General features: G+C 72.5%; 55 protein-coding genes and 1 pseudogene (1 of these 56 only partly in view). 20 read left to right on the forward strand and 36 right to left on the reverse strand.

Annotated elements, in window-relative coordinates; all coding sequences use genetic code 11:
* The first annotated feature begins 68 nt into the window (after nucleotides 1-68).
* From AB0G16_RS02965 to AB0G16_RS02990, 6 genes are all read left to right on the forward strand, one after another.
* Entirely contained in the window at nucleotides 69-551 is a 483-nt protein-coding gene (locus AB0G16_RS02965) for an ATP-binding protein (protein ID WP_362797736.1), read from the forward strand.
* A complete protein-coding gene (locus tag AB0G16_RS02970) occupies nucleotides 548-1201 on the forward strand; it encodes a response regulator transcription factor (RefSeq protein ID WP_362797738.1) in 654 nt (217 codons plus the stop codon). Before AB0G16_RS02965 ends, AB0G16_RS02970 begins: the two co-directional genes overlap by 4 nt.
* Before the next feature lie 279 nt (nucleotides 1202-1480).
* Entirely contained in the window at nucleotides 1481-2467 is a 987-nt protein-coding gene (locus AB0G16_RS02975) for an NAD(P)-dependent alcohol dehydrogenase (RefSeq protein WP_362797740.1), read from the forward strand.
* A gap of 257 nt (nucleotides 2468-2724) precedes the next feature.
* Nucleotides 2725-5025, forward strand: a complete 2301-nt coding sequence (locus AB0G16_RS02980) for an acyltransferase family protein (protein ID WP_362797742.1) — start codon at nucleotides 2725-2727, stop codon at nucleotides 5023-5025.
* 49 nt (nucleotides 5026-5074) lie between these two features.
* Nucleotides 5075-6202, forward strand: coding sequence for a glycosyltransferase (locus AB0G16_RS02985; protein ID WP_362797744.1), 1128 nt, complete (start codon nucleotides 5075-5077; stop codon nucleotides 6200-6202).
* Entirely contained in the window at nucleotides 6187-6924 is a 738-nt protein-coding gene (locus AB0G16_RS02990; protein WP_362797746.1) for an acetoacetate decarboxylase family protein, read from the forward strand. The genes AB0G16_RS02985 and AB0G16_RS02990 overlap by 16 nt, the downstream gene beginning before the upstream one ends.
* A gap of 118 nt (nucleotides 6925-7042) precedes the next feature.
* On the opposite strand, the gene AB0G16_RS02995 is transcribed toward AB0G16_RS02990, so the two are convergent.
* From AB0G16_RS02995 to AB0G16_RS03030, 8 genes are all read right to left on the reverse strand, one after another.
* A complete protein-coding gene (locus AB0G16_RS02995) occupies nucleotides 7043-7984 on the reverse strand; it encodes a ribonuclease Z (protein ID WP_362797748.1) in 942 nt (313 codons plus the stop codon).
* Between the two features lie 74 nt (nucleotides 7985-8058).
* Nucleotides 8059-8934 (reverse strand): sugar kinase, encoded by an 876-nt coding sequence (locus AB0G16_RS03000; RefSeq protein WP_362797750.1) that lies wholly within the window; start codon nucleotides 8932-8934, stop codon nucleotides 8059-8061.
* A 12-nt stretch (nucleotides 8935-8946) separates the two neighbouring features.
* On the reverse strand, nucleotides 8947-9828 hold the full coding sequence (locus AB0G16_RS03005; protein WP_362798265.1) for a glycosyltransferase family 2 protein: 882 nt from the start codon (nucleotides 9826-9828) through the stop codon (nucleotides 8947-8949).
* A gap of 196 nt (nucleotides 9829-10024) precedes the next feature.
* Nucleotides 10025-10792, reverse strand: coding sequence for a CDP-alcohol phosphatidyltransferase family protein (locus tag AB0G16_RS03010; protein WP_362797752.1), 768 nt, complete (start codon nucleotides 10790-10792; stop codon nucleotides 10025-10027).
* On the reverse strand, nucleotides 10770-11810 hold the full coding sequence (locus tag AB0G16_RS03015; protein ID WP_362797754.1) for an iron-containing alcohol dehydrogenase family protein: 1041 nt from the start codon (nucleotides 11808-11810) through the stop codon (nucleotides 10770-10772). Before AB0G16_RS03015 ends, AB0G16_RS03010 begins: the two co-directional genes overlap by 23 nt.
* 5 nt (nucleotides 11811-11815) lie before the next feature.
* Complete coding sequence (locus tag AB0G16_RS03020; RefSeq protein ID WP_362797756.1) at nucleotides 11816-12550, reverse strand: phosphocholine cytidylyltransferase family protein; 735 nt, start codon at nucleotides 12548-12550, stop codon at nucleotides 11816-11818.
* Between the two features lie 238 nt (nucleotides 12551-12788).
* Nucleotides 12789-13409 (reverse strand): DUF5941 domain-containing protein, encoded by a 621-nt coding sequence (locus tag AB0G16_RS03025; RefSeq protein ID WP_362798268.1) that lies wholly within the window; start codon nucleotides 13407-13409, stop codon nucleotides 12789-12791.
* Between the two features lie 85 nt (nucleotides 13410-13494).
* Entirely contained in the window at nucleotides 13495-15507 is a 2013-nt protein-coding gene (locus AB0G16_RS03030; RefSeq protein ID WP_362797758.1) for a CDP-alcohol phosphatidyltransferase family protein, read from the reverse strand.
* Nucleotides 15508-15676: 169 nt separating this feature from the next.
* Here AB0G16_RS03030 and AB0G16_RS03035 point away from each other — a divergent pair, with 169 nt between their 5' ends.
* The gene (locus tag AB0G16_RS03035) at nucleotides 15677-16417 is read left to right on the forward strand and encodes an IspD/TarI family cytidylyltransferase (protein ID WP_362797760.1); all 741 of its coding nucleotides are present in this window, start codon (nucleotides 15677-15679) and stop codon (nucleotides 16415-16417) included.
* A gap of 188 nt (nucleotides 16418-16605) precedes the next feature.
* Here AB0G16_RS03035 and AB0G16_RS03040 read toward each other — a convergent pair whose 3' ends face one another.
* The gene (locus AB0G16_RS03040; protein WP_362798271.1) at nucleotides 16606-17637 is read right to left on the reverse strand and encodes an ExoA family glycosyltransferase; all 1032 of its coding nucleotides are present in this window, start codon (nucleotides 17635-17637) and stop codon (nucleotides 16606-16608) included.
* Nucleotides 17638-17703: 66 nt separating this feature from the next.
* On the opposite strand from AB0G16_RS03040, the gene AB0G16_RS03045 reads away from it, so the two are divergent.
* The 4 genes and pseudogenes from AB0G16_RS03045 to AB0G16_RS03060 all read left to right on the forward strand — a co-directional run.
* Nucleotides 17704-19203 (forward strand): LCP family protein, encoded by a 1500-nt coding sequence (locus tag AB0G16_RS03045; RefSeq protein ID WP_362797762.1) that lies wholly within the window; start codon nucleotides 17704-17706, stop codon nucleotides 19201-19203.
* Nucleotides 19204-19260: 57 nt separating this feature from the next.
* Complete coding sequence (locus AB0G16_RS03050) at nucleotides 19261-19641, forward strand: STAS domain-containing protein (RefSeq protein ID WP_362797764.1); 381 nt, start codon at nucleotides 19261-19263, stop codon at nucleotides 19639-19641.
* A gap of 373 nt (nucleotides 19642-20014) precedes the next feature.
* Nucleotides 20015-20410 (forward strand): STAS domain-containing protein, encoded by a 396-nt coding sequence (locus tag AB0G16_RS03055; protein WP_362797766.1) that lies wholly within the window; start codon nucleotides 20015-20017, stop codon nucleotides 20408-20410.
* Between the two features lie 134 nt (nucleotides 20411-20544).
* A pseudogene (locus tag AB0G16_RS03060) lies at nucleotides 20545-20682 on the forward strand (hypothetical protein); the annotation flags it as partial.
* 243 nt (nucleotides 20683-20925) lie between these two features.
* On the opposite strand, the gene AB0G16_RS03065 reads toward AB0G16_RS03060, so the two are convergent.
* Nucleotides 20926-21339, reverse strand: coding sequence for a YchJ family metal-binding protein (locus AB0G16_RS03065; RefSeq protein ID WP_362797768.1), 414 nt, complete (start codon nucleotides 21337-21339; stop codon nucleotides 20926-20928).
* A gap of 287 nt (nucleotides 21340-21626) precedes the next feature.
* Here AB0G16_RS03065 and AB0G16_RS03070 point away from each other — a divergent pair, with 287 nt between their 5' ends.
* Nucleotides 21627-22682, forward strand: coding sequence for a hypothetical protein (locus AB0G16_RS03070; RefSeq protein ID WP_362797770.1), 1056 nt, complete (start codon nucleotides 21627-21629; stop codon nucleotides 22680-22682).
* 209 nt (nucleotides 22683-22891) lie between these two features.
* Here the strand turns inward: AB0G16_RS03070 and AB0G16_RS03075 are convergent, their stop codons facing one another.
* Both AB0G16_RS03075 and AB0G16_RS03080 read right to left on the reverse strand, forming a co-directional pair.
* Nucleotides 22892-23368 carry a hypothetical protein gene (locus tag AB0G16_RS03075; RefSeq protein WP_362797772.1) on the reverse strand — a complete coding sequence of 159 codons (477 nt, stop codon included), beginning with the start codon at nucleotides 23366-23368 and terminating at the stop codon, nucleotides 22892-22894.
* A gap of 166 nt (nucleotides 23369-23534) precedes the next feature.
* Nucleotides 23535-24698, reverse strand: coding sequence for an acyl-CoA dehydrogenase family protein (locus AB0G16_RS03080; RefSeq protein ID WP_362797774.1), 1164 nt, complete (start codon nucleotides 24696-24698; stop codon nucleotides 23535-23537).
* Nucleotides 24699-24861: 163 nt separating this feature from the next.
* Between AB0G16_RS03080 and AB0G16_RS03085 the strand changes: the two genes are divergently transcribed.
* Nucleotides 24862-26163, forward strand: a complete 1302-nt coding sequence (locus tag AB0G16_RS03085) for a UDP-glucose/GDP-mannose dehydrogenase family protein (protein WP_362798274.1) — start codon at nucleotides 24862-24864, stop codon at nucleotides 26161-26163.
* A gap of 449 nt (nucleotides 26164-26612) precedes the next feature.
* Here AB0G16_RS03085 and AB0G16_RS03090 read toward each other — a convergent pair whose 3' ends face one another.
* From AB0G16_RS03090 to AB0G16_RS03105, 4 genes are all read right to left on the reverse strand, one after another.
* Nucleotides 26613-26870: a DUF397 domain-containing protein gene (locus tag AB0G16_RS03090; protein WP_362797776.1), complete on the reverse strand. Its 258-nt coding sequence runs from the start codon at nucleotides 26868-26870 to the stop codon at nucleotides 26613-26615.
* Nucleotides 26871-27131: 261 nt separating this feature from the next.
* Nucleotides 27132-27257: a hypothetical protein gene (locus tag AB0G16_RS03095; protein WP_362797778.1), complete on the reverse strand. Its 126-nt coding sequence runs from the start codon at nucleotides 27255-27257 to the stop codon at nucleotides 27132-27134.
* Nucleotides 27258-27352: 95 nt separating this feature from the next.
* Entirely contained in the window at nucleotides 27353-27856 is a 504-nt protein-coding gene (gene purE, locus AB0G16_RS03100) for a 5-(carboxyamino)imidazole ribonucleotide mutase (RefSeq protein WP_362797780.1), read from the reverse strand.
* A 123-nt stretch (nucleotides 27857-27979) separates the two neighbouring features.
* Complete coding sequence (locus AB0G16_RS03105) at nucleotides 27980-29137, reverse strand: 5-(carboxyamino)imidazole ribonucleotide synthase (RefSeq protein ID WP_362797782.1); 1158 nt, start codon at nucleotides 29135-29137, stop codon at nucleotides 27980-27982.
* A gap of 433 nt (nucleotides 29138-29570) precedes the next feature.
* Between AB0G16_RS03105 and AB0G16_RS03110 the strand changes: the two genes are divergently transcribed.
* Complete coding sequence (locus tag AB0G16_RS03110; protein ID WP_362797784.1) at nucleotides 29571-30128, forward strand: GtrA family protein; 558 nt, start codon at nucleotides 29571-29573, stop codon at nucleotides 30126-30128.
* A gap of 14 nt (nucleotides 30129-30142) precedes the next feature.
* On the opposite strand, the gene AB0G16_RS03115 is transcribed toward AB0G16_RS03110, so the two are convergent.
* From AB0G16_RS03115 to AB0G16_RS03155, 9 genes are all read right to left on the reverse strand, one after another.
* Complete coding sequence (locus AB0G16_RS03115) at nucleotides 30143-31420, reverse strand: ATP-binding protein (RefSeq protein WP_362797786.1); 1278 nt, start codon at nucleotides 31418-31420, stop codon at nucleotides 30143-30145.
* A gap of 3 nt (nucleotides 31421-31423) precedes the next feature.
* Nucleotides 31424-32092 carry a response regulator transcription factor gene (locus AB0G16_RS03120; protein WP_012888073.1) on the reverse strand — a complete coding sequence of 223 codons (669 nt, stop codon included), beginning with the start codon at nucleotides 32090-32092 and terminating at the stop codon, nucleotides 31424-31426.
* Between the two features lie 251 nt (nucleotides 32093-32343).
* Nucleotides 32344-32826 carry a bacterioferritin gene (gene bfr, locus AB0G16_RS03125; RefSeq protein ID WP_362797788.1) on the reverse strand — a complete coding sequence of 161 codons (483 nt, stop codon included), beginning with the start codon at nucleotides 32824-32826 and terminating at the stop codon, nucleotides 32344-32346.
* 15 nt (nucleotides 32827-32841) lie between these two features.
* Nucleotides 32842-33063 (reverse strand): (2Fe-2S)-binding protein, encoded by a 222-nt coding sequence (locus AB0G16_RS03130; RefSeq protein ID WP_362797790.1) that lies wholly within the window; start codon nucleotides 33061-33063, stop codon nucleotides 32842-32844.
* A 263-nt stretch (nucleotides 33064-33326) separates the two neighbouring features.
* Nucleotides 33327-33944: an MBL fold metallo-hydrolase gene (locus tag AB0G16_RS03135; protein ID WP_362797792.1), complete on the reverse strand. Its 618-nt coding sequence runs from the start codon at nucleotides 33942-33944 to the stop codon at nucleotides 33327-33329.
* Entirely contained in the window at nucleotides 33941-35026 is a 1086-nt protein-coding gene (locus AB0G16_RS03140) for an S-(hydroxymethyl)mycothiol dehydrogenase (RefSeq protein WP_362797794.1), read from the reverse strand. Before AB0G16_RS03140 ends, AB0G16_RS03135 begins: the two co-directional genes overlap by 4 nt.
* A gap of 91 nt (nucleotides 35027-35117) precedes the next feature.
* Entirely contained in the window at nucleotides 35118-36194 is a 1077-nt protein-coding gene (locus tag AB0G16_RS03145; protein ID WP_362797796.1) for an adenylate/guanylate cyclase domain-containing protein, read from the reverse strand.
* A 3-nt stretch (nucleotides 36195-36197) separates the two neighbouring features.
* Nucleotides 36198-36638: a PH domain-containing protein gene (locus AB0G16_RS03150; protein ID WP_362797798.1), complete on the reverse strand. Its 441-nt coding sequence runs from the start codon at nucleotides 36636-36638 to the stop codon at nucleotides 36198-36200.
* 209 nt (nucleotides 36639-36847) lie between these two features.
* Nucleotides 36848-37672: a biotin--[acetyl-CoA-carboxylase] ligase gene (locus AB0G16_RS03155; protein WP_362797800.1), complete on the reverse strand. Its 825-nt coding sequence runs from the start codon at nucleotides 37670-37672 to the stop codon at nucleotides 36848-36850.
* 146 nt (nucleotides 37673-37818) lie between these two features.
* On the opposite strand from AB0G16_RS03155, the gene fdhD reads away from it, so the two are divergent.
* Nucleotides 37819-38688: a formate dehydrogenase accessory sulfurtransferase FdhD gene (gene fdhD / locus AB0G16_RS03160; protein WP_362797802.1), complete on the forward strand. Its 870-nt coding sequence runs from the start codon at nucleotides 37819-37821 to the stop codon at nucleotides 38686-38688.
* 101 nt (nucleotides 38689-38789) lie between these two features.
* Here fdhD and AB0G16_RS03165 read toward each other — a convergent pair whose 3' ends face one another.
* The 3 genes from AB0G16_RS03165 to AB0G16_RS03175 form a co-directional block, all read right to left on the reverse strand.
* Nucleotides 38790-41426: a phosphoenolpyruvate carboxylase gene (locus AB0G16_RS03165; RefSeq protein WP_362797804.1), complete on the reverse strand. Its 2637-nt coding sequence runs from the start codon at nucleotides 41424-41426 to the stop codon at nucleotides 38790-38792.
* 65 nt (nucleotides 41427-41491) lie between these two features.
* Nucleotides 41492-43213, reverse strand: a complete 1722-nt coding sequence (locus tag AB0G16_RS03170) for a hypothetical protein (protein WP_362797806.1) — start codon at nucleotides 43211-43213, stop codon at nucleotides 41492-41494.
* Nucleotides 43189-43974: an ABC transporter ATP-binding protein gene (locus tag AB0G16_RS03175; RefSeq protein ID WP_362797808.1), complete on the reverse strand. Its 786-nt coding sequence runs from the start codon at nucleotides 43972-43974 to the stop codon at nucleotides 43189-43191. Before AB0G16_RS03175 ends, AB0G16_RS03170 begins: the two co-directional genes overlap by 25 nt.
* A gap of 196 nt (nucleotides 43975-44170) precedes the next feature.
* Between AB0G16_RS03175 and AB0G16_RS03180 the strand changes: the two genes are divergently transcribed.
* The 5 genes from AB0G16_RS03180 (at nucleotide 44171) to AB0G16_RS03200 (ending at nucleotide 49293) form a co-directional block, all read left to right on the forward strand.
* Nucleotides 44171-45763: an acyl-CoA carboxylase subunit beta gene (locus AB0G16_RS03180; protein ID WP_362797810.1), complete on the forward strand. Its 1593-nt coding sequence runs from the start codon at nucleotides 44171-44173 to the stop codon at nucleotides 45761-45763.
* The gene (locus AB0G16_RS03185) at nucleotides 45760-45966 is read left to right on the forward strand and encodes an acyl-CoA carboxylase subunit epsilon (RefSeq protein ID WP_362797812.1); all 207 of its coding nucleotides are present in this window, start codon (nucleotides 45760-45762) and stop codon (nucleotides 45964-45966) included. The genes AB0G16_RS03180 and AB0G16_RS03185 overlap by 4 nt, the downstream gene beginning before the upstream one ends.
* A gap of 101 nt (nucleotides 45967-46067) precedes the next feature.
* Entirely contained in the window at nucleotides 46068-47009 is a 942-nt protein-coding gene (locus AB0G16_RS03190; RefSeq protein ID WP_362797814.1) for an NYN domain-containing protein, read from the forward strand.
* 197 nt (nucleotides 47010-47206) lie between these two features.
* On the forward strand, nucleotides 47207-48766 hold the full coding sequence (locus AB0G16_RS03195) for an AlkA N-terminal domain-containing protein (RefSeq protein WP_362797816.1): 1560 nt from the start codon (nucleotides 47207-47209) through the stop codon (nucleotides 48764-48766).
* Nucleotides 48763-49293 carry a methylated-DNA--[protein]-cysteine S-methyltransferase gene (locus AB0G16_RS03200; protein ID WP_362797818.1) on the forward strand — a complete coding sequence of 177 codons (531 nt, stop codon included), beginning with the start codon at nucleotides 48763-48765 and terminating at the stop codon, nucleotides 49291-49293. The genes AB0G16_RS03195 and AB0G16_RS03200 overlap by 4 nt, the downstream gene beginning before the upstream one ends.
* Nucleotides 49294-49373: 80 nt before the next feature.
* Here the strand turns inward: AB0G16_RS03200 and AB0G16_RS03205 are convergent, their stop codons facing one another.
* The 8 genes from AB0G16_RS03205 to AB0G16_RS03240 all read right to left on the reverse strand — a co-directional run.
* The gene (locus AB0G16_RS03205) at nucleotides 49374-50321 is read right to left on the reverse strand and encodes a hypothetical protein (RefSeq protein WP_362797820.1); all 948 of its coding nucleotides are present in this window, start codon (nucleotides 50319-50321) and stop codon (nucleotides 49374-49376) included.
* The gene (locus tag AB0G16_RS03210; RefSeq protein WP_362797822.1) at nucleotides 50318-50965 is read right to left on the reverse strand and encodes a hypothetical protein; all 648 of its coding nucleotides are present in this window, start codon (nucleotides 50963-50965) and stop codon (nucleotides 50318-50320) included. The genes AB0G16_RS03205 and AB0G16_RS03210 overlap by 4 nt, the downstream gene beginning before the upstream one ends.
* 128 nt (nucleotides 50966-51093) lie before the next feature.
* Nucleotides 51094-54015: a hypothetical protein gene (locus AB0G16_RS03215; RefSeq protein WP_362797824.1), complete on the reverse strand. Its 2922-nt coding sequence runs from the start codon at nucleotides 54013-54015 to the stop codon at nucleotides 51094-51096.
* A gap of 52 nt (nucleotides 54016-54067) precedes the next feature.
* On the reverse strand, nucleotides 54068-54472 hold the full coding sequence (locus AB0G16_RS03220; protein WP_362797826.1) for a pilus assembly protein TadG-related protein: 405 nt from the start codon (nucleotides 54470-54472) through the stop codon (nucleotides 54068-54070).
* Nucleotides 54473-54561: 89 nt separating this feature from the next.
* Nucleotides 54562-54993: a TadE/TadG family type IV pilus assembly protein gene (locus tag AB0G16_RS03225; protein WP_362797828.1), complete on the reverse strand. Its 432-nt coding sequence runs from the start codon at nucleotides 54991-54993 to the stop codon at nucleotides 54562-54564.
* 7 nt (nucleotides 54994-55000) lie between these two features.
* The gene (locus tag AB0G16_RS03230; protein ID WP_362797830.1) at nucleotides 55001-55534 is read right to left on the reverse strand and encodes a TadE/TadG family type IV pilus assembly protein; all 534 of its coding nucleotides are present in this window, start codon (nucleotides 55532-55534) and stop codon (nucleotides 55001-55003) included.
* Nucleotides 55521-55790, reverse strand: a complete 270-nt coding sequence (locus tag AB0G16_RS03235) for a hypothetical protein (RefSeq protein WP_362797832.1) — start codon at nucleotides 55788-55790, stop codon at nucleotides 55521-55523. Before AB0G16_RS03235 ends, AB0G16_RS03230 begins: the two co-directional genes overlap by 14 nt.
* Nucleotides 55791-55792: 2 nt before the next feature.
* Nucleotides 55793-56322, reverse strand: the 3' portion of a protein-coding gene (locus tag AB0G16_RS03240; RefSeq protein ID WP_362797834.1) for a type II secretion system protein. Its footprint extends 406 nt past the window's final position; 530 of the gene's 936 nt are visible here — the last part of the coding sequence; the start codon falls outside the window, past its right edge — the gene reads right to left on this strand; it ends in the stop codon at nucleotides 55793-55795.

The following is a 56322-nucleotide window of genomic DNA, read 5'->3' on the forward strand; positions in this document are numbered from 1 at the left end:
AACACACGTCACCGACAAGGCGAGTTTCTACCTGGCGATCGGGGAAGCGGTCAACCGACGCGCTCCGCGTGATCGAGGCCGAGGCGGGACGCGCCCTCGCCGAGATGCAGGCCATGGTCCGCGTCCTGCGCACGGACCGTCCGGCGGACCTGGCACCCGGCCGGCGCATCGCCGACATCGAGCACCTCGCGGACCACGGCGGTTCCGGCCCGGCCGTCGACGTGGAGATCTCGGGCGATCTCGGCGGCCTCCCCCCTTCGGTGGAGGCCGCGATCTACCGCCTCGCGCAGGAGTCCGTCACCAACGCCAGGCGGCACGCGCGGCACGCCACCCGCGTCGAGGTCCGTGTCACCGCCGACGACACGTCGGTGCGCCTGCGCGTGAGCGACGACGGCGACGGCCACGTCCACCCGGCCGCGTCGCCGGGATACGGGCTCATCGGCATGATCGAGCGGGCCCACCTGCTCCGCGGCACCTGCGTGGCCGGCCCGGACCCGGAGCGGGGCTGGACCGTGACCGCCGTGCTGCCCCGGACCGGAGCGGCGACGTGAGCGTCCGGGTGCTCGTCGCCGACGACCAGGAGATCGTCCGCACCGGGCTCACGATGATCCTCAACGCCCAGCCGGGCATCGAGGTCGTCGGCGAGGCCGGCGACGGGCTGCGGGCCGTCGAGCTCGCGCGGCGGCTGCGCCCCGACGTGTGCCTGTTCGACATCCGCATGCCCGGCGTCGACGGCATCGAGGCCACCCGCCTCCTGGCCGGGCCCGACGTCGCCGACCCCCTCGCCGTCGTCGTCATCACCACCTTCGACCTGGACGAGTACGTGTACGCCGCGCTCAGGGCCGGCGCCCGGGGGTTCCTGCTCAAGAACGCCGGCGCGGTCCTGCTCTCCCAGGCCGTCCACGCCGCCGCCGACGGCGACGCGCTCATCGCCCCGAGCGTCACCGCGCGCCTGCTCGGGGCCTTCACCCGCACCGCCGGCGCGACCCCGGCGCGGCCCGTCGAGGCGCTCACCGGCCGGGAGGAGCAGATCCTCGCCGCCGTGGCGCGCGGGCGGACCAACAACGAGATCGCCGCCGAGCTGTACATCTCCCTCAGCACCGTCAAGACCCACGTCGCCAGCCTGATGGCCAAGCTCGGCGCCCGCAATCGCGTCGAGATCGCGATGTGGGCCTACGAGACCGACCGCGTCAGGACCTGAACCGGACCGCCGGCACGGTGGCGGTTCATCGCGGGAACGGCCCGATCCACCCTGCCCGATCGTCCGCCGATCGGGCGTACTTTCGGCCGATGGGCCTTTCACGCGGGGCTCCTACGCTGATCCCGCGCGGCTCGGGACGTGCTCGCCGCCATCCGGCCGGCGGCACCGCCGGTCCACCGGCGCGGGCCGCGACGCGCCCCGGCCGATGTGCGGGTGTGACGGCCTCCACGGGCCGGCGCCCGGACCCGCGCCCGCGCCCACGATGAAGGAGAAGTGTCGATGAAGGCGTTCGTCCTGCGCTCGTACGGTCCGCCCGACGCCCTGGAGCTCACCGAGATCGAGACGCCCGTACCCGCCGACGACGAGGTGCTGGTCCGGGTACGCGCCACCTCCGTGCAACCCTACGACTGGCACCTCATGAGAGGGGAGCCGTACATAGCGCGCCTGATGGGCAAGGGTCCCGGGCTGCGCAGACCGAAGATCGCCGTCCTGGGCGCCGACGTCGCGGGGCGGGTCGAGGCGGTGGGCCGGGACGTGACCGGGTTCCGCCCCGGCGACGAGGTCTTCGGGATGCCCAAGCGGGGCGGCTTCGCCGAGTACGCGTGCGTCCGGGCGGAGGAGCTGGCGCCGAAGCCGGAGAACCTGTCGTACGAGCAGGCGGCGGCGGTGCCGCTGGCGGCCCTCACCGCCCTGCTGGGCCTGCGGGACGCCGGACGGGTCCGGCCGGGGCAGAGGGTTCTCGTCAACGGGGCCTCGGGAGGGGTGGGCACGTTCGCCGTACAGCTCGCCAAGGCGTTCGGCGCGGAGGTCACCGGTGTCTGCGGCACCCGGAACGTCGAGCTGGTCCGATCGCTCGGCGCGGACGAGGTCGTCGACCGCACCGCCGAGGACTTCACCCGGAACGGGCGGCGCTACGACCTGGTGCTGGACATCGCGGGAAGTCACGCGGGGCCGGCGTACCGGCGTGTGCTGACCCGCACGGGGACCTGTGCCGTCGTCGGCGGGCCGGCCGGGCGATGGGTGCAGCCCGTCGGCCATGTCCTCTGGGCGCTCGCGACGTCCGCGTTCGTGCCGCAGAGAACGGTCCTGGTGGACGTGGTCGGGTGCACCGACAACAGGCGGAACCTGCTGACGCTGACCGAGCTCATCGAGGACGGGAGGCTCACCCCGGTCATCGACCGCCGTTACCCGTTCGAGGACATCCCCGCGGCCCTGGCGTACCAGGAGGAGGGGCACGCCTCGGGGAAGGTCGTCGTCACGGTCTGACGGGGTGCCCGGGAACCGGCGGCCGACGGCGCGCGGGAACCGACGGGCGTGACGGCGGGTTCCCGGGCCGGTCGTGGACGGTCACGATTAACCGGGAACCTCCGGAATCGAAGCGGGTGTGCGACAGGGGGCGCACGGCCGGTTTAGGGTGGTGAGGGCGACACGGCGAACCCCCGCGCATCCCGGACCGCTCCGGGCGCCCCGCCGGTCCGCCCGACTGCTCCCCCGGTCTCCGAGAGATAGCTGAGCCTTCCCCCGTGAGCGACATCCGATCCTTCCAGGTGCCGGGCCCGCAGGACGACGGCGACTCCGGCGCCGGCCCCGACCGGCCCGCCGCCGGGCAGGGCCGGAGGTCCGTCCCGGAGCCCGACGCGTCCCGGACGCCGCCGATGGGGTTCGGAACGTCCCGTCCCCCCTGGCCCGAGCCCGGCGGGCCGCGCCCCTCCGCCCAGGAGGGCCTGGAGCCCGGCTCCCCGGGGTCCCACGGGAGTCACGGATCCGCCGCGTCCCACCGGCCCTCGTGGCCGGAGCCGCCCGGTCAGGGCGCGACCACCTTCGGCCGGTCGTCCCGGCACGGCGGCCGGGACGACGACCGCCGCACCGGGCGCGACGACGCGTTCCCCGGCACACGCGACGACGCGCGCGACACGCGCGACGACGGCCCGGGCGAGGTCACCGAGTGGGGCGCCTACCCGGTGTACCGGGACGCCCGCTCCGTCGAGCCGTACGACTCCCGCGACCCGCTCGACCTGTCCAGGCCGCTGGAGCCGGAACCGGTGCCCCAGGGCTCCTCCTGGGGCCGTGACGACCCGGCCTGGTCCCAGGAGAGCTCCTTCTGGGCGCGCGACGACCAGTCGTGGGGGCAGGAGAGCCTCGGATGGGGTCAGGAAGGCCCCTCCCCGGCCGCCGCCTCGAACACCCCCGCCCCGCACGGCTCAGACCCGTACGCCGCCTCCCGGGTGCCCGCCCCCCGGCCGGACCTGGGTGCCCCGCCCGCCTCCCCGCAGCATGCCCACCCGCCCGCTCATCCCCACCCCGCCCCCCCGCACGCCCAACCGCCCGCCTCCTCGCCGTACGGTCACCCGCCCGCCTCCCTTCCGCAGACGGGCGCGCACCCGTACGGCACGCCCCCGCCGGGCGGGGCGGCCCGGACCGCGCCGCAGGACACGCCGTACCGGCAGGGCGCCCCGTCCCCGCAGGGCGTTCCGGCCCCGCAGGGCGCACCGCCTATCGGGCGGCCCGTCCAGGCTCCCCGGGAACGCCCCTTCTCCTACTGGGAGAACGCCGGCGGCCAGGGCGGCGAGCCCTCGTTCTGGAGCCAGGGTCCCGCGGCCGAGCAGGAGCGGCGGGCCGAGCGCGAACGCGAGCCGGTCGCCGAGGAGGAGCCCGCCGCCCCGGTCAAGAAGAAGCGCGAGCCCTACCTCGACAACGTGAAGTTCGTCCTGATCGCCCTGGTGGTGACGGGCCACTCGCTGGTGCCCACCCTGAAGGCGCACTCGGCGGAGGCCGCGTACCTGTTCATCTACATGTTCCACATGCCGGCGTTCGTGCTGATCAGCGGCTACCTGGGGCGCAACTTCTGGAACTCCAACGCGAAGATCAACAAGCTGGTCGACACCCTGCTGATCCCGTACGTGGTGGTGGAGATCGGCTACGCGCTGCTGCGCTTCGCGCTCGGCCAGAAGTGGACGCTGACGATCATCGACCCGGCCTGGCTGAACTGGTACCTGCTCGCCCTGGTCCTGTGGCGGATCTCCACGCCCATCTGGACGCGGATGCGCCGGCCGCTGCTGGTCGCCGTGGTCATCTACATGGCCGCGGGCTTCTCGGAGATCTCCGGCGACTTCAGCATCGACCGCTTCTTCGGCCTGCTCCCGTTCTACGTGCTCGGCCTGCTGCTCAAGCCCGAGCACTTCGACCTGCTCAAGCCCCTCTGGGTCAGGATCACCTCGGCGGTCGTCCTGGTCGCCGCCGCCGGGGTGGCGATCGTCGCCGCGCCCCGCGTGCCGCTCGACCCGGTCTACTTCCGCTACAGCTTCAAGGCCATGGACATGACCTGGTGGCTGGGGGTCGGGGTGCGCGCCGCCGTGCTGGTCGCGGCGCTGGTCATGACGTTCGCGGTGCTCGCGCTGGTGCCCAGGCGCGAGACCTGGTTCTCCGACCTCGGCACCCGCACCCTGTACGCCTACCTGCTGCACGGCGTCGTCGTGGTCATCGCCAAGGACCAGGGCTGGCTGAGCTTCCCCTGGCTGTACGGCCCCCTGGGCGTGGCGGCGATCGCGTCGAGCTCGCTGGCCCTGGCCATCGTGCTCTGCCTGCCCGAGACCCGCAGGCTCTTCAAGTGGATGCTCGAACCCCGCCTGGTCTGGCTCTACCGCAGGCCGTCCCCGGCACCCGCCGGCACCGCCCAGGCGCCCGCGGGGTCCACGGGACCGGAGCAGCGAGGACCCGGTGAACCCGCGGGGCCCGCGGGGCCCGCGGGACTCGCCGGACCCGCGGGGACGCGGGGACCCACCCGGCCCGGCGACCAGGAGAGTTCGGCGGCGGTTCCCCGATAGTTAACCCAACCCCTCCGGTGCGGACGGAACGAACGCCCACCATCGGCGTATGCGGGTATGTGTCGCCACGATCGTTCGTCACCCGGAAGACGCCCGGATCATGCACCGGCAGATCCGGGCGCTTCTGGACGCCGGCCACGAGATCACCTATGTCGCCCCCTTCACCGACTGCAACGTCACCCCGGATCCGCCGATCCGCGCGATCGACGTGCCACGGGCGATCGGCAACCACCGCGGGCGCGCGCTCAAGGCCGCCCGGGGCGCCCTCGGGCGCGGCGTGGAGGGTGCCGACCTGCTGATCGTGCACGACATGGAGCTGCTGTTCCGGCTGCCCGGACGCCGTCCCGTCACGGTCTGGGACGTGCGCGCCCCGCGCGAGAACCCGCCGGGAGCCGGCGACGGCGCGGCCTGGCACCCGCGCCGGGTCATGTCCGCGCTGGTACGCCGCGCCGAGGCCCGCGCCGAGCGTGACCTGCGCATCGTCCTGTCCGAGGAGTCCCTGGGGGAGCGGTTCGACGGCTCCCACCCGGTGGTGCCCGACGCCGCCTACGTGCCGGCCGGCCCGCCCGTGCCGCCCGGCCGGAACCGGGTGGTCCACATCGGCCACCTCTCGGAGTCCGGCGGCGTGAACGAGCTGATCGCCACGGCCCGCGGGCTGCTCCCGCACGGGATCAGGCTCGACCTGATCGGCTCGGCCGACGCCCGGGTCAGGCCGCTGCTGCGGGACGCTCAGCGGCAGGGCCTGCTCGACTGGTACGGCCACGTGCCCAACCGGCACGCGCTGCGGATGGCCGAGGGCGCGATCGCCGGACTGTCGCTCCCGCGCGCCGCGCCGGGACGCCGTCCGCTGCCCTCCAAGGTCGTCGACTACATGTCGCGCGGGGTACCGGTGGTCACCACTCCCCTGCCCGCCGCGTCCGCGCTGGTCGGGCGGACCGGATGCGGGGTCGTCGTCCCCTTCGGGGACGCGGGGGCCGTGGTGGGCGCGGTGCTGGCCCTGCGGGACGACCCGGCGGGGACCGCGGAGATGGGGGCACGCGGCCACGCCGAGGCTCTGGCGCATCACAACTGGCCAGACCAAGCAGGTCAATACATAGGAATGCTGGAGGAATGGGCAGGAAAAACAGTGACGTCGAGGCTGGAGATTGGTGTACTGGAGGCATGGCACGTCATCTGATCCAGGGGCGCGAGATCGCCATGCCGGTGCGCATCCGCGACGTCTCGGTCTGTGCCGCCTCCTACCTGGTCCGGGCGGACGCCGCGCGAGCCGTGATCGCCTACTCGCACCTGGAGATCGCCGAGGTGCTGCCGCGCAAGGCCCTGTGCACGCTGATGTTCGCCGACTACGTCGACGGTGATCTCGACCCGTACCACGAGTTCGGCATCGCCTTCCTGGTACGGCCGCCCGGGGCGGGGCACGCTCCCGGCGGAGGGCTCCGCGCCAACCTGGCCGAGCTCCGCGCCACGGGGGCGGGGGCGTTCATCCACTGGCTCCCGGTCGACCAGGGCTTCACCCTGGAGGCGGGCCGCTCGATCTGGGGCTTCCCCAAGGAGCTCGCCGACATCGACCTGCGCCTGTCCACCCCCTACAAGCGGTGCATCCTGCGCAAGGACGGGCGCATGGTGCTGGACCTGCTGATCAAACCCGGCGTCCCGGTGCCCGGCCCCGGGATGATGACCGCCCTGGACGCCTACAGCCACCTGGACGGCGTCACCCGCCGCGTCCCGTGGTCGATGTCCCCCCGGGGGGTGCGGGCGCGCCCGGGCGGCGCGCTGATCCGGCTGGGCAACCATTCGATCGCCAAGGAGCTGAGCGAGCTCGGCCTGCCCAGGCGCGCCCTGATGACGACCACGGTCTCCCACATGTCGATGGTCTTCGACGAGGCCAAGGAGCCCTGACCATCTGACCCCCCGTCGCGGACCCGCCGCTCTCCCACCCCGCCGCCGGTCCCGCCGGGCCGGACCGACCGGGTCCCTCCGGTGGCACCGCACCGCGCTCCCGGCGGACGCCCGCCGGTCAGCCGGGTGGAAGGGGGCCGCGCGGCGGGACGGCGACGCGTTCAAGGTCGCGGGCGACGACGATCTCCCCGCCGAACACCGAGGCCGCCTGCTCGGCGAAGCGCCCCTCGTCCTCGGTGCGGTACCGCTCGGAGAAGTGGGTGAGGACCAGCCTCCGGACATCGGCCTCGGAGGCGACCCGGCCGGCCTGTACGGCCGTGAGATGCCCGTGGTCGCGCGCCAGGACGGCGTCCTCGTCCAGGAAGGTCGACTCGATGACCAGCAGATCCACCCCGTCGGCCAGTTCGAGGACCGGATCGCAGAGCCGGGTGTCCATGACGAAGGCCGCCTTCTGGCCGGGGCGGGGCACGCTGCACTCCTCCAGGGTCACCGTCCGGCCGTCCGGAGCGGTGACGCGACCGTCCCGCTGAAGGCGGCGGATGTCCGGGCCGCGCACGCCGCGGGCGGCGAGCGCGGCCGGCAGCATGGTGACGCCGTCGGGCTCGGCCAGGCGGTAGCCGTACGCCTCCACCGGGTGGTCGAGCCTGCGAGCCGTGAGCGTGAAGGGCGCGCCGCCGGTGTCGAGTTCGGTGACGGGGCCCGAGAGCGGATGTTCGTGAATCCGTACGACGTCATGGAACGCCGTCGCGTGCCGTAGCCGCTCCCAGTAATTCGCGCCGCTCGCCGGGAAGGCCGCGTCCGCCTCGGTCACCCCGTCCCGCGACATCCGCTGGACGATTCCCGGCACCCCGAGGCAGTGGTCCCCGTGGAAATGGGTCAGGCAGATCCAGCCGACGTCGTGCACGCCGACCCCCGCGTGGATCATCTGCCGCTGGGTGCCCTCTCCCGGGTCGAACAGCAGGCCGTGTCCGTCCCAGCGCAGCAGATGGCCGTTGTGGTTGCGGTGACGGGTGGGCACGGCGCTGGAGGTGCCCAGGACGACGAGTTCGCGGTTCGACACTCGGGCGATGCTAAGCCCTTCCAAACCGAACATCGGAGCCGGGCCGGGTGTCCGGCCTGGGGGCCGGGGCCGGATCAGGCGTCGAGTTCCAGCAGCGGCAGCTCGGCCCTGGTGGGCAGGCCCTGCCAGTCGCTGGGCCCCGACGAGGCGAAGGCCCCGAGCAGGAAGCCCCGGCGCAGCCGGTCGGCGGGGTGGAGCCCCTCCAGCAGCGCGCTGAGGTACCCGGCCACGAAGGCGTCCCCCGCCCCGTTGCGGTCGACCACGGGCGTGGACAGGCCCGGCGCGTCGTGGCGGACGCCGTCCACCCGGACGCTCGCGCCCCGGTTGCCGCGGATCACGATGACCTCCCGGTCGCCCGACAGCGCGGGCTTGACCAGGTCGAGCTCGCTCTGCCGGACGAAGAGCACGTCGGCCGAGCAGGCCAGCACGCTGAGGATCTCCTCGGCCTCGCGCAGGTCCGGCCAGAGCTGGTCGTGGTAGTCGACCGACACCGAGACGGCGACCCCGGCGGTCCGCGCCGCCCGGATCGCGGCGTTCATGGCGTCGCGCGCGCTCAGCGCGGCGGTGATCCCGCTGACGTGCAGGACGCGGGAGGCCGCGATCCGGTCGATCGGGACGTTGCCCTGGGCGAGCCTGACGGCGGTGCGGTAGTAGCTGACCCACGGGGGCTGGCCGAGCCTGGACTCCCGCAGCAGCATGCCGGTCGCCGCCGCCTCGTCCACCCGGGCGTCGGAGACGTCCACGCCCTCGCCGCGCAGCGCCATGAGGATCCGCGCCCCCAGCTCGTCGTCGCCGACCTTGCCCAGCCAGCCGACCTGGTGCCCGAGGCGGGACAGCCCGACCGCGACGACGAACTCCGCGCCGGTGACGTCCAGCCTGGCCTCGTGCTCGTGGCGGATCCGGCCGCTGGTGACGACGCCGAAGGCCTCACCCAGGGTGTACACGTCCACGGTGAGAACGCGTCAGACGATCGGGGGACGGCCGAGGCGGAGCATCCGCCAGGCGGTGTTCCAGCCCATCGGGCGGCGCTCCCCTGCGGGCTCGCGCACTCCCTCGACGAAGCCGGTGAACCAGGCGCGCAGGGCGGGACGCGAACGCTCGCGGAGCAGCGTCAGGATGATCCAGTTGAGCAGGTAGAGGCCCGCGAGGACCCAGGGCAGGTTGCGCCGGGCCAGCCAGACCCGGTTGCGGGCGTTGAGCCGGTAGAAGTCGGCGTGCCGGGTGGGGGGGACCTGCGGGTGGTACATGACGGTCTTGGCGTCGTACTCGATGCGGTAGCCCTCGCCGAGGAGCCGCCAGGCCAGGTCGGTCTCCTCGTGCGCGTAGAAGAACCGCTCGGGCAGCCCGCCGACCTGGAGGAACGCCGAGCGGCGGATGGCGCACGCGCCCCCCAGGAAGGTGGTCACCGGGGAGGATCGTTCGGGGTCGCCCGCGCGCAGCCGGGGGACGTGGCGGCGCTGGCCGATGCCGCCGTCGGGGTCCTTCACCCGGAAGGAGACGACCGCCAGGTCGTGCTCGGTGGAGAAGCGCTCCCGCAGGTGGGCGACCAGGCCGGTGTCGGCGTACCAGCCGTCGTCGTCGAGGAAGAGGACGACGTCGCCCGAGCACTCCTCGACGCCGCGGTTGCGGCCCGCGGGGATGCCCGCGTTGTGGCTCAGCCGCACGCTCCTGACGGACGCCGACGACCCGGCCGGCACGGAGACCGAGAGCTCGGGGACGTCCGCGCCGTTGCCGACGATCACCACCTCGACGTCGCCGTCGACCTGGTTCAGCGCGGACTCCACCGCCCGGTCCAGCTCGGGGACCCGGTTGCCCATGGTGAGAATGACGCACGAGATCTTCAACGGGTCATCGCCTTGACGCGTCGAGAGCACGTACGGAGCATACTTTCATGATCACCGAGTCTGCTGGATCGGGCACATCTGGCCGGGCCTGGGGTTCTGCGTTTACCGGGGAACAAGCGTATCGGAAGCACCGACGAACACCCACCAAACAACGGGGTGCCCGCTCCTACGACGCGCCCGGCCGCCATCCGGTTCCTCACGAGAGCCGCCTGGAGGCGAGAATGCTGATCAGGTGCAGGACCATCTGCAGCACCGCGACGACCACGCAGGCCACCACCAGCACCCTCGTCGCCGCCAGCCCCCCGTCGATCGCGTCCCAGATCGCGGCGACCACGACGAGCAGGGAGAGCTCGACCGCCTGCACGATCCGGTGGAACCGCAGCGCCGCGGCGGCCCTGCGCGCCATGCCCAGCCCGCGCGAGCCGAACTGCTCGGCCGAGGACTCGGTGGCCGCGACCAGCCCGGACCTGGCACGGGCCACGTCGACCAGGTCGGTCTCCGCCTTGATCAGGATGGCGCCGAGCGCGGCGGCGAAGCCCGCCACCGTGTACCAGTCGGGCAGCACCTGCGAGGCCCGGAAGCCCAGCCCGATGAGCAGGGCGGCCTCGGCGAAGTAGTGGCCGACCCGGTCGAGGTAGACACCGGTGATGGAGGTGCGCCGCGTCCAGCGGGCCAGTTCCCCGTCGGAGCAGTCGAGCAGCAGGTAGAGCTGGACCAGCACGGCCGCCAGCACGGCCGCCCACAGACCCGGCAGCGCGAGCACCACGCCGGCGAGGATCCCGGTGAGGATCATCAGCCAGGTGGTCTGGTTGGGCGTGATCGGCGTCTTGGCGAGGAACCAGGTGACGTAGATCGACAGTTTGCGCATGTAGAGCGAGCCGGCCCAGTGCTCGCCGCTGTTGCGGCCCATGGTCGACTGCGGCTGGGCCACCGCACGGAGCTCAGCGACCGACGGCCCGGACATAATCCTCCACCCGCTCGCGAATCTCCGGTTCCGACAGGCGCAGGTGCTCAAGGATCGTGTAGCGGCCCGGGCGGGTGGACGGCGCCAGCACGACCGCCTCGGTGAACTGGGCCGGGGACAGCCCCACGTCGGCGGGGGTGACCGGCAGCTCGTGCCCGCGCAGGCAGTCGACGACCTGGGTGAGCCTGCGCGAGTCGTCGCGGAGGAAGAAACAGAACGCGGCACCTATCCCGGCGAGCTCGCCGTGATTGGAGGTGCCGGGAAAGAGCTGATCCACGGCATGCAGGATCTCATGATCTCCGCCACTGGAGGGACGGGACGACCCGGCGACCACCATCGACATGCCCGACAGGATGAGCGCCTCGGCCAGCACGGTCAGGAACGCGTCGGACTCGATCGAGTCGCCGCGGCCGATCACCGCCTCCGACGCGGTACGGGCCATCGCGCAGGCCAGCCCGTCGATCGGCTCGCCGCGCTCGCTCGCGCCGAGCTGCCAGTCCTCGATCGCCGACAGGTTGCTGACCACGTCGCCGACGCCGGAGCGGACCAGCGAGGCGGGCGCGTCGTGCACGAAGTCGAGGTCGACCATGATGGCCAGCGGCATGGGCACGCCGAACGAGCCCTTGCCGCCGTCGTGCGTGAGCGAGGCCACCGGCGAGCAGATCCCGTCGTGCGACAGGTTGGTGGCCACCGCGACCATCGGGATCCCGGCCAGCGACGCGGCGTACTTGGTCACGTCGATGGTCTTGCCGCCGCCGATGCCCACGACCGCCTCGTAGGCGCCCTTGCGCAGGTCCGCGCCGAGCGAGACGGCCGCGTCCACCGAGCCGTCGGGGACCCGGAAGACCCGGGCCTCGCCGAGCGAGGGGGCGATCACCGAGGCGATCCGATCTCCCTGGCCCGCGCCCACCGCCACCGCCACCCGCCCGGAGGTCGCCACCCGGCTGTCGGCCAGCAGCGAGCCGAGCTGGGCGATCGCGCCGCGCCGGACCTCCATCGACAGGGGGGCCGGCAACATCCTGGCTAGTATCGGCACGCGATCTCCCGCGCCTTGGCGAGGTCGTCGTGGTTGTCGACCTCGACCCACGGGACGTCCCCGATGGGGGCGATCGCGATCTTCTCGCCGCGGGCGACGAGCTCCTGGTAGCCGTCCTCGTAGTAGAGCTGCGGGTCGCGCTCGAAGGTCGCCTTCAGCGCGTCGGCGAGGCGCTCGCCGATGCCGGAGCGGATCAGCGTGGCGCCGATGTACTCGCCGGCGGCCTCGGCCGGGTCCATCAGCTTGGTGATGCGCCGCAGGTGACGGTCCTCGTCGAGGGTCACCTTCATCTCCTCGTCGGCGAGCTTCTTGACGTCGTCCACCGCGAGCAGGATGTCGCTCGTCGCCGGCGCCGACAGGAGCGTCTCCTCGACCGAGACCGGGTGCACCGTGTCGCCGTTGACCAGGAGCGCTCCCTGGTCGAAGTACTCGCGCGCGCACCAGAGCGAGTAGGCGTTGTTCCACTCCTCGGCCTTGTCGTTGTGCACGAGGGTGAGCTTCACGCCGTGCCGGCGCTCCAGCTCGGCCTTGCGCTCGTGTACGGCCTGCGCCTGGTAGCCGACGATGACCACGACGTCACGGAGATCGGCCGCCGCGAGGTTGCGCAGCGAGATGTCCATGATCGTGGTGTCGCCGTCGACCGGCACGAGAGCCTTGGGCAGCGTGTCCGTGTACGGCCGCAGGCGTCGTCCGGCCCCGGCGGCCAGCACCATTCCCAGCAACGTGCACTCCTCATTCGGGTGAGAGCCTCCCGGCGGGCACTCCTAGGCCCCAAAGGTTAGTTGCCTCCGGGGCCTGATCGTGTAATCCGGGGTTTGCCGAATGTTCTCGATCGCGTACGAGGGGGGCCTTGACCGTGCGCGCCACCGTCCTCGATCGCGCGTGGCCGACGCCCTTGACCGCGCGCGCCACGACCCCCGATCGGCTCGCCCGCGTCCCGGGCCGTGCGCGCCGGGGTCCTCAGTCGTGCGCGCCGAGGTCGGCCGCCTCCATCCCGGAGCGGGGGACGGCCAGCCAGCAGGTGACGCTCTCCCAGGCGAAGAGGCACCACAGGTAGAGCGAGAGCAACGCGAACGCGGCGGTGACCTGCCCGGCGAGGCCGCCGAGCGCGACCAGCAGCATGCGGCCGTCCCAGCCCAGCCCGGCCGAGGCCAGCCAGGAGGGCGGGTAGACCCGTTGGCGCAACCGGTAGACCAGGTCGTAGTGGTGGAACGCCATCGCGCCGAGCAGCGTGAAGACCAGCACCGGCGGCACGTCGTGCGCGAAGCCCACCGACGCCACGAAGCCGTACTCGGTGAGGCGCAGGATCGGCGGCACCAGCCAGTCGAGCCTGCCGTCGTGCGGGTGGGAGCTGCCGGGGCCGGTCAGCAGCAGCACGACCGCGGGGGCGAACACCGCCGGGCCGTCGGTGCCGGCCACGCCGACGAGCAGCAGGACCCCGGTCACGAACATCCCGACGATCGCCGGCGGCAGTGGCGGGAGCTGCCCGGCCACCAGCGCGCCCATGCCCCTGGACAGCACCCCGTCGTCCCGGTACGCGACCACGGCACTGCGTGGCACCGGCGTCATGTGCACCGACATCGCGATCACACCCGTCTTCCTGTCCGCTCCGCGAGGAGCCCCTCCGGCGTCCCGGACCGCCGGGCGCCGTACCCGCCGTCGACCGTCACCTGCTCAGCGACCTGCCCATCCGGCCGGCGAGGATGTAGACCATGGCGACCCCGCCCCAGGCCAGCAGGGCGAGGAAGGTCACCCGGGCGTTGAAGAACGCCGCGGTCACCGCGATCAGCGCCATCCGTTCCCCGATGGGCAGGACGACGATCTTCTTGAGCCAGCGGGTGACGGAGGCCTTCTCCATGGTCTCGGAGAGCCGCACGATCGTGTTGCCCGAGGCCGGGGCGGGCACGGGCTTCGGGTAGGCCGGGGCGCCGGTGCTCGTCCCGGCTCCCCCGCTCCAGGCGCCCGCGCCGCTCCCGGCGACGCCGGCACCCCCGGATCCCCCGGATCCCCCGGATCGCTCCGCCTCTCCGGTCCCGCCGGTGTCCGCCCGCTCGTCGGTGCCCCTCCTGCCGTCCGCCGGTCCGTCCATGAGGCTCCAGACGTCCACCCGGTCCTCCCCGGTGCCCCCGGTGCCCCCGGTGCCCCCGGTGCTCCCGGTGCCCCCGGAACCGTCCGCGAGGTCGCGCGAGGCCGGCACCCGCTCCGCCTCGGCGCTCGTGAACGCGGTCCGCCACTTCGGTTCCAGGAGCGGCACCGGCACGGGCCAGCCGGACAGGCCCGCCGGGCGCGCGGGATCCACAGGATCGGCCGGGTCGGCCAGGGCGGCCGGCGAGACCACCGCTCCCGGCCCCCGGGACCCCCACTCCACGTCCTCCGGGTCCGCGCTCCGGACGTCTCCCGCCCGGGAACGCGGGACGCCCGGACCCGCCTCGGACAGGGCCCCCCGCACCCGGGCGGCGTCGGCACGCGCTCCCGCGTACGAGAAGTCGATCATGTGGCGGAGCAGTTGCAGGATCAGCGCGGCCACCGCCAGCGCCCAGATGCCGTCCGGGCCGCCGCCGGTGACGTCCAGCCCGGCCGCGTACCCGAAGGCGAGGCCCACGTAGACGACGTACTCCTTGGCGCGGTCGGAGGTGGCGTCCAGCCACGCCCCGAGCGGCGAGAAGGCGCGGGTGTAGCGGGCGAGCTGGCCGTCCACGCAGTCGAGCACGAACGACAGGTAGAGCAGCACCGCGCCGGCGACCATGCCCGGCCGGGTGCCGGTGGAGAACCAGACCGCGGCGAGCACGGCCAGGCCGACGGACATGCCGGTGACCGCGTTGGGCGTCAGCCGGAGCTCGGCCGCGAGCCTCACCAGGTACCTGGACCAGGAACTCACCGCGTAGGTGGCGAAGAAGCCGTCGTTGCCCTTGACCGCGTCGTCCAGCCTGGCCTTGGCCTCGTCGACCTCCTCCAGCCGCCGCACGGCCACCTCGGCGTCCGCCCGCCCGCCCGCCCGGTCGGCGCGCAGGCGGCCGAGCCTGGCCGCGCGCACCCGGACGCCGGAGCGGACCAGGCCGGTCAGGAGCAGGCCGGGCGCCTCGACGCCGTCCATCGGGCCGAGGCGGCCGGTCTCGGCCAGCTCGGCGAGCGTCTCGGCGGTCTCGGCGAGGATCGCGAGGTCGGTGACGCCGACCCGGAGCGCGCCCCGGAAGGTGCCGTTGGCCGCGCCGACCCGGTGGAAGGAGGTGCCCGCGGCCACCACCGCCCCGCCCTCGGTCCTGACCGGCGGGCGTGACGGGCCCGGCCCGTCGCCCTCGTCGCCCACCAGCGCGGCGGTGCCGCCGGAGGGGTGCTCGACCAGCAGCGCCAGCGCCTCGGTGTGCGCCACCAGGTCACCGGCGGCCACCAGCACCGGGCCCGTGGACGAGACCGCCGCCTTGGCGACCCTGCGCAGGTCGTCGGCGAGCCCCCGGGACCCCTCGGTCCCGATCATGTACGTGCCGCCGGGCGCGTGGATGATGTCGCTGGAGCGGGCCACCACGTGAACGTCCCGCACCGGCAGGCCGGCGAGCTGTCCGGTGAGCCGGTCGAGCAACGTCCCGTCCGCGTGGGGCAGAGCGGACGCCTCGGTGGTGGCGAGCACGACCGCGACCGTCCGGGGCGTGCCGGAAGAAGCGGTGGCGTGAGGGTCGGGCATACGGGCTCCTTCGTATCCGACGGGGTCACCGTACGAATCGGGGAGTGCGCACTCAGCGTAGCTAGATCTTGACGGGATAGCACGGGAGCGCGCCGGACGATCGGGTACGCACCGTTACGCTCGCCATATCCGAACTGTCGAAGGAACGAACCGCCGAAGGAATCCGAACGTGGCCGAACGTGCATCCCGTCTCCCGACCGTCGCGGTGGTCCTGGCGGGAGGTGTCGGCCGGCGCGTCGGCCGCGACACCCCCAAGCAGCTCCTGGAGGTGGCGGGCAGGACGATCCTGGAGCACACGATCGCCCTGTTCCAGGAGGTGACGGAGATCGACGAGATCCTCGTGCTGATGGCGCCCGGCTTCACCGCCGAGGTGGAGCGGATCGTCGGGCGCGGCGGCTTCACCAAGGTGACCGCCGTGCTGGAGGGCGGCGAGACCCGTCCGGAGACCACCTGGCGGGCGCTGCGGGCCCTGGGCGCGCGCGAGTGCGACGTCCTGCTGCACGACGCCGTGCGGCCGCTCACCGAACCCCGGATCATCGTCGACTGCGTCGAGGCCCTGAGGACCCGCTCGGCCGTCGAGGTCGCGATCCCCAGCTCCGACACGATCGTGGTGACCGCGTCCGGGCCGGACGGGGAGGTCGTCCTGGAGGTTCCCGACCGCTCCACCCTGCGCCGCGTGCAGACCCCGCAGTGCTTCCGCCTCTCGGTGATCCGCGAGGCGTACGAGCGCGCGTTCGCCGACCCCGGCTTCGGCGACCGGCCGCCCACCGACGACTGCGGCGTGCTGCTGCGCTACCTGCCCGAGGTGCCGATCCACGTGGTGCCGGGCAGCGAACGCAACATGAAGGTGACCCACCCGGTCGACCTGCTGATCGCCGAGACCCTGCTGCGGGCCGCCGCCGTCGACTGACACGGAGACGCCGAGACGGAGACCCCGAGACAGAGGCGTCCGCGACGGAGACGCCGAGGCAGAGGCGGCCGGGACGGGGACCGCCCGGAGCGCGGGCGGTCCCCGGGCGGCGGGAGACCGGGGAGGCGCGGGAGGCCGGAGGGCGCGGGTGGGCCGGAGGGGGCGGCGGAACCGGGGGGACGACGGGGTCAGCCGCCCGCGGGATCCGGTTTGCCCAGCCTTCTCGGGCTCGTCAGGAAGCCCCAGCCCCACGACATGTGCATGGTGACGTAGACCAGCGGCAGCCGGACGAGCGCGGCGGTGGGCAGGCCGCTGCCGGTCACGGCCGAGCCCGCCAGGATCGCCGCCAGGTACCCCCCGGGGATCAGCAGTCCCGGCCAGAAGAACGGGGAGACCACCAGGCCCGCCAGGATGGCCAGCACGGCCACCGGCGGCGCCAGGTAGCGCAGGTTGATCGTGCCCTCGTGGGTACGGGCGACCACCCGGCGCCAGCGCCCGTAGTGGAAGTACTGCCTGGCCAGGGCCCCCAGGTCGGGCCTGGGGCGGTAGGAGACGCGCATCCGCGGCTGGAACCAGACCAGTCCGCCGCTCTCGCGGATGCGGTGGTTCATCTCCCAGTCCTGGGCGCGCTGGAAGTGCTCGTCGTAGCCGCCGACCCGCTCCAGCGCGGAGCGGCGGAACACCCCGAGGTAGACCGTGTCGGCGGGCCCCGCCGTGCCGCCGGTGTGGAAGCGGGCACCGCCGACGCCGATCTTGGAGGTCATGGCGCGGGCCACGGCCTGCTCGAACGGCGTGACGCCCTCGGCCGCCATGACGCCGCCCACGTTGTCCGCGCCGGTCTCCTCCAGCGTCTCCACGGCGACCTGGAGGTAGTCGTCGGGCAGCATGGCGTGACCGTCCACCCTGGCGACGATGTCGTTGCTCGAGGCGGCGATGGCGGCGTTGAGCGCGTTGGGGGTACGTCCGGTCGGGTTGGGTACCACCACCACACGGGGGTCGTCGGCGGCGATCTCGTCGGCCACCTCCTGGGTGCGGTCGCGCGAGGGGCCGATCGCGAGGACGACCTCGATGGGTCCGGCGTAACGCTGCGACAGGACCTGGCGCACCGCCTCCCGCAGATGGCGCTCCTCGTTCAGCACCGGGATGACGATGGAGATCGGAGGCCAGACACGTGTCTCGGAAGACGACGCCGGCATGGGCGAGTCGGGGAACTGCTTCATGGCGTCGCTCACGCTACTGTACGAACCGGTACCTCATCGACCCAGCAGGAGCCTAGGGGGCCACGCATGCGCGACCCGGAGGAGGATTCGGGTGTGCACGTGGGCGGTGACGCCTACGGCAGTGTCAGGGTGAGCCCGCGGCGTGACCGCAGGTCGGCGAGGGGCGCCCGTACCCGCGGGCGCGGGCTGGTGATCGCCGGGACGCTCTCCTGCCTGGTCCTGGGGAGCTCCGGGGTGACCTGGGGGCTGACGAACTACGCGACGGCGAAGATCAGGCCGGTCGACGCGGGGGTGCCGGGGACGCGGGAGAGCACCGGCGCGATGAACATCCTGGTGGTGGGCGTCGACAGGCGCGACGACCTCACCCGCCAGCAGCAGAACCGGCTCAAGCTGGGCCGCGAGAGCGGTGAGCGCACCGACACCATGATGGTCGTCCACCTGTCGGAGGACCACCGCAAGGTCACCGTGGTCAGCCTCCCGCGCGACACCTGGACGACGATCCCCGGCAAGGGCCAGCACAAGATCAACGCCGCCTACCAGCTCGGCGGCCCGAAGCTCGCGACGCGCGCGGTGCAGGCCGCCACGGGCCTGACCCTGCACCACTACGTCGAGGTCAACGTGCTCGGCTTCATCGACGTGGTCGACGCGCTGGAAGGCATCTCGGTCTGCACCCCGGTCCCGATCAACGACCCGAAGACCGCGCTCTACCTCCAGCCGGGCACCTACTCCTTCGACGGCGTCAAGGCCCTCGCCTACGCCAGGACCCGGGCAACCGCCCGCTCCGACCTGGACCGCATCGACCGCCAGCAGCAAGTGATGTCCGCCCTGCTGAGCCAGGCCCTCAGCGGTGACACGCTCACCAACCCGCTCAGGCTGGCCGCCTTCGTCGACACCTCCCTGAGGACGATCCGGGTGGACGACGCGCTCCGCAAGGACCTGCTCGGCCTGGCGAACCAGCTCAAGGACGTCTCCACCGACGACGTGGCCTTCGCCACGGTCCCCCTGGCCGACGTCGACCACAAGACGCCGACCGGCGAGTCGGCCGTGCTCTGGGACCGGGAGGGGGCCAGGGAGCTGTTCCGCCGGATCGACGCCGACGAGACGCTCGTCAAGCCCACCCCCGCGGCCAAGACCGCGAAACCCACCCCGGCCGCGTCCCCCTCCGCTCCGGCGCTCACCGTGCCGCCCTCGCGGATCACCGTCAGGGTGCTCAACGGCACCACGATCCGCGGCCTGGGCGCCCAGACCCGGGCCGAGCTGCAGAAGGTCGGGTTCCTGGTGCCCGAGATCCCGGGCAACACCGCGCAGAAGGACTTCGGCGAGACCGTCGTCCGCTACGGGCCCGGCCGGGAGGACTCGGCCCGCACCGTCGCCGCCGCGCTCTCCGGGGCCGAACTCCGGCCGCTGGCGAGCCTCGGCGACGCCATCGAGGTGGTCGCCGGTCGCAGGCACCCGGTCGCGAAGAAGGTCACGGTGAAGGAGGCGTCCACGCCCGCGCCCGCCACGCCGTCCCCCTCGGCGACACCGCTGGCGAGAACGGCAACGGACAATATCTGCAAAAAGTGAGCTATACGCATAACAAGCTTCTATCCGGGCAGGTAAAGCCGCACGGAGGTGATGATCGTGATCTCGACATTCGACGTCCAGACGAACCGCAGCGGTCCCTGCGTGGTCGTACGGGCGACAGGTGAGCTCGACATGTCCGTCGCGCCCCGGTTGCGCGCGGAGATCGACCGCGCCCTGGAGACCTCGGGCGCCCCGAACCTGGTGCTGGACATGACCGGCGTGCCGTTCTGCGACTCGGTCGGGCTGGGCGTCCTGGTGGGCACGCTCACCCGGACCAAGGAGGCGGGCGGCCGCCTCATCCTGGTGGTGAGCCCCGGCATGATCACCCATCTGCTGACGATCACCAATCTCGACAGGCACTTCGAGGTACGCGGTGACGTCCGCGAGGCCGTCGACGCCATGACCGCCACCATGGCGCCGAGCGGTTCCGCGGACTGATCCCCGCCCGCCGCGCGACCGGCCACCGGCCCGGCCCCCGTTCCTTCCGCCCCCGCGTCCCGACCGGGCCGCCCGGGGCCGAACGGGCGCCGGAAAGGGACGAAAGACCAGGTCGGAGGGGATCGTCGGGGTGACCGGCACGCTCTTTCCTGGAATAGCTGGCACATGTGCGGGTTGGCATCTACACTTCGCTTCGAAGCTATACGATCACGGAAAGCGATGATTCGCACCGTTAGGGAGTATCGTGGCTTCAGGTCGTCCGTTCCGCACCGCGCCCGCACGACGCGGCCGGGGACGGCGGGCTGAGGCCGGGCATTCGCGACACCCCCTGGCCGGATACGTACATTCACGTGAGCCTGCAGGGAAGTGGGCGATGAACGCACTTCAACTCACGAGCGAACACGCGAGTGACTTCGTGGTCATCACGGTGGCCGGTGAACTCGACCTCGCCACGCGGCCTTGCCTGTCCGCCTTCGCACAGGACGTCATCGACGCCTGCCCCGGCACGGTCGTCGTCGATCTGTCGGGGGTCACCTTCATCGACGCCTGCGGCCTGAGCGCGCTGATCGCGATCAGGCGGCACGCCAGGGAACGCGGTACGCCCCTGCTCCTGGCCGGAGCCCCGCCCGTGGTCCTGAAACTCCTCAAGCTCACCAACCTGGACGCGTCCTTCACGGTGGTCTCCCGCTCCACGCCGACCGGTCCCGCGGCGGACCGCGCCGGGACCACCCGCCCGTTCCAGGCCGGTCTGCCGCTCGCCGACCGGTAGGGCCGCCCCCCTCGGGAACGGTCGTCAGGCGGGTTCCCTCGTCACCGGCACCGCCTCCGCCGGCCCGAGGCCGGCCTCCGGGGCGGGCGCCCGGGTCCCGCCCGGACGATCAGGGCAGTTCGCAGTGGATCCAGGTGGACCTCGGCGCGACCGTCCCGATCCGGCACGTCCAGCTCGGCCGGGAGGGCGCCTACGGCAGGGAGTACCGGATCCAGACCTCCGGCGACGGCTCCGCCCGGACCGACGTCTGCTCGACCACCACCGGTGACGGCGGGTCCGCCGGGATCGCCGGGATCGCGTCGGCCCGGTACGTGCGGGTGAACCTACCGGGCGCGGTACGGCGTACGACTACTCGCTCGGGGAGTTCGGCGTCTACCGGTAGGCGCGGGCCGCACGCGCGGACCCGGTCCGGGAGGCACGTCCCGGACCGGGTCCGCCGTGCGGAGCGCGTCGGGGCGGGGTTCCTGGATCGCCCCGGCGTATGCCCAAGGCACCCGCATGCCGGGGCGGGGTTCCTAGATCGCCCCGACGTACACCCATCGGCCCGCGTGCCGGGCGAAACGGCTGTGCTCCTCCAGGTGTCCCGCCCGGCCGCGCTCGACGTAGTGGGCGCGGAAGCGGACGGTGCCCTCGGTGTGGACGGCGCTGCCGCCGGTCGTCCCCAGCACCTCCAGCCGCGTCCACCGGATCCGGTCGTCGAGCTCGACGGCCGGCGGGCGCGTCGACGGGTGCCAGGTGCTCAGCAGGTACGCGGCGTCGCCGACGCCGAAGGCGCTGAACCTCGACCGCATCAGCGCCTCGGCCGTGGCCGCGGACGTCTCCCCGCCGTGCAGCCGCCCGCAGCAGTCCGCGTACGGGGCGGGCAGCCCGCACGGGCACGGGGCGGCGGGCGCGGAGCGGTCGCGGGGCCGCGGATCACGTCGGGACACGTCCCCAGTATGCCGTCGCCGCTGTCACCGCTCCCCTCCCCCTGACCGGGCGGGGGACCGGAACGGCGCGGTGAACGTGTGCGTCCCCGAGCCGGCCTCCGCCGCAGGCGTCACGGAGGACCTTCGACGTCCCGCGGCCGACGTTCACCTCTCACGACGGCCGCGACCGCTCCTTCCAGGTCGTCGGCACGTCCGCCCGGCAAATACGATCTTGCCGTGGTCGGGAATAACCGACATCCTCGGGTTCGACCGTTCCGCTCACCCCGAGCGTTCCGGAAGGGAGCGCCGTGACCCAGGAACCCCCCGCGGAGACGCGGTCCCGCGCCGGAGTGACGCTGCGCCTCGGCGCGGTTCTGGCCGCCTCCGGGCCGGTGATCCTGACATCCTCCGGGGCCGGCGGGCAGGGCCTTGAACACCTCCTCTTCAGGACGAACTCGATCCATTACCGCCTGGACGGCTTCTCCGCCCCCTCCGTGGTGGAGGGACCCGTTCTCCTGAAGATCCTGCCGGGAGAACTGCTGTTCTGGAGCGTTCTCCTGCTGCCGGTCGTCGTGGCCGCCCTCCTGCCGCGCGGGTCGCGCCGGGCCACGATCGCCGCCGTCACCGCGATCGGCGTCGTGCTGGCGTTCGGGCTCCTCACGGCGTTCCTCGCGCCGGGCCTCGACCCGGACACCGGGGAACGTGCGGCCGCGCCGCCCTGGCCCATGGTCGTCTGTTACCCGGTGGCCGCGGGAGCGCTGCTCCTGGCGGCCCGGTCGCCCCTGCCGCGGAGACGGCACGGGCTCCTCCCGTGGGCGGGCGCCGTCGCCGCGGCGGCGTGGACGGCGATGTCCTCCCCGCCCATCCCCCCGTTCGACGTGTACGCGCCCGGTCTCCTGTACGTGGTGGCCCCGCAGTCCCCCTGGACCGACCTCGTGTGGTGGTCCTGCCAGGCCGACGGTCTCGGCCTGGCGGTCGTCCTCGTCACACTGGCGGCGGCCGTGAGGGTCACCGCGTCCGCCCGCTGGGGACGGGTCGCCGGCAGCGCTGCCGCGGTGGTTCTCCTGCTCCTCGCGCTGCTCGACGTCATGACGTACGTCGACGAGTACGGCAGCGATTTCCAGTCGTCCCTCGCCGATGCGGTGCGGTGGAACCTGCTCCTCGCGGCCGGCCTGGTCACGGCGGCCACCTGGGGGCCCGGGACACCGGTCGACGGCGCCGGAACCACCCACCGCGCGCGGCTCCTGATCCAGGCGTGGTCGAGGGAAGCGGGCCGCGAACGAACGAAGCACCTCGCCGTCGCCCTCGTGATCGCGGCCGCCGCCGTCTGGCTGGTCCTCTCGTCCATCACCCCGACACGCTAGGGGTACGGCGACACGGCCGGCCCCATCCTCGAGACACGGACGCCGACGCCGTGCGACGAGCCGCATCCGCTCGGAGAACCGCCCGGCCACGTGACCCTCCGAGATCGGCGCGTTCCTCCGCGGACTCGACGTCGACCGTCTTCCAGAGGCTCTCATCAATGGTCAGAATCGACCTTGTCGACGGCGCGCAGAGGCTACGAGACCGATCGTCACGGTGCGGCGAGCAGCGCCACACGGTCGGCTGCGACGTCGAAGCCGAGGACCGGATGACGGTCGTCGCCTTCCGGTGTCATCAGTACCGGCTTGCCCAGGTGGCGGCCGATCGCTCGCAGGAAGCCGCACAACAGGTTCAGCTGTTGCTGGCCCTGAAGTTCTCGTAGGTCGATGTCGAAGTCGATGGTCTCGTCCGCGTAGAAGCGGAAAATCGCCAGGAATTTCGGGGTCGGCCAGACCCGCAGTACGGGGCTGGCCGTGCCACTCAAAGACGACAGCTCCGAGGCTTGCGGCAGTCGTAGGGCGATGTTGTCCACAGAATACTCATACCGCCATCCCTTGGTCCGTATGAGATCGAAGACAGCCTGCCAGTCCGCGACGGAGGTGCCCGGGACGTGCACATCCGGCAGCACGCCGTTGATCTCGGGATCGAGGAGACTCCCGACCTGATCCCAGAGCAGATCGGTCGGCATCCCTCGATCATGCCCGACCCAGGGCAGTGCCAGGAAGACCATCAGCGAGCACGTGTTCCGGCCGCGCGCCGTCTCTCACGGAACAGTGATCGTTCAGCGGCGGGGCAGGGAGACGACGAACCCCGCCCCCGGGGCGGACGGGGGCGGGGTCTGTGCTCTTCAAGGCCTACTTCAGGAGCTGGCGGGCCATGACCATGCGCTGGATCTGGTTGGTGCCCTCGTAGATCTGGGTGATCTTGGCGTCGCGCATCATGCGCTCGACCGGGTAGTCGCTGGTGTAGCCGTACCCGCCCAGGAGCTGGACGGCGTCGGTGGTGATCTCCATGGCGGCGTCGGAGGCGGCGCACTTGGCGGCGCTGGAGATGAAGGTGAGGTCCTTCTGCGGCTCGCCCTCCATGGCCCGCTCGGACCTGGCCGCGGCGGCGTAGGTGAGCTGCCGGGCGGCCTCCAGCTTCATGGCCATGTCGGCGATCATGAACTGGACGCCCTGGAACTCCGCGACGGCCTTGCCGAACTGCTTGCGCTCCTTGACGTAGCCCACCGCGTAGTCGAGGGCGCCCTGGGCGATGCCGAGCGCCTGGGCGGCGATGGTGATGCGGGTGTGGTCCAGGGTGGCCAGGGCGGTCTTGAAGCCGGTGCCGGGCTCGCCGATCATGCGGGAGGCGGGGATCCGCACGTTCTCCAGGATCACCTGGCGGGTCGGGGAGCCCTTGATGCCCAGCTTGCGCTCCTTGGCGCCGAAGCTGACGCCCTCGTCGCCCTTCTCCACGACGAACGCGGAGATGCCCCGGGCCCCGGCGCCCGGCTCGGTGACGGCCATCACCGTGTAGAACTCCGACACCCCGGCGTTGGTGATCCACATCTTGGCGCCGTCGAGCACGTAGTGGTCGCCGTCCGCCACCGCGCGGGTCTTCATCGCGGCAGCGTCGCTGCCCGCCTCGGCCTCCGACAGGGCGTACGAGAACATCGCCTCGCCGCGCGCGACCGGCGCCAGGTAGCGCTGCTTGAGCTCTTCGGAGGCCGACAGCAGCAGGGGGACGGTGCCGAGCTTGTTGACGGCGGGGATCAGTGAGGACGAGGCACAGGCCCGCGCCACCTCCTCGATGACGATGACGGTCGCGAGGGCGTCCGCACCGGCGCCGCCGTACTCCTCGGGAACGTGCACGGCGTGCAGGTCCGCCGCGACGAGCGCCTTGTAGACGTCCCAGGGGAACTCCCCGGTCTCGTCGGCCTCGGCGGCGCGGGGGGCGATCTTCTCGTCGGCGAGGGCGCGGACCGTCTCGCGGAGCATCTGGTGCTCTTCGGGCAACGCGTAGAGAGGGTAGCTCATGGGCAAATAGTAGGACGTCCAACAAAGTATGGAGCGATCCACCCCGTGAGATCTCTGTCCCGGCGTTTGCCCTGGTGGCAAAGTGACCGTGCCGGATGCCGATACCCTGACGGCAAAGAATTGGGCAGAACCGAAAGGAGCACCCGTGGCCTACCGCCTGACGATGGTGGGAACCGGATACCTCGGTGCGACGACGTCCGCGTGCATGGCCGAGCTGGGCTTCGAAGTGCTCAGTCTCGACGTGGACGCGGAGAAGATCGGCCGCCTGCAGGCCGGTGATCTGCCCATCTACGAACCCGGTCTGGAGGAGGTGCTGCGGCGCAACCTGGCCAACGGGCGACTGCGCTTCACCACCTCCTACGAGGAGGCCGCCGCCTTCGGGGACGTGCACTTCCTGTGCCTGGGCACCCCCCAGAAGCCTGGGGAGTACGCCGCGGACGTGTCCTACCTGGACGCCGCGATCGAGTCGCTCGCCCCCCACCTGGACCGCGAGTGCCTGGTCGTCGGCAAGTCCACCGTCCCGGTGGGCACGGCCCAGCGGCTGGCCGACAAGCTGGCCCGGCTGGCGCCCATCGGCGCGGGCGCCGAGCTGGCGTGGAACCCCGAGTTCCTCCGCGAGGGGTTCGCGGTGAAGGACACCCTGCACCCCGACCGGATCGTGCTGGGCGTCGCCTCGGACCGGGCCGAGAAGGTCATGCGGGAGGTGTACGCCTCCATGCTGGAGATGGGCACCCCGATGGTGATCACCGACTACCCCACGGCCGAGCTGGTCAAGGTCGCCGCGAACGCCTTCCTCGCCACGAAGATCTCCTTCATCAACGCGATGGCAGAGGTCTGCGAGGCGGCGCACGCCGACGTCAAGCAGCTCTCGCTGGCCCTGTCCTTCGACGACCGCATCGGGGGCAAGTTCCTCAACCCGGGGCTCGGTTTCGGCGGCGGCTGCCTGCCCAAGGACATAAGGGCGTTCATGGCCCGCGCCGGGGAGCTCGGCGCCGACCAGGCGCTGACCTTCCTGCGCGAGGTCGACGCGATCAACATGCGCCGCCGCGCCCGCATGGTCGACCTGGCCCGCGAGCTGACCGGGGGGTCGTTCCACGGCTGTACGGTCGCGGTGCTCGGTGCCGCCTTCAAGCCCAACTCCGACGACATCCGCGACTCCCCGGCCCTCGACGTCGCGGTGAAGATCAGTGAGCAGGGCGGCCGGGTCACCGTCTACGACCCCGTCGCCCAGGAGAACGCCCGCCGCGCCCACCCGGGCCTGTCCTACGGGGAGTCGGCGCTGGAGGCGGCCAGGGACGCGCACGTCGTGCTGCTGCTGACCGAGTGGGAGGAGTTCATCACCCTCGACCCCGAGGAGCTGGGCACGATGGTGGCCTCACGGAAGATCGTCGACGGTCGCAACGCCCTTGACGCCGAGACCTGGCGGGCGGCGGGCTGGCACTACCGCGCGCTCGGCCGCCCCTGATCCCGGCTCCGTCCGCCGGGCCGGAAGAACGATCGCCTCGTACGCGCGCCGCCGCCTCACACCGGTGACGGCGGGCTCCCGGTATCGGCCGGGAACCCGCCGTCCTCGGAACCGGCGCCCGGGGAGTCTTGTCGCTCCCCGATCCGCCCGCTCGGCTTACCAGTAGTAGTACCAGTAGTCCCTGTTCCAGTAACGCCGACGCCGACGGCGTCTCCTGGGGCCGGGACCACCGTGCTCGAGCCGGGAAGTCCCGGAAAAGATCGCATCGAAGTTCATGGGCACCTCTCTTCATGTCGATCTCTCGAATCTCTCAATATCCACCATATGCTTCATAAAAGACGAATACATAAAATCGTCTTCAATTTGGCTTCACGATACTTTTAGTGGATAGCTCCGAGAAAAACGCATGAAGATTCATTGACCCGGGGCACGGAAAACCCCCGACGCCGTCAGTTGTCGAACTCCCCCAGCTTCACACCGCCGACGAAGGCGTCCCACTCCGCCTGGGTGAAGAACAGCTTCGGCCCCTCGGGGTTCTTGGAGTCGCGCAGCACGTAGAGCGGGCCGGCCCCGGCCTTGTGGCCCTCACCGACGTCGTCGACCACGGCCACCTCGACACAGCTGCCGTCACCGTCGTTCTCGGGAGCCGCCCGGCGCCAGACGGCCCTGCTGAGATCCGCGTCCATGTCGTCCATCACCTTCGCCATTCACGCCCGCCTGCGGGACGTGCCCGCGCGGAGCTCTTTCGGAACGGGTACGGATCCGCGCGACGTCGCGGGACGGCCGGTGACGTGCCCCTCGATGTCGCGGTCCACGTACACGATAGACCGGGCCGTCCCCGGCGCCGGCCGTTACGGAGAACGACGGGCCCGGCCGGGTCGGCGTGCCGGCGTGGAACTCGCGGCGGATCGGTGTGGCGACGTGGGGGTCACGGCGGACCGGTGTGCCGGCGTGGAACTCACGGCGGGTCAGTGCGCCGAGATGGAACTCACGTCGGAGTGGGCCGGCTGCCGGTTCTCACCGGCACCCAGGCTGCCGAACACCGCCAGGACCGCCATGGTGAGTCCGAGGACGGCGCGGATAGCGTTCCTCATGATCCTCAACCTCCCGAGTCTATGAGGATCTTCTCCTTCCCCCCGGATTCCCGTCTATCCGCAATTCACTAAATTGATGGTCAAAAGGGGAATAATCAGGCTCCGAGCTGGGCGGCTTCGGCACGGAGGCGCTCACCCTTGGCGTGGGCCTGGTCCTTGAGGGCGCGCTGGAACGCCTCCATCCTCGCCCTGAGCCCCTCGTCGGAGGCGGCGAGGATCCGTACGGCCAGCAGGCCCGCGTTACGGGCGCCCCCGACGGCGACGGTCGCGACCGGGACCCCGGCGGGCATCTGGACGATCGACAGCAGGGAGTCCAGCCCGTCGAGGTACTTCAGCGGGACCGGCACGCCGATCACCGGCAGGGGGGTCACCGAGGCGAGCATGCCCGGCAGGTGGGCGGCTCCCCCGGCACCCGCGATGATCACCTTCAACCCGCGCCCGGCGGCCCCGGCGCCGTACGCGATCATCTCCTCGGGCATGCGGTGCGCGGAGACCACGTCAGCCTCGAACGCCACCCCGAACTCGGCGAGCGCCTCGGCGGCCGATCTCATCACCGGCCAGTCGGAGTCGCTGCCCATGACGATGCCGACGGTGGTCATGCTGTCTCCCTGCCTGCGGGCCGCGAGGGCCGTGCTGTCGACGTTTTCCCGGCGTTCCCGGCGTTCCGGGCGTTCCCGTCGTTCGGGGATGTCCTCACCGTTCGAGACGTTCTCGCCGTTCTCTCAGGTGTATCTTCCCTCGGTCAGGTAGACCGCGGCGTGCCGGGCACGGGCGCGGACCTCCTCCAGGTCGGTGCCGAGCGCGGTGACGTGGCCGATCTTGCGCCCCGGCCGCACCTCCTTGCCGTAGAAGTGGACCTTGATCCCGGGATCGTGGGCCATCACGTGCTCGTACCTGGCGAAGACGTCCGGGTCGTCGCCGCCCAGCAGGTTGGCCATCACCACCACGGGAGCGGTCGGCGCGGGAGACCCGAGCGGCAGGTCGAGAACGGCGCGCAGGTGCTGCTCGTACTGGGAGGTGCGCGCGCCCTCGATCGTCCAGTGGCCGCTGTTGTGCGGGCGCATGGCGAGCTCGTTGACGATCAGGCCCGAGGAGACGGCGAACATCTCCACGGCCAGCAGGCCGGTGACGCCGAGTTCCTTGGCGATGTTCAGGGCGATCTCCTGGGCCGCCGCGGCCTGTTCCGGGTCGAGGCCGGGCGCGGGGGCGAGCACCTCGACGCAGATGCCGTCCCGCTGGACGGTCTCCACCACCGGGTAGCTGACGCCCTGCCCGTGCGGCGACCTGGCGACCAGCACGGCGAGCTCCCGCTCGAAGGTCACGAACCCCTCGGCCATCAGCGGCACGCCGGAGGCCAGCACCTCGGCCGCGTCGCCGGCGGAGCGGCAGACCCAGACGCCCCGCCCGTCGTATCCGCCGCGGACCGCCTTGAGCACGACCGGCCAGCCGTGCTCCGCGGCGAACCCCTCGACGTCGGCGGCCGTCTCGACCCGCCGCCAGGGCGGGCAGGGGGCACCGATCGCGGTCAGCCGCTCGCGCATCACGGCCTTGTCCTGGGCGTGGACGAGCGCGTCGGCGCCGGGATGCACGGCGAAGCCGTCCTCGCCCAGGGCGCGGACGTGCTCGGTGGGCACGTGCTCGTGGTCGAAGGTGACCGCGTCGCACCCCTTGGCGAGGTCGCGCAGGTCCTCCAGGGACCGGTGGTCGCCCAGGCGCACGTCGGCGACCACGCGGGCGGCGCTCTCGTCGGGCGAGCCCGCCAGGACCCGCAGGTCGACGCCGAGGGCGATGGCCGCCTGCTGGGTCATCCGGGCCAGCTGACCGGCTCCGATCATGCCGACGACGGGTCCGAGGGGATGGGCCGAGGAATGGCTGCTCACGGCGGTCGAGTGTACCGTCCCCGGGTACGACGACGGTCGGCCGGTAGGGGGCTCACCGACCGGTGACCCCGCCTCCTCGCCGGCGACGACGGGCGAGGCCGGCTCGGGGGCGCGTCCTTCGCGAGGGGCTGGGCGGCCGTTCCGGGTCGCCTCGCAGGCACGACCGCCCAGCGTCTTCTCCGCCCGGGTGGCGCCCCTCTCCACCCGGAGGGGTCCGGAGGTCTCCCTCGTCCTACCGGGTCAGCGTAACGTCAGGGCGCCTTCACGAACCGTCAAATACGACATTTCTCTAATAGAGCCTGATGGGGGTTATGAGAAAATCGGCGTGATGCCACGCGGCCTCGCACGCCGCACCGGTACCCTGATCCGAGAGTGTTCGAGGTCCTCCGACGTGGTGGATCACCGGTCGACCCCGAAAGGACCGTGCACGGACGTGGAGTCTCTCCGGAACGCCTACGGGCGGCTCGCCGAGCTGGCACGGGAACTTGCCAAGTTCGGCACGGTCGGCGCGATCGCCTTCGTGATCGACTACGGCGGCACCAACCTGCTGCGGTTCGGGTTCGACTGGGGACCGCTCAAGTCCAAGATCGCCGCCACCGTCGTCGCGGCCACCCTCGCCTACCTCGGCAACCGCCACTGGACGTTCAAGGACCGGGAGCAGAGCGGCCTGGCACGCGAGTACTTCCTGTTCTTCGTGCTCAACGGCATCGGCCTGCTCATCTCGCTGCTGGTGATCGGCTTCGTGACCTACACGCTCGGCAGGGAGGACCCGCTGAGCTACAACATCGCCCTGATCATCGGAACCGGGATCGGCACCCTGTTCCGGTTCTGGTCCTACAAGAAGTGGGTCTTCCTGGCCCCCGTGATCCCGGTGATCCCGGTGGACCCCGTGCCTCCCGCCGCCCCGGCGCCGAACAGCCAGGTGAACGGCCACGTGTACCTGCTGGACAAGGCGCCGGAGGAGAAGGCGCCGCCTCCCCGGCAGCGCTGAACACCGGCGTACCGTCAGGCGGGTCCGCGGACGACGCGCTTCCTGCCCGGGTCGCCCACCTGGCGCAGGAAGAACGCGAACGCCGCGGGACGGGGCCGTACCAGCTCCAGGCGCCCGCCGTCGGCGGCGGCCAGCGCCCTGGCCAGGGGCAGGCCGAGACCCGTGCTGCCGCCCCCGCTGACGTTCCGCTCGAAGACCCTGGGGGCCAGGTCGTCGGGGATGCCCCTGCCCTGGTCGGCCACCTCGATCACGACGGACCTGTCCTTGACGCTGGTCGTCACGGTCACCGTGCCGTCGCCGTGCTCCAGCGAGTTCTCCAGCAGGGTGGAGATGACCTGGCCGATACCGCCGCCGGTACCCAGCGCCTGGAGCTCGCGGGTGCCGGCCAGTTTCAGCCTCCGCCCGGCCCGGCGGAACGCCGGTCCCCACTCGATGAACTGCTGGTCGAGCAGCGTGTCGAGTTCCACGACCTCGGACTGGGCCTGACGCTGCCGTCTGGCGGTGGCCAGCAGCTCGTCGATCACGGCGGTGAGCCGCTCGGCCTGCACGATCGCGGCCTCGCCCTCCTCCTTGACGACGCCCGGCTCGTCGGCGGCGGCGACGATCTCCTCAAGTCTCATGGTCAGCCCGGTGAGAGGAGTGCGGAGCTGGTGGGAGGCGTCGGTGGCGAACTCCCTCTCCCTGGCCAGCAGGTCGGAGATGCGGGTCGCGCTCCGGTCCAGCACCTCGGCCACCCGGTCGAGCTCCTGGATGCCGTAGCGGTGCTTGCTGGGCCTGGCGTCGCCCGAACCGAGACGCTCGGCGATCATCGCCAGGTCGCTGAGCGGGAGCGTCAGCCGCCGCGACTGCACGATGGCGAGCCCGACCGCGACCGCCAGGGCAGCCGCGGCGAGTCCCAGGATGAGGAAGAGCCACGCGCGGACCTCGCGCTCCACCTCCGTCTTGTCCCGGCTGACCGCGACGTACACGCCGTTCTCCGACTGGGCGTCCTCGGTCATCTTCTGGTTCTCGGGGGGCTCGGTGCCCACCGTTATCACCTGGGGGGGCGTCCCCTTCGCATAGATCTGGATGTAGAGGTCGGAGTACTTGCGTTCCAGTTGCTGCTCGTCGACGGGCTGGTCCTGGATCCGGGCGTACTCCACCTCCCCCAGCAGGCTCTTGGCGTACGAGGAGAGCGCCTGGGTCGCCTCCTCCTCGATGAGCCGGTTGACCGCCACACCGAGGGGGATGCCGAGCAGCAGCACCCCGATGACCGCGACGAGAAGGGTTGAGGAGAGCAGGCGGCGGCGCATCTCCTACTCGCGCTCGAACCTGAAGCCGACCCCTCGAACCGTCGTGATGTACCGGGGCTTGGCGGCGTCGTCCCCGAGCTTGCGGCGCAGCCAGGAGATGTGCATGTCCAGGGTCTTGGTCGAACCCCACCAGTTGGTGTCCCACACCTCGCGCATGATCTGCTCCCGGGTGACCACCTTCCCGGCGTCCCGGACCAGCACCCTCAGCAGGTCGAACTCCTTGGTGGTCAGGTGCAGTTCCTTGTCGCCCATCCACGCGCGGCGGGAGTCGGCGTCGATGCGCACGCCCTGGACCACCGGCGTCTCGGACGTGCCGCGCCGCAACAGGGCGCGGACGCGCGCCAGCAACTCGGCGAGACGGAAAGGCTTGGTCACGTAGTCGTCGGCCCCGGCGTCGAGGCCCACCACGGTGTCCACCTCGTCGACGCGGGCGGTGAGTATCAGCACGGGAGTCCCGTGGCCCTCGGCGCGGATCCGCCGGGCCACCTCCAGGCCGTCCATCTCGGGCAGGCCCAGGTCGAGAACGATCAAGTCGATGCCGCCCGACAGCGCTCGTTCCAGAGCCTGCGGGCCGTCAGGGCTCACCTCTACTTGATAACCCTCGCGGCGCAGCGCGCGCGCCAATGGTTCGGAAATCGAGGTGTCATCCTCGGCGAGTAGTACACAGGTCATGTTGCGATCGTAGGACCTTAGGGGATCGTTTCCCCGGTACAGCGCGCGGTTTGACTCGTCGTTGACCTATCCATTGACCTGGGCAAACACTGATAAATCCCGGATAGTCATCCCGCAACGGCCCGAGGCCGCGCGGTAGGCCTCCCGCCTCATAAGCCCCTCGAAAGCACAGGGGCCCAAAAGGATTGACCGGCAAAGCAGAACACGCCCTACCAGAAAGGATCTGGCGGGCGTGTTCTGCTCAATTCATCTCATTCCGCCGACGGCGGCTCCGCGTAGCGGGCGAGGTAGAGCTGCTCACCGAGACTGCCGATCAGACCCAGTTCGGTCTCCAGGTAGTCGATGTGGCGCTCCTCGTCCTCCAGGATCTCCTCGAAGAGGCGGGCCGAGGTGGTGTCGCCCTTCTCGCGCATCAGCACGATGGCGGGCCGCAGGCGGGTGACCACCTCCACCTCGACGTTCAGGTCGGCGCGGAGCTGCTCCGCGACGGTCTGGCCGATGTGCAGGGTGCCCAGCTTCTGGTAGTTGGGCAGTCCCTCCAGGAAGAGGATGCGGTCGGTGAGCTTCTCCGCGTGGCGCATCTCGTCGATGGACTCTTCGCGGGTGTATTTGGCCAACCGGGTGTAGCCCCAGTTCTCCTGCATCTTGGCGTGGAGGAAGTACTGGTTGATCGCGGTCAGCTCGGCGGTCAGCTGCTCGTTGAGCAGCTCAATGATCTTCTTGTCGCCCTGCATGACGGGCTCCTCGTGCTATGCGGTCGGCATCAAATCTTCAGACCGCTTCAGGATCGCACAGATTTTGCGCACGCAAACAGCGCAGTCGGCGCCGGCGCCCGTGGAGTCGCGGATCTGACGCGCGCTCTTCGCTCCTGCCGAGATGCAGTCGTGCACCTCGTTCTCCGTGACCGCCCGGCAGACGCATACGTACACGAGGGTGTGACCTCTCACGAGAATACCATAGGTAAGGCACACCTAAGCTAGCTCATTTGGTTAGGCTTGCCTATGTGAACTGGGACACACAACGCTAATTCGCGCGAGGCCGTGAATCCCACCCGAACACGGCAAAGGACCCTCGAAGAACGCGAAAGGCGCCACAGGCGCCTTCCAGGCTCTTCTCGGGTCCTCGTGTGCGGGCCGGGTCGCCCCCGACCTGGCCGTCCCCGGCCGGGCCACCGCGCCGGCCGGCGCACCGGCCGGCTCCGCAGGCGGGCGGTCCGCCCCGTCCGGCCGCCGGGTCAGTGTCCCCTGGCCATCCACTCCTCCAGGTGGCCGGCCTCCTCGCCGATGACGGTCGAGGCACCGTGTCCGGTGTGCACGACCGTCCCCGGGGGCAGCGTCAGCAGCCGCCCCTTGATCGACTCGATGATCGTGTCGAACGAGGAGAAGGACCGCCCGGTCGCCCCGGGACCGCCCTGGAACAGGGTGTCGCCGCTGAAGACCGTGCAGATGTCCGCGCCGTACAGGCAGACCGCGCCCGGGGAGTGACCGGGCGTGTGCAGCACGGTCAGCTCCACCCCTCCGGCCGAGATCACCTGTCCGTCCTCCAGCGGGGTGTACGGCAGGTCGGCGTAGACCATCTCCCAGAGCACCTGGTCGGCCGGGTGGAGCAGGACCGGCGCGCCGGTCCTGGCGGCGAGCTCGGCGGCGGCGTCGATGTGGTCGTCGTGGGCGTGGGTGCACACGATGGCCCTGACCTCCCGGTCGCCCACCCGCCGGGCGATCGCGGCGGCGTCGTGCGCGGCGTCGATCACGACGACCTCGCTCGCCGAGCCGACGATCCACACGTTGTTGTCGACGTCCCAGGTCCCGCCGTCCAGCGAGAAGGTGCCGGAGGTGACGATCTTGTCGATCACAGGATCACCACCGAGCGCAGGACCTCGCCGCGGTGCATCTTGGCGAAGGCGTCCTCGACGTCGCCCAGGCCGATCGTCTCGGAGACGAAGCGGTCCAGGTCCAGCCGTCCCTGCAGGTAGAGGTCGATCAGCATGGGGAAGTCGCGGCTGGGCAGGCAGTCGCCGTACCAGGAGGACTTCAGCGCGCCGCCGCGGCCGAAGACGTCGATCAGCGGCAGCTCCAGCGTCATCTCCGGGGTGGGCACCCCCACCAGGACCACGGTCCCGGCCAGGTCGCGGGCGTGGAAGGCCTGCTTGTAGGTCTCGGGACGGCCGACCGCGTCGATCACCACGTCCGCGCCGTTGCCCCCGGTGAGCTCCTTGACCGTCTCGACCACGTCCTGGGTACGCGCGTTGACCGTGTGGGTGGCGCCGAAGTCGGTCGCCCAGCCGAGCTTGCGGTCGTCCACGTCCACCGCGATGATCTTCGAGGCGCCCGCCAGCCGCGCTCCCAGGACGGCCGCGTCACCGACGCCGCCGCACCCGATGACCGCCACGCTGTCGCCGCGCCCCACCCCGCCGGTGTTGATCGCCGCTCCCAGGCCCGCCATCACGCCGCACCCCAGCAGCCCGGCCACCTTCGCCGGGGCCGACGGGTCGACCTTGGTGCACTGCCCGGCCGCCACCAGCGTCTTCTCGATGAACGCGCCGATGCCCAGCGCCGGGCTGAGCGGCGTCCCGTCCTCCAGGGTCATCTTCTGGGAGGCGTTGTGGGTGTCGAAGCAGTACCAGGGACGCCCCCGCAGGCACGCCCGGCAGTTGCCGCACACGGCCCGCCAGTTCAGGATCACGAAGTCACCGTGGGCGACCTCGGTGACGCCCTCGCCGACCGCCTCGACCACCCCGGCCGCCTCGTGGCCGAGCAGGAACGGGAACTCGTCGTTGATGCCCCCCTCGCGGTAGTGCAGGTCGGTGTGGCAGACGCCACAGGCCTGGACCGTCACCACGACCTCTCCCGGCCCCGGATCGGGCACGATGACGGTCTCCAGCGAGACCGGCTCGCCCTTGCCACGCGCGACCACGCCTTGCACGGTGTACGGCATTCCTGCACCTCATCTGTTCTGGAACTCTCCGAGCCCCGCGAGCCCGCTTCCCGGGGGACGGTCCCCGGCCCGCCCGGATCTCGGTGGTCGGTCAATGATTACCAGGACTCCGGCGCAGAACATAAGGCTGGACCACCCCGAGTCCCCGGGCGGGCCGCCGCCGGATGCGGGCCACCTGGACGTCCGGGGCGTCCGCCAGGGCCCCGGCCAGCCCGTCGTCGACGACGATCGTGCCGGGACGGGCGATCGCCGTGAGCCGGGCCGCCAGGTTGACCGTGGTGCCGAAGACGTCGCCCATGATCGGCACGACCGGGCCGTAGGCGAGGCCGATCCGCACGTCGGGCCCGTACTCGTGGATCACCTCGACCAGGTCCAGGGCGATCACCGCCGCGGTACGCGGATCGGAGGCCGAGAAGAGCACCTCGTCGCCGAGGGTCTTGACCAGCCGCCCGCCGTGCTCGGCGACGACGTCGGAGGCCCTCGCCTCGAAGCCCTCGACCAGCTCGGCCAGGCCGCGCTCGTCCAGCTCGCGGGCGACCCTGGTGAAGGAGACCAGGTCGGCGAAGCCCACCGCCAGGGTGAGCCTCGTCGGCGCGATCTCCTCGGTGATGTCGGCGATGGTCAGCAGGCGGGTCCCGGCGGCGGCGAGCTGGGCGCGCCAGACGTGCACCAGCACCTGCTCGAAGTCCGGGAGCAGCCGGCGCGAGGTCTCCATGACCGCGGCCAGGTCCTCGTCGGACGGCCGGTCGCCGGGATCGAGCATGGCGCCGATCATGATCTCGGCCTGCCACTGGGCGAGCCTGGCCGTGGTCTGCCCGAGCGCCCTGGACATCCGGATGACGGTCCGGTCGTCCATCAGGCCGTTCTCCATCATCGCCCGCACCCGCAGCAGCACGGCGACGTCCGCGTCGGTGAAGGCCACGGCGTCGTCGGGGAGCGTGGCGAACCCCAGGGCCCGCCAGATCCGTTCGGTGAGCCTCTGCGGCACCCCGGCGAGCGCCGCCACCTCGATCCGGGTGTAGCGGGGAGGCGTGCCCACGAAGAGGTGCTCGATCTGCTCGGCCGTCGGCCGCCCCGCGGGCACCTCCCCGTCCGGGCCGCTCTCCTGCGGTCCCCCGCCCGGGCGCTCGCGCGGGTTCTCGCCCCGGCCCTGGAGGTCACGCCGCATCGGTCACCGCCCGCCGGGTTCGGAGGGCTCCCCGTCGGCCGCCTCGTCGATCGCGCGGAACAACTCGGTCCGCACCTGGTGGATCCGCGGGATGTCCCGGAGCGTGATCCGGCCACGGTCGCCGGCCGACTCCACGACGAGCGTGCCGCAGCCGAAGATCCTCTCCACGAGGGTCTGGTCGGCGCTGACCGCGACGACCTTGGCCATCGGGATGTCGTCGACGGACGTGCTCAGCACGCCGGTGCCGATGGTGAGCCGGTGCGAGGTGAGCGCGTACGTGGTGTTCCTCCAGCGCAGGTAGGGCACGAACGACCACACCGTCAGCAGGCCGACGCTGATCACGGCCACCGCGATCAGCGCGTGGAAGGTGTACTCGAAGTCGGGCATCAGGAAGACGGCGGCACCGGACGCCAGGATGATCAGGATCAGCGCGAGAAACGGCACGACGAGGCGTTTCCAGTGAGGGCGGAACGACCTGATCCGTCGCTCCCCCTCCGTCAACCGGTGATCGGGTAGGCCCATGGGGCAAATCGTGGCACGTTCGCGCGCCCCGCGTCTTGACCCGCGCGAGCGGACACGCGCGACGTCACGAAACGGCACCGCCCGCGGACGGGTGGCGCGGGGGCGGGGGGCGAGGGGGCGGGGGCGGACGGTCAGGCGCCCTGCGGGCGGACGTGCACGACGTCCCCCACGCTGAGCGTGTGCTCCTGGCCCTTGGCGTCGACGAGCAGGTGGCCCGCGTGGTCGACGCCGGTGGCCGTGCCGGTGAGCACCCGCTCCCCCGGCAGCTCCACCCGGACCCGCCGCCCGACCGTGGCACTGGCCGCCAGGTAGGCGGCCCGCAGCCCGCACCCCTCGGGGTCGCCGTCGGCCTCCGACCACTCCCGGTAGTGGGTCTCGATCTCCCGCAGCATCGCGCGCAGGAGCGTGTCCCGGTCGGCGCAGGCGGCCTTCTCCAGGACCAGCGAGGTGGCCGTCCCCACCGGCAGCTCCTCGGCGCGCACGCTCACGTTCAGCCCGACACCCACGATCACCGCGCTGTCGATCCGTTCGGCGAGCACCCCGGCGAGCTTGCGCTCGCCGACCAGCAGGTCGTTGGGCCACTTGAGCCGGACCTCGACCTCGGCGACCTTCCGCACCGCGGAAGCGGCCGCCAGGCCGACGAGCAGGGGGAGCCACCCCTGCCTGGCCGGGGGCGGGTCGGGGCGCAGGAGCATCGAGAACGTCAGGCCCGAGCGCGGTGGAGCGCTCCAGGCCCGGCCGAGCCTTCCCCGCCCGGCGAACTGGTTCTCGGCGACGATGACGGCCCCCTGCCGGACACCGTCGCGGGCGGCCTGCGCGAGGTCGGCGTTGGTCGATCCGGTCCTGGCGACCACGGTGATGTCGGACCACAGGCCGCCGGGGCGGACCAGGGCGCGGGAGAGCGCCGCCTGGGAGAGCGGCGGGCGGTCGAGATCGGTGAAGGGCGAGTCGAGCACCTCACCATCCTGCCTTCCCGGGGAAGCGACCGGTACCGAATCACCGTATGTCGTCGCAGGGCCCGCGCCCCGGCCCTGCTGTGGCGGCACGCGGCGGCATAGGGTGGCCTGATCGTCACCGTCGCCGGACGCGCTGGAGGATGGGCATGAGCGGACGTCCCGACCCGCGGGCGGACGCCGCGCGCCGGCCCGGCCCCACCACCCGGGCGCGGGTCGGGCAGATGCGCTCGGGCACGCTTCACGAGCGCCGCGACGACCTGGCCACCGAGGAGCCGCTGGAGATCCGGATCCGGTCGGGCGCGGAACACCGCACGGTCGCGATCACCATGCGCACCCCGGGGCACGACTTCGAGCTCGCCGCCGGGTTCCTGCACGGCGAGGGCGTCGCCGCCCCGGACGACGTGGTGTCCATCGCCTACTGCACCGACGAGGACGTGCCCGCGCAGGCGCGCTACAACACGGTCACCGTGCGGCTCCGCGGCCCGCTGCCGGCCCTGCCGTCGCTGGACCGGCACTTCATGACGTCGAGCGCGTGCGGCGTCTGCGGCACCGCGAGCCTCGACGCCCTGCGCGACCGCTGCCGGCCGCTGCCGGCCGACCGGGGGCTGCGCGTCTCCCCGGAGGTCCTGTACGAACTCCCCGGCCGCCTCAGGCGGGCACAGGGGGTCTTCGGCAAGACCGGGGGCCTGCACGCCGCCGGCCTGTTCACCCCCGGCGGGGAGCCGCTCGTGGTCCGCGAGGACGTGGGGCGGCACAACGCGGTGGACAAGCTCGTCGGCTGGGCCGCGACGACCGGCAGGCTGCCGCTGGACGGCCACCTGCTCATGGTCAGCGGCCGGACCAGTTACGAGATCATGCAGAAGGCCCTGGCCGCGGGCCTGCCGGTCGTCTGCGCGGTGTCCGCGCCCTCCTCCCTGGCCGTCGAGCTGGCCGGGGAGTTCGGCATGACGCTGGTCGGCTTCCTGCGCGAGGAGCGCTTCAACGTGTACGCCGGGGCGCACCGCCTCACGCCCTGAGCGTCCCGTCCGCGCCGTCTCGACCCGCGCCGTCTCAGCCCGCCGCTCCGCGCCGTCGGGAGGGTCGTCCCGGGACGGCCGCCCCGGGACGGCTCGGCGGGTCAGCCGGTGTTCTGCAGGCCCGCGGCGACGCCGTTGACCGACAGCAGCAGCAGCGTCGACAGGCTCTCCCGCTCGGCCTCCGAGAGCCCCTCGTCCGCGCGGAGCGTGGACAGCGCGCGCAGCTGCAGGTGGGACAGGGCGTCCACGTACGGGTCACGGAGCTGCACCGCGCGGGAGAGGACCCTGCGGTCCTCCAGCAGGCGGCTGTGGCCGGTGGTCTCCAGGACCAGGCGGCGGGTCAGGTCGTACTCGGCCAGCACCTGCTCGACGAAGTCGTCCCTGGCACCGAGCGCCAGGTAGCGGGCGGCGATGGCGCGGTCGGTCTTGGCCAGCGACATCTCCACGTTGTCCAGCAGCGAGGCGAACAGCGGCCACTCCCGGTAGGCGGCGCGCAGCTCGTCCAGCCCGGCCTCGGAGACCACCGCCTCCAGGCCGCTGCCCAGGCCGTACCAGCCGGGCAGGTTGACCCGGGTCTGGGCCCAGGCGAACACCCACGGGATGGCCCGCAGGTCGTCCAGGGAGCGGGGCGCGCCGAGGCCGCGCCGGGCCGGGCGCGAACCCAGCCGGAGCGAGCCGATCTCCTCCAGCGGGCTGACCAGGGAGAACCACTCGGGGAAGCCCGGCGCCTCGGTCAGGTGCCGGTAGGCCCTCTCCGAGGCGGAGGCGACCCGCTCGGCCACGCCGCGGAAGCGCCCGGCGGCCTCGGCGGTGCGCGCCTCGATGGACGGGGTGGAGGCGAGCAGCACCGCCGAGGTGACCTGCTCCATGTGCCTGCGGGCGATGGCGTCGTGGCCGTAGCGGGCGAAGATGACCTCGCCCTGCTCGGTGACCTTGAACCTGCCGCCCACCGAGCCGGGGGCCTGCGCGAGCACGGCCCGGTTGGCCGGGCCGCCGCCCCGGCCCAGGGCCCCGCCCCGGCCGTGGAAGAGCGTCAGGGGTACGTCGTGCTCGGCGGACCAGGCGGCCAGCGCCTCCTGCGCCTCGTACAGCTTGAGGGTGGCCGCGGCCGGGCCGAGCTCCTTGGCGGAGTCGGAGTAGCCGAGCATCACCTCCAGGCGCCGCTCCTCGGCCAGCGCGGCCCGCACGGCCGGGATCTCCAGCATCCCGGACAGCACGGCCGGGGCGGCGGCCAGGTCGGCGCCGGACTCGAAGAGCGGGACCACGTCCAGGCGCGGGGCGCGCTCGCCCAGGGCGTGCGCGGCCAGCTCGTGGACGGCGGCGATGTCGTCGGCCGAGCGGGTGAAGGAGACGACGTAGCGGCGGCAGGCGGCCAGCCCGAACCGCTCCTGGATCCAGGCGATGGTGCGGATCGTGGCCAGCACCTCCTCGGTCCGCTCGGAGGTGCGACCGGCGGCGATCTCCTCCAGCGCGGCGGCGTGGACCTGGGAGTGCTGGCGCACCTCCAGCTCCGCCAGGTGGAACCCGAACGTCTCCACCTGCCAGACGAGGTGCTGCAGCTCGCCGTAGGCCTGCCGCCTGGCCCCGGCCGCGACCAGCGACGCCTGGGCGACGCGCAGATCGGTCAGGAGCTGCTCGGGAGAGCGGTAGGCGAGGTCGAGGCCGCGCTGGCGGGTGGCGGCGATGCGGGCCGCGACGAACATCAGCCACTGCCGGTGCGGCTCGCCCGGGGAGCGGGTGGCCATCTCCGAGACCACCTCGGGGTGGTCGTTCTCGGCGGCGGCCAGCGCGGCGCGCAGCTCGGGCGAGGCCGGGGTGTGGTCCGCGCCGAGGGTCAGCGAGCGGCCGATGCGCGAGGTGGCGTTCTCCAGGGCGATGAGCACGTGCTCGGCCTGGATGAGGACGGCGTCGCGGGTGACCTTGGCGGTGACGTTGGGGTTGCCGTCACGGTCGCCGCCGATCCAGCTCCCGTACCGGATGAAGGCGCGGGCCCGGGGCCGCTCGGTGCCGGTGCCGGTGCCGAGCGCGGCGTCCAGCGCGCGGTAGACCTGCGGGACCACCCGGAAGAGGGTCTCGTCGAAGGCCGCCATGGCGGTGCGGACCTCGTCCAGCGGGTCCAGCTTGGTGGACCTGAGCTGGGCGGTGCGCCAGAGCAGGTCGATCTCCTCCAGCAGCCGCCGCCGCGTCTCGGCCCGCTCCGCGGCCCCCCGGTCGGAGCTGTTGTAGGCGGCGAGCTGGTGGCTGATGCGCTGGATGGCGGTGACCACCGCGCGCCTGCGCGCCTCGGTGGGGTGGGCGGTCAGCACCGGGTGCAGGCGCAGTCCCTCGACCAGGTCGGCGACCTTGCCGCCGCCGAGCTCCTGGACGGCCTGGGCCAGCGACTCCGGCAGCGGCTCCTCACCGGTGTCGCGGACCCTGAGCGTGCGGATCCTGAAGTGCTCCTCGGCCAGGTTGGCCAGGTGGAAGTAACAGGTGAAGGCGCGGGCGATCTGCACGGCGCGGTCGACGGGCCACTCGGCCACCATCGCGGTGATCTCGTCGACCGAGACCTGCCGGCGGCGCGCCCCGATGACGGCCTTGCGCAGTCGTTCGACATCGGCGAGCAGGTCATCGCCGCCATGTTCGGCGATGACCTGCCCGAGGAGTTCGCCGAGCAGCCGCACGTCCGCGCGCAGCTCGTCGGGCATCTCGGTGACGGCGGAGGAACGCTCTGCCTGATGCGACACGGTGGTGGCCATGCTCGTCAGGGTACCGACCGGGTTTCGACCGGCGGAGACCGGTCTCACCCATTGGACTAGACCACTCAGGTGGCCGCAGAGGTCGCCTCCAGCAGGGCCGGATACCGGGCGAAGGCCACCTTCCCGGCGACCCTGCGGGCGCCCCAGGACAGCAGCACACCGTAGGGGACCGCCAGCGCGCAGACCCAGAGGTGACCCAGCGCCATCGGCACGAGGATCGGCAGCGAGAGCAGGCCGGTGCCGATCAACGCGCCGAACGAGGCCAGGAAGGCGATGCCGCCCTGGCCGGGGGCCGCGCCGGTGAAGGCGTTCAGCCGCTCGGGCACGGTGTAGGGCAGCAGCACGCTGGTCAGCGCGCCCACGCCCAGCCCGACGCCCAGGACGCCCCAGGCGGTGATCACCGCGGGGACCGCCCAGAGGACGTCCCCGGCGAGCAGCGCGGCGACCACGGAGAGCAGGACCAGCAGCGGGACCGCGATCACGGTCACGGCCAGGTGCCGCCCGGCGATGTCGACGCGCCAGTCGCGGTCGCTGCCGTACACGACGGTGTTCATCCACAGGGAGCGGCCGTCGATGCCGAAGGCGTTGCACCCCTGGATCGCGATCATCGCCGCGCCGAGGCAGGCGGGCGCCAGCGCCAGGCCGATGCCGCCCGCGCCGCCGTCGTCGTTGTTGTTGATCGAGAAGGCCATGATCCCGGCGACCGCGACGGCGGCGAACCAGCCGACCCTGCCGCGAGGGTCGCGGCGGGCGTACTTGAGCTCCTTGCCCACGACCGCCGCGAGCGGGCCGTAGGGCAGGAACCTGGCCGACAGGCCACCGGAGTCGCGCACCGCCGCACCCTCGGTGGAGGCGTCCGGCGTGACCAGGGCGCGGCGCAGGGCCGCGATCCACAGCCACCCGACCACCGCGACCAGGGCGGCGAGCACGACGATCCCGGTGACCGCGACGAGGCCGCCGCCGGCGACGGCGTGCGCCGCCAGGCCGGACGGGGTCCAGCGCAGCATCGACGCCATGGCGCCCAGCAGCACCTCGGGGTCGGTGGACATGCCGCCGTTGAGCAGCAGGTTGGGGACCTGGGCGGCCAGCACCACGAAGATCGCGGAGATGGCCAGCACGTCGCGTCCCCTGCGGCTGCGCAGCACGCCCGACAGGGCCGTGGTCGCCAGCCGGGAGAGGACGACACAGAGCGCGAAGTGGAGCAGCACCGCGACCGCGCCCAGCAGCACCTCGCCGATCCCGTCGGCCAGCCCGGCCACGGCCCCGCTCGTGACGACCAGCGTGGCGGCCGGCCAGACCCCGGTGATCGAGGCGGCGAACATGCCGGTGGCGAGCCGCCCCGTGCGCAGCGGGAACAGCGACAGCCGCGACGGGTCGACGGTGTCGTCCAGCCCGAACATCATCAGCGGCACGATCACCCAGCCCACCAGCAGGAAGGTGAACAGCACGGTCACCGCGTCCACCGCGAGGCCGGGCGGGACGAACCGCAGCCCGGCCATCGTCATGAAGCCGAAGGCGGCCACCACGATCGCGGCGAGCACCGTGAAGACGAACCCCAGCCGGCGCTGGGTGCTGCCGCGCAGGTTGCCCGCGACGAGCCGCAGCTTGAGCCGTACGAACACCATGGGGCTCACCCGCGCGGCGGCCGGGGCCCCCGCGAAGGCCCCGGCGGGGGCGCCGGCCCGGGTGGACGGCGGGGTGAGCGGGGGGACGGGGGGGACGCCGGGCGGGGCGGGGTCCGGGACGGCGTTCGGGGTGGTGCTCACCTCGGGGTCGTGCCCAGCCATGACAGGCCCTCCTGTCCGCTCGTCCCCTCGCCGTCACGGGCACCGACCAGGGCGAGGAACGCCTCGTTGAGGCCGCGGCCCGCCCTGACCTCGTCCAGCGGCCCCTGGGCGACGATCCGCCCGCGGTTCATCACCGAGACCCAGTCGCACAGGCGCTCCACCAGCTCCATGACGTGACTGGAGAAGACGACGGTCGAACCGGAGGCGGTGTAGCGCCGGAGCACCTCGACGAGCGTGTTGGCGCTGACCGGGTCCACGCCCTCGAACGGCTCGTCGAGGAAGAGCACCGCGGGGTTGTGCAGCAGCGCGGCGGCCAGGCCGATCTTCTTGCGCATGCCGGTGGAGTAGTCGACGACGAGCTTGTCGGCCGCCTCGGTCAGGCCCATGATCTCCAGCAGCTCGCCGGAGCGGCGCAGCACCTCGTCCCGGGGGATGCCGCGGAGCTGGCCGTTGTAGGAGAGCAGCTCCCGGCCCGACAGCCGCTCGAACAGGCGCAGCCCCTCGGGGAGCACGCCGATGCGGCTCTTGACCGCGACCTGGTCGCGCCAGACGTCGATCCCGTCGATGTGGATCGTGCCCTCGTCCGGGCGGAGCAGGCCGGTGACCATGCTGAGCGTGGTGGTCTTCCCCGCGCCGTTGGGCCCGACCAGCCCGGCGAAGCCGCCGCGCGGCACCACCAGGTCGACGTTCCCGACCGCCACCTGTTGCCCGAACCTCTTGACCAGCCCGCTGGTCCGTACCGCTTCCGTGATTTCCGGCATCGTGCCCCCTTCCGGGATCGGTCGATCCTGGAGGGGGAACGAACGATCCGTCGTTATGGTTCGCCGCCCTCCACCGTGGCTCCGGCGGCTTGGTTCTCACCGCGGAACAGGCGAAACTGGACCGGCACCGCACGGTACCGTGCGGTGCCCCTGCCCCGGGGACCGGAGTCCGGGGCGCCCGCACTGGAGGTTTCCGATGAGCGCCGAGCCGGTGGATCCCGGACCCGACATCCGCACGACCGCCGGGAAGCTGGCCGATCTGGAGCGCCGGCTGCACGAGGCCGCCCACGCGGGCTCGGCGCGCGCCGTCGAGAGACAGCACGCGAAGGGCAAGATGACCGCCCGCGAGCGGGTCCTGGCCTTCCTCGACGAGGGCAGCTTCGTGGAGTTCGACGAGCTCGCCAGGCACCGGTCCACCAGCTTCGGCATGGAACGCGAGCGGCCCTACGGCGACGGCGTGGTCACCGGGTACGGCACGGTCGACGACCGGCCGGTGGCGATCTTCGCCCAGGACTTCACGGTCTTCGGCGGCTCCCTGGGCGAGGTCTTCGGAGAGAAGATCGTCAAGGTGATGGACCACGCGCTGAAGACCGGCTGCCCGATGATCGGCATCAACGACTCCGGCGGGGCGCGCATCCAGGAGGGCGTGGTCTCGCTCGGCCTGTACGCCGAGATCTTCAAGCGGAACGTGCACGCCTCCGGGGTGATCCCGCAGATCTCGCTGATCATGGGCCCGTGCGCGGGCGGCGCCGTCTACTCCCCGGCCCTCACCGACTTCGTGCTGATGGTCTCGGAGAAGTCGCACATGTTCATCACCGGCCCCGACGTGATCAGGACCGTCACCGGCGAGGAGGTGACGTTCGAGGAGCTCGGCGGGGCGCACACGCACAACTCCCGCTCGGGCGTGGCGCACTACGAGGCCGCCGACGAGGCCGACTGCCTGGAGTACGCCCGCGCGCTGCTGTCCTACCTGCCGTCCAACAACATGGACGAGACGCCGGTCTTCGCCGCCGATCCCGTCATGGAGACCACCGACGCCGACCGCGAGCTCGACACCCTGATCCCCGACTCGGCGAACCAGCCCTACGACATGCGCGCGGTCGTCGAGCACGTCCTGGACGAGGGCGAGTTCCTGGAGGTCCACGCCGGGTTCGCGCCCAACATCGTCGTGGGCTTCGGCCGGGTCGAGGGACGCTCGGTGGGCATCGTCGCCAACCAGCCGATGAGCTCCGCGGGGACGCTGGACATCGCGGCCTCGGAGAAGGCCGCGCGGTTCGTCCGCACCTGCGACGCCTTCAACGTCCCGGTGCTGACCTTCGTGGACGTCCCCGGGTTCCTGCCGGGCACCGACCAGGAGTGGAACGGGATCATCCGCAGGGGCGCCAAGCTGCTCTACGCCTACGCCGAGGCGACCGTGCCGCTGGTCACGGTCATCACCCGCAAGGCCTACGGCGGCGCGTACGACGTCATGGGCTCCAAGCACCTGGGCGCGGACGTCAACCTGGCCTGGCCGACGGCGCAGATCGCGGTGATGGGCGCCCAGGGCGCGGTCAACATCCTCTACCGGCGCGAGCTCCTCGCGGCCGAGGACCCGGACGCCCACCGGGCCCGGCTGGTCACCGAGTACGAGGACACGCTCGCCAACCCCTACCTCGCGGCCGAACGCGGTTATGTGGACGCGGTGATCCGCCCCTCCGACACCCGCGTCCGGATCATCAGGGCATTGCGGGCCCTGCGCAACAAGCGCGCCACCCTGCCGCCCAAGAAGCATGGGAACATCCCGCTGTGAAGCATTTGAAGATCATTAAAGGGGACGCCACACCGGAGGAGGTCGCCGCGGTGGTGATCGCCCTCTCGTCGCAGGCCGGACCGTCGATTCCGGCCTCAGAAAGCGCGCAGACGCCGAAATCGTGGAGCAATCACGCTCATGGCATGCGAAAACAACTCCCTAACGGACAAGGCGCGTGGAGATCGAGCGCGCTGCCGAGATAGATCCCCGGAACGGGGTGTCAACTTGCGCGAGAGTTGGGACCATCTAAGAAATGGGCGCATATAGTCAGCCGATCAGCTAGTTCCGAGGCCTGGAGGACGCCATGACCATCCTGGACCTCACATCACGCCCCATCCCCGGCAAGTACGCCGTCCTGGTCGACGTCGGCTACCTTTACGCCGCCGCCGGGGAAGTCCTGCTCGCCGCCAAGGAGCGCAAGGAATACAAGGTGGCGGCCGACGAGCTGATCCAGGCGCTGCAGAAGCACGCCGAGGAGCGCATCCATGGCGAGCTCCTCCGGATCTACTGGTACGACGCCGCGCGCGACCGGGTGCCGACCGTCGACCAGCGGGTCATCGCCCAGCTCCCCTGGGTCAAGGTCCGCCTGGGCAACCTCAACGCGCGCGGCCAGCAGAAGGGCGTGGACGCGCAGATCAGGAGCGACCTGGAGGCGCTGGCCAGGCACCACGCGGTGAGCGACACGATACTGCTGGCCGGGGACGAGGACATGGTGCCCGCCGTCGAGGCCGCCCAGGCCTACGGGGTGCGGATCCACCTGTGGGGCGTCGAACCCCCCTACGGCACCAACCAGGCCGAGCGCCTGGTCTGGGAGTCCGACACCGTCGAGATCATCAGCGCCGACTTCCTGCGTTCCTTCTTCAGCCGCGCCCCCGCGCCGGTCCCGGTCCCGGCCGCCCCCGCCGCCCCCTCCCCCGCCCAGGTCTTCGCCGGCCGTACGGCCGCGAAACCCAAGATCCCGGTGGCCCAGGTCACCAAGCTGGGCCCCAGCCGGCCGCGCGTCGAGGAGGTGGGCGAGCACGTCGCCCAGAAGTGGATCCTCACCCGTGGCCGCGACAACATCCGCGACCTGCTGCCCGGCCCGATCCTGCCCACGGTGATCGACACCGAGCTGCTCATCGAGGCGGAGAAGGAGCTCGGGCACTCGCTGCGCCCCTACCCCGAGGCCCGTGTCTGGCTCCGCGACGGGTTCTGGGCCCGCGTCTACCGCGAGTTCGAGATCGGTGTCGGCGTCTCCTCCAAGTGAGACCGGCGGACCCTCCCCGGGTGAGGCCGGAGGGCCGCCCCCGGGTGAGGCCCGAGGGTCCTTCCCCGTGTCCGGGCGAGCCCGGGGGATCTTCTCCGGGGAGCCCGGGACGTCCTTCCGGACCAGGCCGCAGGGGGTCGCCGCAGTGTCCGATTCCCGCCAGCCTCACCGGGTCCGCCGAGGGTAGCGTCGTTGTCGTGTCCGTTAAAGAGCTCGACTTCGACGCCTGTTACCGCGCGGTCGCCGCGAGGGACGCCCGGTTCGACGGGCGGTTCTACACGGCGGTCACCTCCACCCGCATCTACTGCCGGCCGATCTGCCCGGCCCGCACCCCCGCCACCCGCAACGTGCGCTTCTACCGGCACGCCGCCACGGCCGAGGCCGCCGGGTTCCGGCCCTGCAAGCGGTGCCGGCCCGAGCTGAGCCCCGGCGATCCCGGCTGGGACCACCGTGGCGACCTGGTCGGCCGCGCGCTCCGGCTGATCGACGAGGGCGTGGCCGACGACGGCGGGATGACCCGCCTGGCCGGACGGCTGCACATCACCGGCCGGCACCTGCACCGGCTGTTCACCTCGGAGATCGGCGTGGGGCCGCTGGCCGTGGCCAGGACAAGGCGCCTGCTGCTCGCCAAGCAACTGCTGACCGAGACCGCGCTGCCGATCGTCGACGTGGCGTTCGCCGCGGGGTTCGGCAGCGTCCGGCAGTTCAACGCGGCCATGAAGGACACCTACGGCTTCACCCCGGGCGAACTGCGCGCGACCACGCGCAGGACGGCCGACGGGAACGACGCCCGGAGGGGCGAGGGCACCGGGAGCGCCGACGACGGGGGCGGCGACGCGGCGGGACAGGCCGGTGGGGACGCGGCCGGGACCCTCGCGGACGGCGGGGCCGGCGCGCGCGCCGGGACGGGCCCGGACGGCGGGGCGGGAGCCTCCGCGAGCGTGCTGACCCTGCGGCTGCACCGCAGGGAGCCCTACGACGCCGCGACCCTGATGCGGTTCCTGGCGGCGCGGGCGATCCCCGGCCTGGAGCGGGCCTGCGCCACCTCGTACAGCCGCGCCGTGCCGGGCGGCACCGTCACCCTGACCCCCGAACCGGGCCGCGTCCGGCTGGACGTGAGCGTCGAGGACACCCGCAACCTGGCCCGGATCGTGGCCCGCTGCCGGCGTCTCCTCGATCTCGACGCGGAGCCGGAGGCCATCTCCTCCGCCCTCGGCGACACCTCGCTGGCACCGCTCGTCGCCACCCGCCCCGGGCTGCGGGTGCCCGGCGCGTGGGACGGCTTCGAGATGGCCGTCCGCGCCGTGGTCGGCCAGCAGATCTCCGTCGCGGGCGCCCGTACCCTGCTGGGCCGTGTCACGGCCCGCGCCGGGAGCCCCGCGTCGGCCACCGGGCCGGGCCTGCTGTTCCCGGACGCGGAACGGCTCGCCGAGGCCGACCTCGACGGGCTCGGCCTGACCGGGCGGCGGACCGCCACGCTCAGGGCGCTCGCCGCGAAGGTCGCGGCCGGCGAGATCGACCTGGACGGCGGGCAGGAGCCCGCGGAGGCGGTCGCCGGCCTGCTGGAGGTCCCCGGGATCGGCCCGTGGACCGCCGGGTACATCGCGCTGCGGGCGCTGCGCGACCCGGACGCCTGGCCCGGCGGAGACCTCGGCCTGCGGCGGGCCATGGCCTGCCTGGGCATCCCCGACAGTCACATCGAGCGGTGGCGCCCCTGGAGGGCGTACGCCGCGCTGCACCTTTGGAGTTCGGAATGATAGAGGCACAGGTTCTCGACACCCCGATCGGCCCGCTGGCCATGCTCGCCCGCCAGGGCGTGCTGCTGGCGGCGGGCTTCACCACCGTCGGCCCCGAGGAGATGTTCGCGCGCCTCTCCCCCGAGCTGCGCGCCGAGGGGATGGCGCTCAGCGACGATTTGGGCCGGCCCTCGCGGGCGGTCCGCGACTACCTGGACGGCGACCTGACCGCCCTGGACGCGATACCGGTGGAGCAGCCGGGCACGCCCGTCCGGCAGCGGCTGCTCACCGCCCTGCGCCAGGTGCCCGCGGGCGTCACGATCAGCTACGCCGAGCTCGCCGAACGGGCCGGGCTGCCCAGGACGGCGGCCAGGGCCGCCGGCTCCGCGTGCGCGCGGAACCTGATCGCGCCGTTCGTCCCCTGCCACCGCGTCCTGCCCTCCGGCGGCGGGTACGGCGGCTACTACTACGGCACCCCGGTCAAGCAGTGGCTGCTCACCCACGAGGGGGCGCCGGCCGCCGAGCGGCTCCGGGTCCGGGAGCACTAGGGACGCCGGAGCCCCCGGGGACCCGGCCCGCGAAGAGGCCCCGTCCCCGGGGGCCGGCACCGGTCCCGGGAGAGGTGCCGCTAGCCGGTCTTCCTGACCGTGCTCTGCACCTCGCCCACCGGGACGTCGCGGGTGGCCGAGGCCTCGATCGGGTCGTAGGCGACGTCCACCACGTCGTCCACGACCTCGACCTCCCAGGCCGAGTCGACCGTCAGCTCGTAGACGCCGCGCGGCTGGTCGATCGAGGCCCGCAGGTAGGTCACGCCGCAGGTGAACTTCGCGCCCTTCGTGTACGGCGTGCCGCTCGTGCCGCACCCCCCGGTCTCGACCGTCGCCCGTTCCTCGGTGGTACCCGACTTGATCTTGATGTCCGTGAGGTTGGCCGCCACGGTGACGCTCATGACCCCGGGCAGCGTGGCGGTCACGGAGCGGGTGGTCTCGCCGACGTCGCCCAGCCAGACCCAGGTCGGCAGGTTGACGTAGCTCTTGGCGTCCGGGCTGAGCTCGATCCTCGGCTCGGGCACGGTCAGCGCGGCACGGGCGATGTCGGCCAGCTCGGCCAGGGTGATGCCGTTGGGCGGGGTCGTGCCGGGCGGCACGAACACGTAGGTGTCCATCGCCAGCTGGCAGCCCACCCCGTCGGGGTCGGACGAGTCGTGGGCGACCACCCACCAGCGCCCCTCCTCGCCGAGCTTCTCCGCGAACGGCTCGAGGGCCTTCTGCCGGGTCTGCGGCGCTTCCGGGTCCGGCCGGGGGTTCACGGACTGCTGGTACTTCAGCATGTCCTCGGCGTTCTGCGCGGGTTCGTACCAGCAGGGGCGTTTGAGCCGGTAGCCGTCGCTCTTCCCGCCGCGGCCGTTCCCGCTGACGATGATCTGGGAGTTCTTCAGGGTGATCCCCGACGTCCTCCCCTTCTGGTCGGCCTCGACCCGGACGCCGGGGCTGTCACCGCCACCCGCGCCGCCGGGGTCCGGGGCGGTGGCCGGAGCGAGCAGGAGCGATCCCGCGACCACCATGTTCACGATCATCGAAGACATCCCTTCGCGCCCTCACTGAAAGGGTCGGCGTGCTCGAGCAGCTTGATCCGCCAGATCCCGTCGTCGCCCCGCTGGAGGCCGACGATCTGGAGGAAGGGACTCCTGGTCCAGTCGGGCTGCCTGCGGACCGCCTTCCCGGTCTCCGCGTCCAGCAGCCTCATCCCGGTCTCGTCCACGCACGCGCGCAGCTCGGCCCCCTTGCCCTCGAAGACCGAGACGACGTTCAGCGCGTACAGCCGGGAGACCCCGCGCACCGAGCGGCGCTGCTTCAGGAACTCCTTCACCCACCGGTACCCCTCCATGATCGCCTCGTCGTGGAAGACCTTGTGGTACGCGGTGTCCTCACCCCCGGTGACGACCGCCCGGAAGGATCCGGCGCGGTAGTCGCGGAGAGTCTCGATCATCCCGACGGTGTCCGGGTCGGTCACCGCCGGCCACTCCACCACCACCTGGACGTCCGGGGAGACCTGGACCGTCTCCACCCTCGGCCCCGTCCCCGCGGGGTCCGGCGAGGAGCCGCCGGCGGGCCCCGGAGAGGAGCCGCCGGCGGAGAGGTCGACGGGGGTGAACGGCTCGGCCGCGGGCGGGGCGCAGGCCGCCGCCACGAGCACGACCAGCGCGATCACGGTACGCACACCGATCACGTTAGAAGCGCTCGGCGGCCGGAACCACCGACATGCGCCATTCGGCATACTTCTCTCCTCGTCATCGTCCTCGTCCCGTCGTGTGACGTCCGCCGCGCGGGCCGGGTCCCGCGGGCGCGTCATGCCGTCGGGGCCGAGCGCATCCGCCACGAGGGCAGCAGCTCGTCGATCAGGGCCTCGGTCTCGGGCGCCATCCCGCCGCCGTAGGGGTGGGAGGCGGCCCTGCGCTGCAGGGCGTCGGCCACGGCGCGCAGCCGGACGGGGTCCCCGCCGAGGTGGGTGGCGCGCAGCAGGTCGCGCCAGAGCCCCTCGTCGTCGGCGGCCAGCAGCAGGCCGGCCCGCACCGCCGCCACGGCCTCGTCGACCTCGCCGCGGGCCATCCGCACCTCGCAGAGCCGGTGCGCGGCGTCCGCCACGCCCGCGGTCACGTCGTACTCCAGGTCGTCGGCGGCCAGCCACGCGTAACGGCCGCGCGGGCGGCCGCTCAGCAGCGGGCCGCGGACCAGGTCCAGTGCCCTCTCCAGCAGCGCGTGGCGCCCCGCGTTGTCGGCGTGCGAGCGGCGGACGAGGTCGCGGAAGACCATCCAGTCGGTGCACACCTCGGGACCGAGCCGGAGCCGTCCGGACTCGTCGGCGTAGAGGTTGGGCCTGCCCTGACCGTCGGTGCCCAGCCAGGCGACGACCCTGGCGATCGTGGCGTCCCTGACGACGGGTTGCACGCCCCTCGGCCACAGGATGCCGCCGAGCACCACGGGGTGGACGCCGCCGGGGTGGGTGGCCAGGTAGACGACGAGCTCGACGGCGAGCACCGCCCGCCCCTCCTCCATGGGCGGGGGGCCGACGACCTCGGCGGGCCCCAGGATCCGCACCTCGACCGAGGGCCGGGCGGGGATGGGCTCCACCTCGTCGGGGAGCGGCTCGCCCTCCAGCCGGTCGGCCGCCAGGAACAGGTCGATCAGCGCCCGGTAGTGGCGGCGGGGCAGCAGGTGCGCCGCGACGTCGAACCCGAGCGCGTCCACCTCGGCCCGGCCCTGCTCGGTGATCTGCCAGTTCCAGGTGGCGTGCGGGACGTCGCCCGCGACGACGTACCCGGTGGCGGTCCTGACGCCCTTCCTGGCGAGCAGCGCCAGGCGCCGCCCCTCCTCCTCGGTGGGGGGGACGGCGGAGAGCAGGTAGTGCGGGGTCCAGGCCGGGTCGGCGGCGCGGCCCCGGACGCGGCCGGTGAGCACCTCGCCGCCGCGGCTCCCGCCCGTGGCCGCGGCCTCCGCCTCCAGCTCGGGGAGGACCTCCGTCAGGTCGCCCGCGTACCTGATCCGGTCGGGGGCGATCACGGTCAGCTCCTCGCCGAAGCCGACCAGGGTGACCCGCATCCGGTCCGACCAGCGGTTGGTGGCCAGTTCCACGGCGAGCGCGGCCAGCGCCGCGGTGGTCTGCGAGCCGTGGATGCGGATCGGGCCGTGCGCGGCCTCCAGGTCGACGAGCACCCGGCCCTCGCCGTTGGAGCCGAGCGAGACCAGCCCCGGATACGGCGCGGGAGCGTCGGCGAGGGCCTGCTCGTCGATCATCCGTCCCTCGTGCGCGGGCAGGCGCCAGACCTGGCCGCCGTCGTGGGCCGTCCAGGGGGCCGGGGCCTCGGAGTCGGGCGGATGCACCCACAGGTCGAGGGTCTGGGCCGACAGGTGCGCGGCGTAGATCGTGGGCGGGGTCCGGTTCTGGGCGGCGAGGGAGCGGCCCAGGAGCCTGAGCCCGATGTCGAGCATCCGGCTGCCCGGGGCGTCGGCACCGAGCCTGAGCGCGAGCTCGGCGTCGGCCGCGTCGTCCCTGGGGCGGACGACGCGGCGGCCGAACGCCCGGTGCCAGAGCTGCTGCCTGCGCCTGCGGCCGAGTGCCACCAGCAGCCCGGCGGCGGCCAGCGAGGCGGCGGCCAGGTAGTCGAACATGTTCGGGTCCTGCTGCCGCCCCTGGTCCTGAGCCGCGTCGTGGCCCAGGTCGGCTCCGGCGCCCCGGTCCTGCCCCGTGCCCTGCCCCGTGTCCTGAGCCGTGTCCTGAGCCGTGTCCTGCCGCGGGCCGGCTCCGGCGTCCCGGTCCTGCCCGGGGCGCTGTTCGGGGCGCTGTTCGGGCGGCGTCCGGGCGTCACGGTCGGCGCCGTCGCGGGGCGCGGCGGTGTCAGCGTCGGGGGCTTCGGGGGTGGCGGGGAGCCGTTCGCCGGGAAGGTCCGCGGCGTCGGGGGTGAACGTCTGGGTGCGGCCGTCCAGCTCGGCCGGCGTGCCGCGGTGGTCGGCGAGGATGTCGTCGCGCGACTCGGTGGCGGGGACGATGTGCACGTTGCGCGCGTCGTCGGGCATGTCCAGGACCCAGCCGGGCCTGATCAGGTCGGCCATCCGCAGGCGGCTGCCGTCCGGCTGCTCCTTGTGCTGGTTGAGCCGGTAGACCTCCGGGTACCGCCGCCCGTCGCCGAGGCACTTCTCGGCGATCTCCCAGAGGCTCTCGTGGTGGCGCCCGTGCGGCGGCTGCACCACGTAGACCTTCTTGGCCTTGCGCGCCGGCTCCAGCTCGGCCCGCTCGCCGGCGACGGGGCCGGACATCGTCGGCAGGCCGGTGGAGACGATGCCGGGGAGGGCGGGAGGCGGGGCGGTGAGCTTGGCGATCGGCAGCGCCACCGCCGAGACGGTGAACAGCAGCATGGCCGCGGAGACCAGCCGGTTGGCGATCATCTGGGTGCCGCCGGAGAGCGGCACCCGTGCCGGCATGCCGACCCTGCGCAGCCCGCCGTAGATCTCGACCAGCACGCAGACGACCATCTGCAGCCACGCCAGCCAGACCAGCAGGACGAGGATCGCGACGATCGTGCTCGTGCCCACCTGGCTGGTCAGCACGTCGAGGTCGAGCAGCTCCCGCGGGAGCGGCGGCCCGGCGAGCCGGAGCAGGGCGTAGGGGACGCCCGCGACGAGCGCGGCCAGGACGATCAGGGCGCCGAGACCCGCCAGCAGGTCTCCCGGTGTGCGCCTGGCCAAGCTGCGCGCGGGCTGTCGCGTGGGCATTCGTCTCCCTCCTCGTCCGGATCGGTCGTCGGCCCGCCGGCGGGCCCGTGGTTCACGGCTGCGCGTCCTCCCCGGCGTCGGGGCCGGCCGTGGCGGAGGCCTCCATGTCCGCGCCGGGGAAGCCGAACGCGGCGAGGAAGAACGCCTTCCAGGTGACGGAGACGCCCACGGTGACCTGGTCCTGGCCGCCGGACGCGCACTCGGTGAGCTTCACGTCGCCGCCGCCGTGGGCCGCGACGATCTCCTCGGCCTTGGCGCAGGTCTCGTCCTCCCCCAGCAGCCGGACCTCCCCGGTGGCGCGTAGCTGTTCCTCGTCGATCTGGTCGGCCGCGGCCCTGGCCGCCTGCTCGGCGACGTCGGCGGCGCGCAGCCGGGCGTTGATGGCGGCGCCGCCGTCCACGAGGAGCCCGGCCAGCAGGAACACCGCCACCGAGAAGATCGCCGTGAAGACCGACATCGATCCCCGCTCGCCGGTCCGGCCCGGCCCCCGCCGGCGTCTCCTCCCGCCTCCCGGGCGCGCCGGGCGCGCGGGCGCCCGCGACGGGGTCACGGCTCGCCCCCCTCGACCCTGCGGAACCGCTCGAGCTGGGCCACCGAGTCACCCCTCATCTCCTTGGCCGCGCCGAACCCCAGGAAGTCCAGGTTCAGCGAGCAGGTCACCTCGGCGCGGACCAGGCCGCCCGGTTCCCAGTCCGTACCGGCCAGATCGACCCGGGGCTCGCACTCCCCGGACAGGGACGCGCCGGCCGCCTCCCTGGCGGCGTCCTCGGCGTCGGCCAGGGTGCGCTCGACCGAGGCGGCCCTGGCCGCGTCCCTGGCCGCGCCGTTGACCTCTCCCTGGGCCTCGACCACCCTCCCGGCTCCCACCAGGAAGAGCAGGAACAGCAGCAGGACCGGGGCCAGCAGGACCGTCTCGGTGCTGAGCGACCCGCGGTCGTCGCCGGGCGGCGGGGGGACCCGCCGGAGCAGGGGGATCACTGGTGGCTCACTGGCACCCTTCGCTCCCGTCGTCGGGCCGGAAGCACTCGATGGGACCGCCGAAACGCGCGGTCACGGTGAACGTGGTGGACGGCAGCAGCGGGACGACCTGGACCGCCGAGGCGGTCACCTCGACGCCCCGCTGGTCGCCCTCCTCCCAGGCCGTGACCGTGGCGCCGTCGAGGAGCTTGGGGCCGACGGCGCCGATCAGCTCCCGGGCGCGGGACTCGGCGTCCTGCTGCCAGGAGTCGGTGTCGACCCGGGCGAGCCGTGCCCCCTCCCTGGCCGCGGCGTCGGCGATCTGGCGTCCGTGGAACCAGAGGGCGAACTGCACGACGAGCAGCACGAGGACCAGCACCACCGGCATGATGATCGCCAGTTCGACGACCGTGGCGCCGCGCTCACCGTCCCGCCGCTCTCGGACCGGCCCGCGACCCGGCCCGCGGCCCGGCCCTCGGCGGCCCGGCGTACGGCCGTGCCCCGGCGCGCCGTCGGGCGCGTGACCGGCCGCGTCACCGGGCGCGCGGTCACGGGTCCCCAAGTTCGCCGCCCCCACCGCCACCGCCACCGCCGCCCCCTCCGCCACCGCCGCCTCCGAAGTTGTTGGAGATCTCGGCCTGCTGGGCCTCGACGAGGCTCTTGATGAGGGTGGCGAGGCCGAGCGCCACCCCGGCGATGATGGCCGTGATGATGACCCACTCGACCGCGGAGGCGCCCCGGGTGGGGGCGTTGCGCGCCTTGTCGATCCGGACGCGAAGAACGGCGGTCGCGTACACGACCCACGGATGGTTCAGCATGGTCAGGACCCCAATATCTTCATAGCGGCGGGGAAACTCAGGAAGATCACGAAGCCGGCGCAGAGCAGGAGCTGGGCGACGAGCATCGACTGGGAACGCTCGCCCGCCTTTCCCTCGATCTCCGCGAGCTCGCGGCGCCGCATGGTGGCGGCGCGGGCGGTGAGGGAGGAGCGGACCTTGGCGCCGTCGTCGGCGACCAGTCCCAGGGCCGCCGACAGGTCGCGCAGCTCGTCGACGTTGATCTCGTCGCCGAGCTGGCCGAGGGCCTGCCAGGGGGTGATGCCGACGATCCTGGCGTTGCCCAGCGCCTGGCGGATGCGGGACATCGCCCAGTTGACCCCCTCCTCGCCGGGCCTCGGGCTGCCCACCGAGACCGCCATCATCAGCGCCTCGGGCACCCCGCGTCCCCCGGCCAGGTTCATCGCGACCAGGTCCAGGAAGGAGCCGACGACGTGCCGGAAGTCGCGGCGCATCCGCGCGGCGTCCCTCCTGATCTGCAGGTCGGGCAGGAAGAAGAAGACCGCGGCGACCG

The organism is Streptosporangium sp. NPDC023615, from assembly GCF_040640155.1.
Classification (GTDB): Bacteria; Actinomycetota; Actinomycetes; order Streptosporangiales; family Streptosporangiaceae; genus Streptosporangium.

Coding starts and splice junctions, on each gene's coding strand:
- AB0G16_RS02975 (WP_362797740.1), top strand. CDS start 1,481: ATGAAGGCGTTCGTCCTGCGCTCGTACGGTCCGCCCGACGCCCTGGAG.
- AB0G16_RS02985 (WP_362797744.1), top strand. CDS start 5,075: ATGCGGGTATGTGTCGCCACGATCGTTCGTCACCCGGAAGACGCCCGG.
- AB0G16_RS02990 (WP_362797746.1), top strand. CDS start 6,187: ATGGCACGTCATCTGATCCAGGGGCGCGAGATCGCCATGCCGGTGCGC.
- AB0G16_RS03010 (WP_362797752.1), bottom strand. CDS start 10,792: ATGTCCGGGCCGTCGGTCGCTGAGCTCCGTGCGGTGGCCCAGCCGCAG.
- AB0G16_RS03015 (WP_362797754.1), bottom strand. CDS start 11,810: ATGTTGCCGGCCCCCCTGTCGATGGAGGTCCGGCGCGGCGCGATCGCC.
- AB0G16_RS03025 (WP_362798268.1), bottom strand. CDS start 13,409: ATGTCGGTGCACATGACGCCGGTGCCACGCAGTGCCGTGGTCGCGTAC.
- AB0G16_RS03030 (WP_362797758.1), bottom strand. CDS start 15,507: ATGCCCGACCCTCACGCCACCGCTTCTTCCGGCACGCCCCGGACGGTC.
- AB0G16_RS03040 (WP_362798271.1), bottom strand. CDS start 17,637: ATGAAGCAGTTCCCCGACTCGCCCATGCCGGCGTCGTCTTCCGAGACA.
- AB0G16_RS03045 (WP_362797762.1), top strand. CDS start 17,704: ATGCGCGACCCGGAGGAGGATTCGGGTGTGCACGTGGGCGGTGACGCC.
- AB0G16_RS03055 (WP_362797766.1), top strand. CDS start 20,015: ATGAACGCACTTCAACTCACGAGCGAACACGCGAGTGACTTCGTGGTC.
- AB0G16_RS03075 (WP_362797772.1), bottom strand. CDS start 23,368: ATGCCGACCGATCTGCTCTGGGATCAGGTCGGGAGTCTCCTCGATCCC.
- AB0G16_RS03080 (WP_362797774.1), bottom strand. CDS start 24,698: ATGAGCTACCCTCTCTACGCGTTGCCCGAAGAGCACCAGATGCTCCGC.
- AB0G16_RS03085 (WP_362798274.1), top strand. CDS start 24,862: ATGGTGGGAACCGGATACCTCGGTGCGACGACGTCCGCGTGCATGGCC.
- AB0G16_RS03090 (WP_362797776.1), bottom strand. CDS start 26,870: ATGGCGAAGGTGATGGACGACATGGACGCGGATCTCAGCAGGGCCGTC.
- AB0G16_RS03095 (WP_362797778.1), bottom strand. CDS start 27,257: ATGAGGAACGCTATCCGCGCCGTCCTCGGACTCACCATGGCGGTCCTG.
- purE (WP_362797780.1), bottom strand. CDS start 27,856: ATGACCACCGTCGGCATCGTCATGGGCAGCGACTCCGACTGGCCGGTG.
- AB0G16_RS03115 (WP_362797786.1), bottom strand. CDS start 31,420: ATGCGCCGCCGCCTGCTCTCCTCAACCCTTCTCGTCGCGGTCATCGGG.
- AB0G16_RS03120 (WP_012888073.1), bottom strand. CDS start 32,092: ATGACCTGTGTACTACTCGCCGAGGATGACACCTCGATTTCCGAACCA.
- bfr (WP_362797788.1), bottom strand. CDS start 32,826: ATGCAGGGCGACAAGAAGATCATTGAGCTGCTCAACGAGCAGCTGACC.
- AB0G16_RS03140 (WP_362797794.1), bottom strand. CDS start 35,026: ATGCCGTACACCGTGCAAGGCGTGGTCGCGCGTGGCAAGGGCGAGCCG.
- AB0G16_RS03145 (WP_362797796.1), bottom strand. CDS start 36,194: ATGCGGCGTGACCTCCAGGGCCGGGGCGAGAACCCGCGCGAGCGCCCG.
- fdhD (WP_362797802.1), top strand. CDS start 37,819: ATGAGCGGACGTCCCGACCCGCGGGCGGACGCCGCGCGCCGGCCCGGC.
- AB0G16_RS03165 (WP_362797804.1), bottom strand. CDS start 41,426: ATGGCCACCACCGTGTCGCATCAGGCAGAGCGTTCCTCCGCCGTCACC.
- AB0G16_RS03170 (WP_362797806.1), bottom strand. CDS start 43,213: ATGGCTGGGCACGACCCCGAGGTGAGCACCACCCCGAACGCCGTCCCG.
- AB0G16_RS03175 (WP_362797808.1), bottom strand. CDS start 43,974: ATGCCGGAAATCACGGAAGCGGTACGGACCAGCGGGCTGGTCAAGAGG.
- AB0G16_RS03180 (WP_362797810.1), top strand. CDS start 44,171: ATGAGCGCCGAGCCGGTGGATCCCGGACCCGACATCCGCACGACCGCC.
- AB0G16_RS03190 (WP_362797814.1), top strand. CDS start 46,068: ATGACCATCCTGGACCTCACATCACGCCCCATCCCCGGCAAGTACGCC.
- AB0G16_RS03200 (WP_362797818.1), top strand. CDS start 48,763: ATGATAGAGGCACAGGTTCTCGACACCCCGATCGGCCCGCTGGCCATG.
- AB0G16_RS03205 (WP_362797820.1), bottom strand. CDS start 50,321: ATGATCGTGAACATGGTGGTCGCGGGATCGCTCCTGCTCGCTCCGGCC.
- AB0G16_RS03215 (WP_362797824.1), bottom strand. CDS start 54,015: ATGCCCACGCGACAGCCCGCGCGCAGCTTGGCCAGGCGCACACCGGGA.
- AB0G16_RS03220 (WP_362797826.1), bottom strand. CDS start 54,472: ATGTCGGTCTTCACGGCGATCTTCTCGGTGGCGGTGTTCCTGCTGGCC.
- AB0G16_RS03235 (WP_362797832.1), bottom strand. CDS start 55,790: ATGCTGAACCATCCGTGGGTCGTGTACGCGACCGCCGTTCTTCGCGTC.